The organism is Uniformispora flossi, assembly GCF_049534875.1.
In the GTDB taxonomy this organism is placed as follows: Bacteria; Actinomycetota; Actinomycetes; order Streptomycetales; family Streptomycetaceae; genus Yinghuangia; species Yinghuangia aomiensis.
This window is the reverse complement of the sequence record NZ_JBMULZ010000005.1, coordinates 307655-364289: the sequence shown is the minus strand read 5'-3', so window position 1 is coordinate 364289 and position 56635 is coordinate 307655. Positions and strand designations below refer to the sequence as shown.

The window sequence follows — 56635 nt, the reverse complement described above, 5'->3', positions numbered from 1 at the left end:
CGCAGGCCGGCAAGAACGACAAGGCCGTCTACAAGACGCTCCCGGAGGACGTCGGCGTGGTCGCCCCGGTGCCCGCCAAGGGCTTCGACAAGCCCGGCAAGTACATCACCCTGACCACCTGCGACCCCAAGTACGGCAGCAGCCACCGCCTGATCGCCTGGGGCCACCTCGAATCGGTCCAGCCGCTGTCCGCCGGCGAGCCCGCGGCGCTGAAGGGAGCTTCCTGATGTACGCGTTCATCTGGCGCCATCTGCCGGGCAACGTGTGGGTGCGCATCGCGATCTGCCTCATCCTGGTCATGGCGATCGTCTACGCCCTGTTCCAGTGGATCTTCCCGTGGGCCGAGCCGCTGCTGCCGTTCAGCGACGTGACCGTCGACCAGGGCAACGTCACGGACGTCAACCCCAGCACTTCCCCGGCCGGAGGCCTCCCCGGATGACCGCGCGCATTCTCGTCGTCGACAACTACGACAGCTTCGTCTTCAACCTGGTCCAGTACCTCTACCAGCTGGGCGCGACCTGCGAGGTCCGCCGCAACGACGAGGTGGCCGTCGAGGACGCCGCCGGGTTCGACGGCGTGCTGCTGTCGCCCGGCCCGGGTACCCCCGAAGAAGCCGGGGTGTGCGTGGACATGGTCAAGTACGGGGCAGGACGCGTCCCGGTTTTCGGCGTGTGCCTGGGGATGCAGTCCATCGCGGTCGCCTACGGCGCTACCGTGGGCCGAGCGCCCGAATTGCTGCACGGCAAGACGAGTTCGGTCGCGCACCAGGGCGCGGGAGTCTTCGCCGGGCTGCCGTCGCCGTTCACCGCGACGCGGTACCACTCGCTCGCGGTCGATCCGGACACCGTGCCGGCCGAATTGGAGGTGACCGGGTGGACCGAGAGTGGGGTGATCATGGGCCTGCGCCATCGCGCCCTTCCGGTCGAAGGCGTGCAGTTCCACCCGGAGTCGGTGCTCACCCAGGACGGCCACCTCATGCTGGCGAACTGGCTGGCGACGTGCGGGTATCCGGAGGCCGTCGGGCGCGCCGGGGGCCTGGCGCCGGTGGTGGGCCGATCGGGGATGGCGACGACATAACCACCCGCCTGCCCGCGTACGTGGATCCGGCGCCGGACGCCGCACCGGCGTCCCATCCCAGCCTCCCGGCCGGTCCGGAACCCGGCGACGAACCGGACTTCCGGGACCGCACCGCCGAACTCGCCGTCGTGCGGCCCCCCGGGCGCGCGGCCAGGCGTGCGGCCGCGGCGGCACCCGGTGACGAGACGCCGGGCGGCGGAACTCCCGGGGGCGGCACCCACGGAGGCCGCGCCGCGCGGCGGAAGGCCCTCCAGGAGGAGCAGAAGGGTGCCAGGCGGCGCGGGAAGCCGCGCACGGGCGCGGCTGCGGAGCTGCCGCCCGGGGCGGGCCGTGCGGCCCGTCGGAAGGCCGCCAAGCCGTCCACGAAGGCACGTGTCATCACCGGAGTCGCCACCGGCATCGGCGAACTCGCCATGACGGCAGGCCTGGTGATGGTGCTGTTCGTGGTCTACACGACGTGGTGGACGAACGTCGTCGGGCACCGCAACGCCAACCGCGAGGCGAACAGCCTCCAGGACCAATGGGACCAGAGCCAGAAGGACGGCGCCCCGCCGCCCGCCCCCGACCCGCGGCAGCCGGACGGCTTCGCCCCCGGCGCCGGGTTCGCCCTCCTCTACATCCCCAAACTGGGCGTGCGCGTGCCGGTGGCGCAGGGCACCGACAAGCAGAAGGTCCTCGACAAGGGCCTGGCCGGGCACTACACGGACCCGAAGACCGCGATGCCGTGGGACAACCAGGGCAACTTCGCGGTGGCCGCGCACCGCAACACCCACGGCGAGCCGTTCCGCTACATCAACAAGCTCGTCGCCGGCGACAAGCTCGTGGTGGAGACCTCCACCACCTACTACACCTACGTGGTCACCAACACCCTTCCGGAGACGTCCCCGAAGGACATCGCGGTGATCGACCCGGTGCCGAAGAAGAGCGGGTTCAAGGGCCCCGGCCGGTACATCACCCTCACCACATGCACCCCCGACGGGCACTCCACCTACCGGCTCATCGTGTGGGGGCAGCTCCAAGAGGAACGCCCGCGCAAAGACGGCAAACCGGATGCTTTGGTGAAGGACACGTAGCCTCCGCGGGGAGTATGGCCGAGGCCCGCGGGAATCTCCCGGGAAACCACTGGGGGATGGCGCTTTCGTGGCTGTCAGGGTCTGAACATCGGCGTTTGATTGTGCCAAGCTGTCGCCTCATGGGCGTCGTGCGCAAGCTGATACGCGGCACCGCCGAGATCGTGTTCACTCTGGGTCTCGTCGGTCTCCTCCTGTGCGTCCACCAGTTGTGGTGGACCAACATCGAATCCCGCGCGAAGGCGTCGTCCAACCTGAGCGAGTTGGACGACGAATGGCAGCGCGGGCCGGTGGCGAGCAGCAACGACACGCCGCCGTACCTCGGCTCGGACGGCAGCGACGGGCCCACCAACGTGGGCACCGACGGACACAACGACGGGACGGGCGTGGACGGCGCGGGCACCGTCCGTGGCAAGCCGTTCGCGAAGGTCTACATTCCGCGGCTCGGCAAGGGCTTCGTGAAGCCGATCGTCGAAGGCACCAGCCTCAATTCGCTCGCCCAGGGCGTCGGCCACTACACCTACGCCCCCTACACCGGGCCGGGGCAGGTCGGGAACTTCGGCCTCGCCGGGCACCGCAACGGGCACGGCGAGCCGTTCCGCTACCTCAACAAGCTGCGGCCGGGCGACTTCGTCGTCGTCGAAACGGCGACCTCCTGGTACACCTACCAGATCGTCAAGGGCCCGTTCATCACCCAGCCGGGCAACGGCGCGGTCCTCGCTTCGGATCCTCCGCAACTCGGCCTGGGATCCGGGCAGAAGCTCATCACCCTGACGACCTGCGACCCGGAGTTCACGTCCAAGAACCGCATGGTGTTCTGGGGCACGCTGAAGGTCGCCGACGAGAAGCGCCCCGGCTTCAAGCCGGCCGCCCTCGGCTAGACACGACCTGGCAGCCGAATCCCCCGGCATCCGGCCGGACTTCCCGCGACGGACCGGGTTTCAGTACGGGTTCCAGGACCAGGCTCCAGGACCTGCCTCCACGGAAAGGACGAGGCCCGCGCCCCCCCCTCGGGGACGCGGGCCTCGGTCGTGTTCCGGTGCTGTGTGCCGCGAGGCTTACTGGCCCCAGCCGCGCGGGTCCAACGGGTTGGTGATCGGCTTGGTGTTGCCGCCCGGGTTGCCCGGCTGCGTCGTCGGACCACCCGGCGGCGTCGTCTGACCGCCCGGCGGGGTGGTCGGCGCCGTCGTGGTCGGCGAGGGAGTCGGGCCCTGCGAGATGATCAGGGTGATCGTCGTGCCCTCGTCGACCGGACCCTTGTCCGGGCTGTAGCTGATGACCGTGCCCTGCGGACGGTCCGCGCTGTACTGCATGCGGATCCGCGGGTTGAGCTTCAGATCCTTCAGCTTGTTCGTCGCGTCGTCCTGGGTCAGCCCGGTCAGCGTCGGGATGTCCACCTGGGCCTTGCCGCTGCTGACGGTCAGCGTGACGTCGCTCTTCAGCGCCAGGTCGGTGTTGGCGACCGGGTCGGTCGCGCACACGTTGCCGCGCTGGCACTGGCTGGTCACCACGCGGTTGACCTTCGGGGTGAACCCGGCGTCGGTGAGCGCCTTGACCGCGGCGTCCTCGGACTGGCCGACGACCTGCGGGACCTTGGCGGTCGGCGGGCCGGACGACATGACCACCGTGACCACGCTGTCCTTGGGCAGCTTGGAGTCAGGCTGCTTGTCCTGCTCGCAGACCTTGTCCTTGGGCTGGTCGGCACAGGCCTTCTTGGTGTCCGAGACCTTGATCTTCAGGCCGGCGTTCTCCAGCGACGACGTCGCCTCCTGCTCGGTCTTGCCGATCAGGGTGGGCACGGTCTTGTCGTCCTTGGCGCCGCCGGAATCGCCGAGCAGGGTCTTGCCGACGAAGAACGCCGCGACGAGCACCGCGACGCAGGCGACCGCGAGCAGCGCCCACGCCCAGCCGCGCTGCCGCGGCGGTTCGTCGTCGTCGTAGTCGTCCGGGCCCTGGTCGTACTGCTGCGGCGGCCGGCCCTGCGACCCGTAAGCCCCGGTCTGGCTGGTCGCCCCACCGGGGGTCGGCGGCAGGTACTGGGTGGCGGCCTCCATCGGGGCCATCACCGCCGGCGCCGCGATGGGCATGCCGTGCAGCGCGCGCTCGAGGTCGGCGCGCATCTCGTCGGCGCTCTGGTACCGGTGGTCCGGGTGCTTGGCGAGCGACTTGAGCACGATCGCGTCGATGGTCGGGGAGACCTCGGGGTCGTACGCGCTCGGCGGCAGCGGGTCCTCGCGGACGTGCTGGTACGCCACCGCCACCGGCGAGTCGCCGACGAACGGCGGCCGTTCGGTGAGCAGTTCGTACAGCAGGCAGCCCGCGGAGTAGAGGTCCGAGCGGGCGTCCACGGTCTCGCCGCGGGCCTGCTCGGGAGACAGGTACTGGGCCGTGCCGATGACCGCGGCGGTCTGCGTCATCGTCATGCCGTTGTCCGCCATGGCGCGCGCGATGCCGAAGTCCATCACCTTGACGGTGCCCTGGCGCGTCAGCATGACGTTCGCGGGCTTGATGTCGCGGTGGATGATGCCGTTGCGGTGGCTGTACTCCAGGGCCTGGAGCACGCCCGCGGTCATCTCGAGCGCGCGTTCGGGCAGCAGCCGGCGGCCGGAGTGCAGCAGCTCGCGCAGCGTGGACCCGTCGACGTACTCCATCACGATGTACGGGATGGAGATCCCGTTGATGTAGTCCTCGCCCGTGTCGTAGACCGCGACGATCGCCGGATGGTTCAGCGACGCGGCGGACTGCGCCTCACGGCGGAAACGTGCCTGGAACGAGGGGTCGCGGGCCAGGTCGGCGCGGAGCGTTTTCACCGCGACGCTACGGCCGAGGCGGATGTCGCGGCCCAGATAGACCTCGGCCATACCGCCGCGGCCCAGGACCGCGCCCAGCTCGTACCGGTCGCCGAGGCGACGCGGCTCTTCCATAGCTTCCAGCCCTTCCCTTACCGATCCACGGCCCTGGGGACCGGTCCGACGGAACAAGCAGTGCGATGGACCGGGACTACTGCCTCCACTGCTCTGTCTGCCTATCCGAGTGTCGCAGGCGGCTTCGGCGCCGCTTGCCCCCGCCCGTCCCGGAACGTTCCCGGACACGGTACCGGGGCGTGCGATCCCCCGTGTGTCACGGACTGATCAAGTCCGGCGGCCGCGTTGTGCGGACTGTCCTGCGGACTTCCGTGCGGACTCCCGTACGGGCCGGGGTGCGGAGCGGCACGCGGACTATGGTGCGTGTCACTTCCCGAGCACCGCCTTCATCACCGCGACGGCCGTCGGGGCAGCGCTGCCGCAGCCGCTGATGTCGTCGCGGTCCGCGTTGCTGTCCTCGATGACCACGGCGACGGCGACCTTCTTGCCGTCGACCTCGCCGTAGGAGACGAACCACGCGTACGGGTTGTCCTTGTTGTTGACGCCGCGCTGCGCGGTGCCGGTCTTGCCGCCGACCTTGACGCCCGGGATCTGCGCCGTCTTGCAGGTGCCTTCGGTCACGACGCCCTGCATCATGTCCTGGAGCTGGCCGGCCACCGTCGGGCTGACCGCCTCGCTGATCTGCTTGGGCGAGGTCTGCTCGATGGTGTCCATGTTCTGCGACTTCAGCGAGTCGACCAGGTACGGCTGCATCATCTTGCCGTTGTTGGCGATCGTCGCGACGACGGACGCCATCTGCAGCGGCGTCGCCTGCACGTCCTGCTGGCCGATCGACGCGCGCATGGTGGCCGCGCCGTCCTTGTTGGACGGGAACAGGCTGGCCGACACGCGGGTCGGGATCTCCATGTTGTTCTTGGTGTCGACACCGGTCGGCGACTGGTAGTTGTACTTGCCGAAGTCGTTGAAGCCGAACGCCTCGGCCTGCTTCTTGACCGCGTCGTCGCCGAGCTGCGTGCCGATGCCCGCGAACACCGTGTTGCAGGAGTACTCCAGGGCGACCTTCAGCGTCGCGCCCGCGCACTTGCCCGGGCCCGCCTGGTCGATCAGCTCCTTGTTGGAGTTCGGGTAGCGGGACGGCGACTGGAAGTTCGTCGGTGCGTCCGGGTTGGCGTACTGGCCGCTGGAGAGCGCCGCCGCGGCGGTGATCAGCTTGAACGTCGAACCCGGCGCGTAGGTCGTGCGGATCGCCCGGTTCTCGGACGGCTTGGCCGGGTCCTGTTCGAGCGCCTTCCAGGTCTGGTCCTGGACCTTCTTGTCGTTCGTCGACAGCTTGCCGGGGTCGAACGACGGGGTCGAGACCAGGGTGAGGATCTTGCCGGTGGCCGGGTCGATCGCGGCGACGGCGCCGGTCTTGTTCTGGCTCACCAGCGAGTTGTAGGCGGCTTCCTGCGCCTTGCCGTTGATGGTCAGCGCGACGTTGCCGCCGCGCCGGTCCTTGCCGGTGATGGTGTCGATCACCCGGCGCACGAACAGCCGGTCGTCGTCGCCCGTGAGGATCGAGTCGTCGACGCTCTCCAGGAAGCTGCTGCCGTAGAACTGCGACTTGAAGCCGGTGACGGGGGCGTACATCGGGCCGTTGAGGTACGTCCGCACGTACTCGTACTTCTTGCTGTCCGAGTCTTCCGAGCCGGTGATCGGCTTGCCGTCCACCAGGAAGTCGCCGCGCGGGTGCGAATACGACTCGTACACACGGCGGTTGTTGTTCGGGTTGTCGGCGTAGTCCGCGGCCTTGACCACCTGGACCCAGTTGGCGCGCAGCATGAGTGCGGCCACCAGGACAAGGCAGAAGATGGACACCTTCCGGAGCGGCTTGTTCACTTGCGATCCCAATCCCTCACTGGCTGTGTCCTCTCGGTCCCGACGGACCTGTCGTGTCCCCGATCGGCGGGTGTCCCGGCTGGGAGCCCGATGACTGCTCCGGCGGCGCGGCGGGCCGCGGCGGCGTGGCAGGCGGCGCGGGGACGCCGGGGACTCCGCCGGGAACCGTCATCGCGTCGGGCGCTGCCGGTTCCGCGAAGCCCGCGGGAGGTCTGGCGGTGATCTGCGTCGCGTCGTCGGCACCCGCCGGGGGCGGTGCGGGCGCCCCGTTCGGCCCGTCCGGAGATCCGGATGCGGCGTTGGCGGGGGCGTCGGGCAGATCGCCGAGCGGCGAGCCGTGCACCGGAGTCGGCAGCGCCAGCTCGTCGGCATCGGCCGGGTCGAGCTGCTGGTTGGGCAGGTCGGAGTTGTTGCGGCGGCGGCGGCCGCCGCGGCTGTTCTGTATGGCGGCGACCTGGCCGGCCTCGACGGGTGCGGCGGGGCGGCGGGCGGTGTGGCTGATCACGATGAGGATCGCCACGAGTGCCCAGTTGGTGAGCACCGACGAACCGCCCTGCGCGAGGAACGGCATCGTCATACCGGTCAGCGGGATGAGGCCGGTGACACCGCCGGCGACCACGAAGACCTGGAGCGCCATGACCACCGACAGGCCCGCGGCGAGGAGCTTGCCGAACGGGTCGCGGGCGGCGAGGGCGGTACGCAGTCCGCGCTCGATGAGCAGCCCGTAGACCATGAAGATCGCCATCATGCCGGCGAGTCCGAGTTCTTCGCCGACCGACGTGAGGATGAAGTCGCTGTTGGCGGCGAAGCCGATCTCGCCCGGGTAGCCCTGGTTGAGGCCCTTGCCGAGGAGGCCGCCGCTGCCGTAGCCGAACAGCGCCTGGGCGAGCTGGTCGGAGTCGGTGACGGTGAGCTTGTCGACCGGCACGTCGTAGTAGTAGAGCGGGTCGAGCCAGGCGTGGACGCGGCTCTTCACGTGCGGCTCGATCGAGCCGACGATCCCCGCGCCGGCGGCCGACAGGGCGAGGCCGAACAGCAGCCAGCTGGTGCGCTCGGTCGCGATGTACAGCATGACCACGAACACGCCGAAGAACAGCAGCGACGTGCCGAGGTCGCGTTCCGCGACCAGGATGAGCAGGCTGAGCAGCCAGGCCACGAGTATCGGGCCCATGTCGCGGCCGCGCGGCAGGTACAGCCCCACGACCTTGCGGCTGGCCAGTGCGAGCGCATCGCGCTTGACCATGAGGTAGCCCGCGAAGAACACCGTGACGATGATCTTGGTGAACTCGCCGGGCTGGAACGACAGCGGGCCGAGCGAGATCCAGATCTTCGCGCCGTTGACCGCCGGGAAGGGGATCGGCGAGACCAGCAGCACCAGGGCGACCGCCATCGCGGTGTACGTGTAGCGCTGCAGGATCCGGTGGTCGCGCAGGAACGCGACGATGGCCAGGAACAGGATGATGCCGAGCGCCGACCACAGCAGCTGGGTCGGCGCGGTCTGCAGGGCCTTGCTGCGGCCGCGGGTCGGCTCCAGGCCGATGCGGTAGATCAGCACCAGGCCCATGCCGTTGAGGAACGTGGCCAGGGGCAGCAGCAGCGGGTCCGCGTAGGGCGCGAACTTGCGGACCACCAGGTGGGCGACGAAGGCGAGGGCGCCCAGGCCCAGGCCGTACGTCGCGAGGCCGGCGGGCAGCCTGCCGTCGCCCGCGAGCCCGATGTTGACGTACGCCAGCACCGGAACGAGCACCGCGAAGCCGAGCATCATCAGCTCGGTGTTGCGGCGGTTCGGTGCGGACTGCGGGGTGATCGTGGTGTTCCTGCCCACCGCGGCGCCGGTCCTCAACTCGAACCGTTCGGCTGAACGGCGCAGTTGGACACCTTGTCGGCTTGCTCGCCGGCGTCGAACTTCTGCGGTGCGACGGGCGGCGCCGTGGTCGGCGGAGCGCTGGAGGGCGGCGCGGTCGGGGCACCGGACTCGCCGGGTGCGGCGGTTCCGGCGGCGTTCTGCTTGACGGTGCCGCCGGGGCGCGACGTCGAGCGGGACGTCGAGGTCGCGGTCGGTGCTCCGGTGCGGATCGGCGCGGCCTGCCCGGTCGCGGACGCGGTCGTGGTCGGGCTCACCGTCTCACCTCCCGGCGTGGCGCCGTTCACCGGCGGCGTGGTCTGCCCCGGACTCTGGGTCTGGGGTACCTGGGAAGGGACGGTGACCGGGTGCGTCTGGTTCCACTCTTTGATACTCGTGCAGAGCCCCGCCTGGTCGCGGACCTTGTCCATGTACTTGCGCGCGTCCGACAGGCCGGTCGCCTCGTAGTGGTCCTTGAGGCTCTGCTGGTAGGGCGCGGAGAACTGTGTGATGTCGATGTCGTGGTACGTCTGGTACGGGCTGGACAGCGAGATCCCGAAGACCTTCGTGTCGATGCCCTTGTAGACCGTCACGTTGTTGCCGTCGGCCGCGACGTAGTACTGCGTCTGCGTCCACCAGTACGCGCCGCCGAGCGCGGCCAGCACCAGGACGGCGGGCCCCCACACCGGCAGCGTCCGCCGCCACGCGGACTTCGGCTTGCGGCGGCTCTGCGGCGTCTCCGGGAGGAGCGCCTCCGCCTCGTATTCGCCCTGGGTGAGTTCGCGGGCCCGCGACGCGGGCGTGGTGGGCAGCGTCGTCGTGTCGCCCAGGTCCTCGGCGACCGCGCCGACCACCATGGGGATGTCGGACGGCGTCTGGTCGGAGTCGACCAGGTCGGCGACGATGCAGGTGATGTTGTCGGGGCCGCCGCCGCGCAGTGCGAGCTGGATGAGTTCCTGGACGGCTTCGCGCGGGTCGGCGTAGGCGAGCAGGGTGTCCTGCATCGTCTCCCGGCTGACCACACCGGAAAGCCCGTCGCTGCAGATGAGGTAGCGGTCGCCGAGCCGGGCTTCGCGCAGTGTCAGATCGGGCTCGACCTGGCCGCGGCCGTCGAGCGCGCGCATCAGCAGGGACCGCTGCGGGTGGTGGCCGGCTTCCTCTTCGGTGATGCGGCCTTCGTCGACGAGCCGCTGCACCCAGGTGTGGTCCTGGGTGATCTGCTCGAGGGCCCCGTCGCGCAGCAAGTAGGCGCGCGAGTCGCCGACATGCACCATGCCGAGGCCGGAGCCGGTCCACAGCAGGGCGGTGAGCGTGGTGCCCATGCCCTCGAGACCGGGGTCGTCCTCGATCATCACGCGGAGCCGGTCGTTGGCCCGGTCGACGGCCAGCCGGAGGACCTCGCGGAGGTCGGTGCCCGGCAGGTCCTCGTCGAGTTCGACCATCGTCGAAAGGACTTCGGAACTTGCCACCTCGCCCGCGGCGGCGCCGCCCATGCCGTCGGCGACCGCGAGCAGCCGCGGACCGGCATAGCCGGAGTCCTCGTTGCCCTCACGGATCATGCCTTTGTGTGATCCGGCGGCGAAGCGGAGAGAGAGGCTCATTCAGGCTACCTGCGCAGCTCGATAACGGTCTTGCCGATGCGGATCGGCGCTCCGAGGGGAACGGGGGTGGGGCCGGTCAAGCGCGTGCGGTCCAGGTAGGTGCCGTTCGTCGACCCGAGGTCCTCGACGATCCAACTGCCGTCCGGGGCCGGGTAGATACGGGCGTGGCGGCTCGACGCGTAGTCGTCGTCGAGCACGATGGTGGAGTCGTGGGCCCGCCCGATGGTGATCTGCTGGTCGGTCAGATTCATCGTGGTGCCGGTCAGCGAACCGCCGGTGATGACGAGCTTGGACGGGGTGTTGCGGGCACCGTTCGGACGGCGGCCGCCGCGCGCCTGCGCGGGCGGGCCTTGCGCGGCCTGCGGAGCGGCCGCGGCCGCAGCCGCGGGCGCCCCTGCGGGCACCGGGGCGGCACCGCGGCGGCGCATCGGCCGCTGGGTCACCCGGGTACCGAACAGGTCGCTGCGGATCACCTGCACGGCCACGATGACGAAAAGCCACAGCACCGCGAGGAAACCCAGCCGCATGACGGTGAGGGTCAGCTCAGACATGCGCCCGATGTCACCCCTCGGATTGACGGAACACGACGGTGGTACTGCCCAGCACGATCCTCGATCCGTCTCTCAGGCCGGCACGCGTGCAGTGCTGGCCGTCGACGACGATGCCGTTCGTCGAGCCGAGGTCGGCGATCGAGGCGGGCGGACCGACTCTGATCTCGGCGTGGTGCCGCGAGACGCTCGGGTCGTCGACCCGGATGTCCGCGTCGGTGCTGCGCCCCAGTTTGGCGGCCGCAGCGGTCAGTTCGTGACGCATCCCGTTGATCTCGACCCAGGTGCGGAGCACCGGGGCCGGCGGCCGGTACGGGGCCGGCGCGGGTCCGGGCGGCGGGGCCGGCGGCCGCGGCGGAAGTCCGCCGGCCGCGGGACCCGGACCGATCGGGGCGCCGGGCATGCCGCTCGCCTGCGGATGCGGCGAGTGGCCTTGGTACTGGGGTGTGTGGCCCTGCGGCGGTTGCCCGGGGCCGCTGCCGTACTGCTGGTCGTAGTGCGGCGGCTGGGCAGACGCTACCGCTCCCGGGCCGCCGAAGTCCGGTCCGCCCTGCGACTGGCTGCCGGCGAGGGCCTGGCTGCGTACCCGGTAGAGGCCGGTGTCCAGGTCGTCGGCCTGCTCGAAGTGGACCTCGACGGGGCCGATGAAGGAGTAGCGCTGCTGCTGCGCGTAGTCGCGGACCATGGTCGACAACTCGGCGCCGAGCTGCTGCGCGTAGGGGCTGAGGCGCTCGTAGTCGTGCGAGCCCAGCTCCACCACGAAGTCGTTCGGCACCATCGTGCGCTCGCGGTTCCAGATGGTGGCGTTGCTGTCGCACTCGCGCTTGAGCGCGCTGGCGATCTCCACGGGCTGGACATCCGACTTGAACGCCTTGGCGAAGGCGCCGTTGACCAGGCCCTCAAGTCGTTGTTCGAACTTCTTCAGGACACCCATGGGCACCTCCTTCCTTCAAGCGTCGCCGTCGTCTTCCGGGGCACGGTCCGGCCCGGCCGGGCATGCTCCGGTCGGGCCGGTCCTACAGTCTGCTTGCCGATCCGCTCACTGATCGTATCCACGCTCGGGAAACGGGCATGGTTCCCCGCCATGGTCACTGTAGGGAGTGTTGGCTCTCACAAGGATTCCTACACCCCCGGCCCTTCGTCCTGGCTCGCTTGTCGTAGTTGCAGTGTGACCACGTGCGTCTACCCCGCCCCACGCCGTCCTATCGCGGGCGGCGCAGGTCAAGCATGCCGGAGTCGCGGGCGCGGCGGGGATGGGCCCGGAGAAAGAAGGTGCACAAAGAGGGGCCCGGTAAGGGAGAGGAAGGAGCGGGGCGCGGATGGGGCGGAGAAGAGGAGAGACGAGTGGGGGAAGAAGGAGCAGCGGGGGATGCGGCGGGGGTCGGCCCGGGGGGCGGCGAGTGTGCGGCGGACGGGTGCTGTGGAGCCGCCGAGGGTGTGGTGATCATGTGCCGCGGGTATCGATGTGAATCGGCCCCCGCATCCGTGCTAATCTTCAATTGCTCGCGCGGGTGGCGGAATAGGCAGACGCGCTGGATTCAGGTTCCAGTGCCCGAAAGGGCGTGGGGGTTCAACTCCCCCCTCGCGCACCGAGCAAGAGGCCCGCAGGTCATAGACCTGCGGGCCTCTGGCATGTCCGGGATCGGGCGGGTTGCGGGCCCGATCGGGCCTGGCTGAGGGCCGGGCGCGGTGTGCGCGGAGTGGTCGAGAGCCGGCGCGATTCGGACGACCGCGTCGGCGGAGGCGCATTTCTCAGGCGGCGCAGGCGGCTTCGGCGTAGGTGATCCGGGCGACGGCGGGCGCCGAGACGATCTGGACGGTGTCCGCGCCGGGGATCCGGACGTGGACGAAGCCGCCGTCGAGGGCGAAGTCCGCGTCGGCGGAGGCCGTGCGCACGCCGCCCTTTCCGACGAGCGTGTAGCCGTCCCGCAGATGCACGGTTCCGGTGCGCCAGTTCGCGGTCATGCCTGCACCTCCGGGAAGTCGAGCAGGGGCTCTGCCAGGTGGTTGAAGTAGTTCGCGAGTGTGTTGAGCGCCACATGCGCGGTGATCTCCGCGAGTTCGGCGTCGGTCACGTCGGCCGCGCGAGCCGCGGCGAGGCTGTCGTCGGCGACCCGGCCGCGGGTGCGGACGATCTCGCGGGCGATCCGAAGGACGGCGTCGGTGTGCGGATCGTCGTCGGCGGCGTCCCGGGTCTTGGCGAGCTGTTCGCCGGTGAGCCCCATCTTGCTGCCGCGCAGCGTGTGCGCGCTCACGCAGTAGGTGCACGCGTTTTCCTGGGCGATGAGCAGCGCGAGCTGCTCGCGGATGCGGGCGCGCAGGGCGCCGCGGGTGAGGGCGTCGCGCATGGCGAGGTAGCCCTGGAGGGCGGCGGGGCTGTTGGCGAGGGTGCCGTAAAGGTTGGGGACGCGGCCGAGTTGGGCCTGGGTCTGGGCGAGGACTCCGTGCGGGTCGCCTTCGGCGAGGGGGATGCGCGGCATGGTGCTGGCTCCAAACGGTACTGATCGGTTCCGTTCCTTCGTCGAGCAGGACGGTACTGATCGGTTCCGTTTGCGGTCAAGAGGGATTAGCCTCGTGGCCATGCCGGTTCAAGCACGCGAACGACTGCTCGCCGCCGCCGAGGACCTCTTCTATGCGGAGGGCATCCGGGCGGTCGGGGTGGAGCGCATCCTGAGCGTGTCCGGGGTGGGGCGCGCGTCCTTCTACCGCCACTTCCCGGGCAAGGACGATCTGGTGGTGGCGGTGCTGCGGGCCCGCGACGTGCGGTGGCGGGCGTGGCTCGCCGAGCGCGTCGAGGCACACGGCGGTGGCCCCCTCGCGGTGTTCGACGCGTTGGCGGAACGGTTCGCGCGCGAGGATTTCCGCGGCTGCGCGTTCATCAACACGATGGTCGAGTCCGCCGACCCGGACAGTGCGGCGCACCGGGTGGCGGCGGAGCACAAGGCCGCGGTGGCGGACTACGTGCGCGGGCTGCTGGTCGGCGAGGGCGTCGCCGACCCGGACGCCCTGGCCCGGCGCTTCGTGCTGCTGATGGACGGGGCGATCGTCACGGCGCTGCGCGAGCGCACGCCGGAGGCGGCCGGGCGGGCACGCGAGGTGGCGGAAGCGTTGCTTGCCGCTGCGCGGCGTTAGCGGAACTTAGGATCGTTTTGTCCGGGTATACCGGAGGTCTTGCTCTTCCGGCACGTCCCGTCCTGCTGGTCGTCGATCCCGGTTCGGAGGCCGCTTGTGGTCGCGCTTGCCGCGCTGGCGTTGAGCGTCCTCTGGTACGTGCTGCGCGGCGTGGGATACCTGTGGAAGCCCGCGGCGCGGGTGGTCGGGCAGTTGGCGCCGTGGACGGTGAAGCTGCGGGCGTGGGTGCTGTCGGCGCCGGCGACGTTCGTCTACATCGCGTTGTTCACCATGGGCACCTTCGTGCAGAAGACCGCGCCGCCCCGGCTGATCGATCTGCTGGTGAAGGTGGACAGCACCAACCTGCACCGGCTGTCCGACGACCCGGCGACCGTGCTGGTGACCAGCGCGGTGTGGGTGGCGGACCGCGGGTCGGGCCTGTCGATGTACATCGCGGTGTTCGCCACGGTCGTGGCGTGGGCGGAACGGCGGTACGGGACGCCGCGGTTGATTCTGATCGCGATCAGCGCGCACGTGCTGGGCTCGCTGTGCACGGCGCGGGTGGAGCGGTGGGCGATCGACACCGGGCGGGCGCCGGAGAAGCTGATCCGGGCGACGGACGTCGGGGTGAGCTACATCATGGTCGGCTGCTGTGCGGCCGCCGTGCTGATCATGTGGAGCTGGGTGCGGCTGGTCGGGGTCGCGGTCATGGTGATGGTCGTGGTGGTGCCGGTGCTGACGAGCCGCACGGTGTGGGACTTGGGGCACCTGTTCGCGACGCTGTTCGGGCTGGGTGCGGCGCTGCTCGTGCGGTCGGCGGGCCCGCTGCGGGAGCCGCCGCCGTTGACGGAGCCGTGGGGGCGGGGCGTGCGGGGGGCGTCGCGGCCTCGGGAGGACGAGTCGGTGTGAGTCCGCCGCGGCCGGTCAGCAGGCGCAGGCGATGCCGGAGGCCGGGGCGGTGAGCGGGTCGGGGGCGGTGCGGGTGAGGCCGGCGGCGGTCTCGTAGGCGAAGCCTTCGCGGGCCCAGTACTCGAACCCGCCGATCATTTCCTTGACCTGGTAGCCGAGGCGGGCGAAGGCGAGCGCGGCCTTGGTGGCCCCGTTGCAGCCGGGCCCCCAGCAGTAGGTGACGACGGTCGCGTCGCGGGCCACGAGGTCCGGCGCGAGTTCGGCGATGCGTGCCGTGGGGATGTGCAAGGCGCCGGGGATGTGGCCCTGGTCCCAGCCGACTTGGTGCCGCGAGTCGACGACCACGATGCCGGGGGCGCCGGAGGTGAGGTCGGCGTGGACGTCGGAGACGTCCGCTTCGAAGGCGAGCCGGGCGGCGAAGTGCGCGGCGGCGGCTTCGGGGGATGCGGCCGGGGTGTGGGTGACGGCGGACGGGGTCATGTCCTTCTCCTTGGCAGGGTGCTTGCCGGCGCTTGTGCGTGGCGCTCGCTGACGTGGTCGATCCTCGCCGTCTGGAGTGGGCCGTCGACAGTGGCGGGAACGACCCCTACCGCTAAGATCCCGCCATGGTTGCGGTGGAGGGACCGGTCGGGCCGGCGTCGGCGTTCTGCGGGTCGGTGGCGGTGCTGGCGTTCGACGGGATGGCCCCGTTCGAACTGGGGTCCGTGGTGGAGATCTTCGGTCTGCCGCGGCCCGAGCTGGGCGTGCCCTGGTACCGGTTCTTCGTGTGCGGGGAGAGCCGCGAGCCGCTGCGGGTGGTGGGCGGGTTCTCGATCACCGTGGAGCACGGGCTGGATGTGCTGGCGGCCGCGGACACGGTGATCGTGCCGGGTGTCGCGGACGTCCGGGGGCAGGTGTCTCCGGCGCTGGTCGAGGCGCTGCGGGCGGCCCGGGCGCGCGGGGCGCGGATCGTGTCGATCTGCTCGGGCGCGTTCGCATTGGCGGCGGCCGGGTTGCTGGACGGGCGGACGGCGACGACGCATTGGAAGTACGCGGAACTGCTGGCGGAGCGGTATCCGCAGGTGCGGGTCGACGCGGATGTCCTGTACGTGGACGGCGACGACGTGCTGACGAGCGCGGGCAGCGCGGCGGGCTTGGACCTGTGCCTGCACCTGGTCCGCAAGGACCATGGCGCCAAGGTGGCCAATGCGGTGGCGCGGCGGCTGGTGATCCCCCCGCACCGGGAGGGCGGCCAAGCGCAGTTCATCCGCGCGGCGGTAGGCGAGGTGGACGGCGACGACGGGATCGCCCTGTCGATGGCGTGGGCGCTGGAGCACCTGGCCGAACCGATCACGGTGGCGGACCTGGCGGCGCAGGCGCACGTGTCGCAGCGGACGTACCTGCGCCGGTTCGCCGCGCAGACGGGCACCAGTCCGGTGCGGTGGGTGCTGACGCAGCGCATCCGGGCCAGCTTGGCCCTCCTGGAGGAGACGGCGGCGTCGGTGGAGGAGGTCGGGGCGGCGGTGGGCTTCGAGAGCCCGGTCACCTTCCGGCACCACTTCGGCCGTGCGATGGGGACGTCGCCGAGCGCGTACCGGAAGGCGTTCCGGGCGTCGGCCGCTTAGGCACGCCCTGGTTCCGCCCGTCGGGCGCCGATGTCGGTGCGGCCCGCTAGCTTCCCTCCGCTGTCGGAGCGGGCTGGTAGGCGTTGGAGGTCACATATGGGTGCGTCGAGCTGGTGGTATGTGACGCGGTACCAGGAGGACTTCGGGCAGGCGCTGCGCGTGCTTCAGGACGAGGTGTTGGCGTCCGGGGACTTCGTCGACCCCGCCGAGTGGGGCATGCCGGTGCTCCGGTCGCCCGTCGACCTGTTCGAGAACGAGATCTACTGGGAGTTCCTGGGTACCTGCGGGACGCACTCGGTCCTGGACGTCAATCGGGTGATCGACGCCGAAGCCGCCCCGGAGCTCGGCGCGGTGCTGCCGGTGAGCGCCGCGGAAGTCGTCGAACGGTACGGGACGGACCAGCCGACGCGCGACGATCTCGCCGACCCGGACGAGCAGTTGCCGATGATGGACAGCATGCCCAAGTGGAGCGGCTCCTGCATGGTGCTCTACGCGGACGGGGTCCCGGACGAGATCGTCTTCTGGGGTGTGTCAGGCGACTGACCGCCGTCCGGGCCTTTCGCGGCCCGCGTGACCACCAACGGCCCCAGCACCCGGGTGCCCGGGCCGACGGCGCCGCCCGGGCCCGGGAGTTGGGTGGTGTTGTCGGCGGTGAGTTCGCCCCGGCAGTGGGCGCAGGTGGTGACCGGGGTTGTCGTGGTGCCGCAGTCGTGGTGGTGGATGCGCATCGGCGGGCCGGCGGGGGTGGGGTACCAGCGGTCGCCCCAGGCCATCAGGGCGAGGAGGACGGGGTACAGCTCCTTGCCCTTGGGCGTGGCCAGGTAGTGCTCGCGGGGCGGGTGGGACTGGTACTGCTCGCGGGTCAGGACGCCTTCGTCGACGAGGCGGGTCAGGCGGGCGGCCAGGACCTTGCGGGAGATGCCCAGGTCGGTGGCCAGGTCGTCGAAGCGGGTGACGCCGCAGATGACGTCGCGCATGATCAGCGCCGTCCACGCGTCGGCGAACAGGTCGGTCGCGCGGGCGATCGAGCAGGCGACGTCGGCGAGGGGGGTCCTGGTCATACGTCCAGCGTAGTCGGGTTCCTTGAGGGAACTCGAGTGTGTTACGTTCGCGGGAAGGTGGGTTCCCTGAGGGAACTCGTGTCGGTCCCGAAGGGGATGCCATGGCCGCCTCCGCACCGCGTATCGAACTGGACGGCCGCGATCCCGCGGCGGTGGACGGTCGTCAGCTCCGCGCTGTCGCGTTCCAGGACGTGCGCCTGGCGTACGTGCGCGAGGTGGTGCGCGATGCCGGGTCGGCGGGCGCGGGCAACGCCGCGCTGGTGGTGGGGAACGGGCGCGGGCCGTTGGCGGGATCGCTGGCCGGGCTCGGGTTCGCGGTGACGGCGGCGGATCCCTCGGCCGTTGCGACCGAGATGGCGCGGACGGAGAGCGCCGCGCGGGGGCTCCCGGTCGAGCACGTGGTGGCCGACGCGCAGAAACTCCCGGTGGGCGATGGGGCGTTCGGACTGGTGTACGTGGCGGACACCCTGGAGACGTCGGCGGATCTCGACGGCGTGGTCCGGGAGGCGGCGCGTGTGCTGGCCCCGGACGGGGTGCTCGTCTACGACACCGTGAACCGGACGTGGTTGGCGAAGGCGATCTACCTGGGCGCCTTCCAGCGGTTCCCGGGGACGCGGATCATGCCGCCGGGGCGGTACGCGGCCGAGCGCCTGCGCACGCCGGGCGAAATGGCGGGCGTCCTCGCCCGGCACGGTCTGGCGAACGAGGACACACGCGGATTCAAGCCGCGCAACCCGCTGCATCTGGTGAGGGCCACGCGCAAGCGCCGGCAGGGGAAGATCACCGACGAACAGATCCCGCCGCTGGTCGACTTCGTGCTGGGCGGGGAACCCCTGGTCACCTACCTGGGGTATGCCCGGCGAACGGCTCGGTGAGCAGCGCGATCGGAGTCGCCGCGGCGCGGGAGAGGGCGTCGAGGATGCGGCGGCCTTTGTCGGCGGTGGCCAGGGACGGGTGGCCGATCACGCCGTTCGGGGCGTAGGCCTGGATGCCCAGGGTGAGGAGATGCGGGCGGTCGGGGGCGTCGTGGTCGCCGGCCGGGTGTCCGGGGCGGACGAGGTCGGGCGCGGCATACAGGAGGAGTGAGGCCTCCAATTCGCCGGCGTGCATGTCCGCGCTGAGGCTGGTGTGCAACTCGGCGGCGTCGCGGGCTTGTTGCCAGTCCTGACGGGTGGGGAAGAGGGCCACGAGCGGTCGAGTGGTGTTGGCCTCTTGGACGAGGTTGGACAGCGCGTAATTGCCGCCGTGTGCGTTGACGATCAGCAAGGTGTCGATGCCGGAGGCGCGGAGCGAGCCGCGGATGTCCGCGACCACGGCCAGCAGGGTGGTCGCGCTGATGCTGACCGTGCCCGGGAATGCGGCGTGTTCGTGGCTGCACGACACGGTGACGGCGGGCAGCAGGAAGCCGCCGTGGTCGGAGGCGATGCGGTCGGCGACCAGCGTCGCGATGACGGTGTCGGTGGCCAGGGGCAAGTGGTCGCCGTGCTGTTCGAAGCTGCCGACGGGGAGTACCGCGAACCGCGGCCGGGCGGTGCGAAGGTCGGCCGTGGTGGTGCGGGGGAGCGCGAAATCCATGGGGCCAGGATTGCCGAGCGGAGGCGGCGGCCGCGGCAACCGCGGCCCCTGTGGCCGCGTCGGACCTAGCGATAGCTTCGGGTGGGGCCCGCCACAGGCGCGGGGGACGGAGGGTGTGCGATGGCGGTGGCCGAGGCCGTGGGCACGGCGCGGGACGAGGAAAACGCGGTGCTGGAAGGGCGCGCGTTCCGGGTGCCGGGGTTCCGGACGTGGGGGAACCGGAGCGCCAAGGCGGAGGGGAAGGCGCTGCGCAAGGCGTTCTCCCGCGGGGAGCACGCGCGTTTCGAGACGGCCGCGGACCGGCCGGACGTCGTCGACGTCGTCGAGCAGGCCAACGCGGGGCGTCTGGACCACCTGGTCCCGATCCGGATCGGCCGGATGGTGGCCACGCCCTTCGCGTTCCTGCGCGGGTCGGCCGGGCTGATGGCCGCGGACCTGGCGAACACGCCGGTCACCGGGGTCGACGCGCAGATCTGCGGTGACGCGCACGCCGGGAACTTCGGGCTGTACGGCAGCGCGGACGGGCGTCTGGTGATGGACGTCAACGACTTCGACGAGACCACCCCGGGGCCCTGGGAGTGGGACCTGAAGCGGCTCGCGGCAAGCCTCGTGGTCGCGGCGCGCGTCGGCGGCGCGGCGGAGGACGTGGCGCGGGACGCGGCCCGGGACGCCGCGGAGGCGTACCGGAAGACGATGGCGCTGCTGGCCGGTATGCCGGTGCTGCAGGCCTGGCAGGCGATCGCCGACGAGTCGCTGGTGTGGCACGCGGAAGCGCACGATCTGACCGGGCTGCTGGAGCAGGTCTCGGCGAAGGCGCGGAAGAACACCAGCGCCAAGTTCGCGTCCCGGTCGACGGTGGAACTCGGCGACGGGCGGCGCCGTTTCGTGCCGGATCCGCCGGTGCTGACGACGGTGGACGACGCGACGGCGGAGGCGGTCGCGCAGTCGCTGGCGTCGTATGCGGGGACGCTTTCGCCGGAGCGCCGGCCGATGTTCGCGCGGTTCGCGGTGGAGGACGTGGCTTTCCGGGTGGTGGGGACCGGCAGCGTCGGGCTGCGGTCGTATGTGGTGATGCTGGAAGGCAGCGGCGACGAGCCGCTGGTGCTGCAGGTGAAGGAGTCCCGGCGGTCGGCACTAGCCCCGTATCTGGGGATCGGCCACGACGCGCACGAGGGCCGCCGGGTGGTCTTCGGGCAGAAGATCATGCAGGCGGTGACGGACTCGCTGCTGGGTTGGACGACGGTCGAGGGACTGCCTTTCCAGGTGCGGCAGTTCCGGAACATGAAGGGCAGCATCGACGCGAGCCTGCTGCCCGGCGACCAGATCGACGACTACGCGCGGATGACGGGCGCGCTGCTGGCCCGCGCGCACAGCCACTCGGTCGATCCGAAGCTGCTGGCCGGATACTGCGGCAAGAACGGCAGGTTGGACGAGGCGATCGCGGACTTCGCGGTGGCGTACGCGGACCAGACCGAGCGGGACCACGAGCGGCTGGTCGCGGCGGTGGCGGCGGGACGGCTGCCGGCGGAGACCGGGGTCTGAGAGCGCCGCGGCGTCCCGGCGTCGGGCGGCCGGACCGATGGGCCGGGCCGTGGCGCCGGGGTGGATGTGCCGTTCCGGAAACAGCTTGGTGGAAAGCGGTTTCCGGAACGGCGACCCGTCTCACACCGCGCCGTAGCCTCCCCCGCCCGGCGTCTCGATCTCCAGGACGTCGCCGACCGCGACGTCCACCACGTCGAAGCCGGCCAGCGTGACCGTCCCGCCGTCCGCGCGCACGACCCGGTTGCGGCCCAGCGCGCCCGGCGCGCCGCCCGCCATGCCGTACGGCGGCACCCGCCGGTGGCCGGACAGCGTGCACACCGTCATCGGCGCCAGGAACCGGATCCGGCGGACCGCGCCGTCGCCGCCGCGCCACCGGCCCGGACCCCCGCTGCCCGGACGGATCGCGAACTCCTCCAGGCGGACCGCGAACCGCGACTCCAGCACCTCGGGGTCGGTCAACCGCGAATTCGTCATGTGCGTCTGCACCACCGACGCGCCGTCGAAGCCGTCCCCCGCTCCGGAACCCGAGCCCAGCGTCTCGTAGTACTGGTCCGACGCGTCGCCGAAGGTCACGTTGTTCATCGTCCCGGAGCCCTCCGCCTGCACGCCCATCGCGGCGTACAGCGCGCCGGTGACCGCCTGCGACGTCTCCACGTTCCCGGCGACGACCGCCGCCGGGAACTCCGGGGCGAGCATCGACCCCGGCGGGATCACGATCGTCAACGGCCGCAGGCAGCCCTCGTTGAGCGGGATCTCGTCCGCGACCAACGTGCGGAACACGTACAGGACGGCCGCGGTGACCACCGACGACGGCGCATTGAGGTTCGTCGCGAGCTGAGCCGACGTACCGCCGAAGTCGATCGTCGCGGACCGCGAGGAGCGGTCCACGGTGACCCGGACCTCGATGACCGCGCCGTTGTCCGTCTCGTAACGGTAGTGGCCGTCCTCCAACGCGTCGATGACCCGGCGGACCGCCTCCTCCGCGTTGTCCTGCACATGGCGCATGTAGGCCTGCACCACGTCGAGGCCGAAGTGCCGGATCATCCGGCGGACTTCCTCGACACCCTTGGTGTTCGCCGCCACCTGCGCCCGGAGATCGGCGAGGTTCGCCTCCGGGTTGCGCGACGGGTACTCCGCCTCGGACAGCAGCCGCCGGGTCTCCGCCTCGCGGAAACGCCCGCCGTCGACCAGCAGCCAGGCGTCGAACAGCACGCCCTCCTCGGCGATCGACGTGCTGCCCGCGGGCATCGAACCGGGCGTGATGCCGCCGATCTCGGCGTGGTGGCCGCGGGCGGCGACGAAGAACAGGATCTCCGGACCGGCCGCATCGCCGCCGTCCTCGGCGAAGACCGGCGTGATCACCGTGACGTCCGGCAGGTGCGTGCCGCCGTGGTACGGGTCGTTCACCGCGTACACGTCGCCGGGCTTCAGCCCCGCCCCGCGCCGCCGGATGACCTCCTTGACCGCGCTGCTCATCGACCCCAAGTGCACCGGGATGTGCGGTGCGTTCGCGATCAGGTTGCCGTCCGGGTCGAAGAGCGCGCACGAGAAGTCCAGGCGCTCGCGGATGTTGACCGACTGCGCGGTGGACTCCAGGGAACTGCCCATCTGCTCCGCGATGGACATGAAGAGGTTGTTGAAGATCTCCAGGAGCACCGGGTCGACCGCGGTGCCCTCCCGTGCCGACGCGAGCGCCGCGACCCGCTCGACGCGCAGGTGGCCGCCGCGGGTGGCGGTGGCCCGCCAGCCTTCGTCCACGACGGTGGTGGAGTTCGGGTCGGTGATGATCGCCGGGCCGGCGATGTGCTCGTCCACGGCCATGGACGCCCGGCTGCGCAGCGGAATGTCGCGCCAGGTGCCGGACACGTAGGTGCGCACCGGCACCGCCTCGGCGGGGCCGCGCGCGTCGTCGTCCGCGGCTTCGAGGCGCTCCGGCTGATCGGTCAGGCCGGTGGCCTCGGCGGACAGCGATTCGACGACCAGCGGTCGGTCCATGAGGAACGAATAGGTGCGGCGGTGCACGCCCTCGAATGCGGCCGTCATGGCGTCCGGCTCCGCGAAGTCGACCGCGAGCGCGGTGTCGGTGCCCTGGTAGCGCAGGTGGGCGCGCCGCGTGACGCGGATGCGGTCGGCGGGCACCCCTTCGTCGAGGAGTTCGGCGCGTGCGGCGGCCTCCAGGTCGGCGGCGGCCGAGGTCAGGCGTGGCATGACCGCCACGGACAACTCGGCCTCCACCGCGTGCTGCCGCATCGTCGTGGTGTCCGCGAGGCCGATGCCCAGCGCGGACAGCACACCCGCCATCGGCGGCACGAGAACGGTGCGGATGCCGAGCGAGTCGGCGAGTGCACACGCGTGCTGGCCGCCCGCGCCGCCGAACGTCGTCAGCGCGTACTCGCCGACGTCGTGGCCCTTCTCGACCGAGATGCGCTTGACCGCGTTGGCGGTGTTCGCGACCGCGATCCGCAGGAAGCCCTCGGCGACCTCCTCCGGGGTGCGGTCGTCGCCGGTCGCCGTGCGGATCTCCACGGCCAGGTCGGCGAACCGGCGGCGGACTGCCGCGGCGTCCAGCGGCTGGTCCCCGTCCGGGCCGAAGACGTGCGGGAAGAACGCCGGCTGGATGCGGCCGAGCATGACGTTGGCGTCGGTCACCGTCAGCGGACCGCCGTTGCGGTAGCAGGCGGGGCCGGGATCGGCGCCCGCCGACTCCGGGCCCACCCGGTAGCGGCCGCCGTCGAACCGCAGAATCGATCCCCCGCCCGCCGCGACGGTGTCGATGGCGAGCATCGGGGCGCGCAGCCGGACACCCGCGACCTGGGTGTCGAAGACCCGCTCGTACTCGCCCGTGTAATGCGAGACGTCGGTGGACGTGCCGCCCATGTCGAAGCCGATGATCTTGTCGTATCCGGCGAGTTCGGACATGCGGGCCATGCCCACGATGCCGCCCGCGGGACCCGACAGGATCGCGTCCTTGCCGCGGAAGTGGTGCGCTTCCGCGAGCCCGCCGTTGGACTGCATGAACATCAGCCGGACGCCCGGGAGCTGGTCGGCGACCTGCGCGACGTAGCGGCCCAGCACCGGTGACAGATAAGCGTCCACGACGGTGGTGTCGCCGCGCGGCACGATCTTCATCAGCGGACTGACCTCGCTGGACAGCGAGATCTGCGGGAAGCCGATCTCCGCGGCGAGCGCGCCGACGGCCTCCTCGTGCGCCGGGTTCTCGTAGCTGTGCAGGCAGACGACGGAGACGGCCCGGATGCCCGCGTCGTACGCGTCCCGGAGTCCGCCGGCGAGCGCGGCCAGGTCGGGGGCGCGGAGTTCGGTGCCGTCCGCGGCGATCCGCTCGTCGACCTCGACGACCCGCTCGTACAGCGACTCCGGCAGGTCGATGCGGCGCGCGAAGATGCTCGGCCGGTTCTGGTAGCCGATCCGCAGCGCGTCCCGGAAGCCGCGGGTGATGACCAGGAGCGTGCGGTCGCCTTTGCGTTCCAGCAGGGCGTTGGTGGCCACCGTGGTGCCCATCCGCACCTGGTCGACGAGTTCCGGCGTGACGGGGGTGTCGGCGGGCAGGTCGAGCAGCGCGCGGATCCCGGCGACCGCGGCGTCGCGGTAGCGGGCCGGGTTCTCGGACAGCAGCTTGTGCGTGACCAGGCGGCCGTCCGGACGGCGGGCGACGATGTCGGTGAACGTGCCGCCGCGGTCGACCCAGAACTGCCAGCGCCGACTCGTCACTTTGCCTCCCGGTGGCTGGGAACGACCTGATACCACCGGTTTTACCGGTAGCCGGGCCGAAACGGACCCGGGCGGGGCCGGAAAACACGTCGGGAGTGCGTCACGTCGGCGCGGGGCGTCCCGCGGAATGCGGGCGGCCCGGCGCGGCGCGTAGTCCACGTGCGCCGGCCGGGCCGTCGGGTGGCGGCTGCCGGGTGCCTGGGGGACACCCGGCCGAGGCCCGCCTGGCGAGCGGGCCGGATGGTGCTGTGCTGGTCCGACGACCGTCGAGGAATCCCCCGTATGGAATCCGGCGCTGCCGCACTGCCGTCGAACCGCAGTGCGACGCTGCGCCGGGCTCCACTGCCCGAAGTCCTCGCCGGGGTCGGCGTTCAGGTCGATCCTCTGGTGCTGCGTCCCTGGCTTGCGAGGGCCCGCTCCGGGCTACGGAGTCGCCGGGAAGGCCCTCGGCGTTGGTGCGTGGCTCCCGGCGTCAGGCCTGCGGCTGTTTGACCGAGGCTATGGAACGGCGGGTGAAATCGACCAGGTGCTCGCGGCGGCGGGCCCGAGCCTGGTCCGTGTCGGTTTCGGTGCCCAGGATGATGCGCGCCATCTGCGGCATCGTGGACTGCCACGCGGCGATCCCGATCAGCGAGAACAGGAGCTGAGCCACGTCGGGGGTGGGCTGCACGCCGAGGTGTTCGGCGAACTCCTGCAACTTGACGGCGTAGCTCGTGGCCCGCCGGTCCTCGTCCGGGATCGGTTCGTTCCCGTAGTACAGCGCCTCCCACAGCAGCAGCCGGAGCAGCTCCGGACGTGCGATGTAGAAGTCGTAGATCTGCGCGACGTACTCGGCCGGATCGTCACTCGGCATCGTGACGACCGCAGTCAGCTCTTGGAGCGACTCGCTGAGAACGTGCTGGAACAACTGCTCCTTATTGCCGAAATAGGCGTAGATGCGTTCCTTGTTCACTCCGGCGCGCAAGGCGATGCGGTCGACGCGGGCGCCGGCAATGCCGTGCTCGGCGAATTCCGCGCGGGCGGCGTCGAGAAGTTTGGCTCGGGTACGTGCGGTGTCGGGCGGCATGGCTGGATCTTATCCCCTCTAGCCAACTGCTTGGTTGGATCGACTGGCCAGGGACGGCCCGACCATGCTGCCCTAAGACTTAGGCTGGCGTGGGCTGTTGTGAGTGATTTGATCTTCTCGACACCTAACAGGTTTGTAAGGAAGGGATCGACGGAGCGTGTTCGGCCCTTGCCGTGCAGCGCCGTTCACCCCGGGTAGACGGCCGCCAAGGAGGGCGAAGCACTGCGATGGAAGCTGACTACGCACCGGTGACGTGGACGGACCCGCACGTGACGGAACTGGAGCAGGAGGTCGCCGGGGTCGAGGCGGGCCTGCTGGACGCCGAGGTGGACGTCGCAACGTTGCGTGTCGAACTGGACAATCTTGCGTTCGCGCACCACCGCCGGCTCGGCCCGCTGTACGAGCGGCTCGACGAACTCGACGCCCTGTACGCCGAGGCGGTCGCGGCGCAGAGCGGCAAAGCCGACGACATCCGCCGCGCGCTGGAGGCGCGGGCGGCCGTCGACCCGATGCCCGACCTCGACGAACTGATGGACGCCTTCGGCGCCGAGCAGGAGCAGACGGTCGCCCCGCCGGAAGAGCGCCGGGTCAAGCCGAGCGAGGAAGCGCGCCGCCTGTACCGGGAGCTGGCCCGCCGGGCGCACCCGGACCTGGCGCAGGACGACGCGGAGAAAGAGCGCCGCGGGGACTTCATCGCGCGCGTGAACGCGGCTTACGCGGCCGGGGACATCGCCGGGCTGATGGCCCTCGACGAGGAGTGGGCGTCGGGCGCCCCGGGGGCGGCGCAGCCGACCGGCCCGGACCGCGCGGCGTTCCTGCGGACCCGGCTGGCGCTGCTGACGGCCCGTCAAGAGCAGCTGGCGGCCGAACGGGAGACGCTGCTGGCGAGCCCGATGGGGCAACTGCTGGCGCTGGCGCCGGACGACCCGGACGGGCTGCTGGAGTACCTGGCGGAGCAGCTGCTGGCGCGGATCGAGGAGCGCGAGGGGGAGCTGGCGCGGCTGGTGGGCTGAGCGGCCCGCGGGCGCGCCGTGGGCCGTCCCGGTCCGGCCGGATGGGCGTCGGCCGGACCGGGCCGGGTCGGCGGGGCCGGCGGAGCGCCGGCTCGGTCGCGATGAGTCACAAGATTCCCCCGTTGCACTGGCATAGCAATCATTTCGTCCGGTGTGTTGGTGGATTGCCCCTTTTGGCCTTCGGTCGTCGTCCGGGCCGGATCATGGCCGACAATGGGGGGCCACCCGGCGCGCCCAGGCGCGCCGACCGACCGAAGCCGGAGAACCGATGTTCCAGTCGCTGCCCGCCGTCGGCGCCGCCGAGGTCCCTTCCGACGCCTTCCTGCTCGACGTGCGCGAGGCCGAGGAGTGGACCGCAGGCCATGTGGACGGCGCCCTGCACATTCCGATGGGCACGTTGACGGCGCGCCTCGACGAGGTCCCGAAGGACACCCGCGTCTATGTGATGTGCCGGGTGGGTGGCCGCTCCGGCCAGGTCACCGCGTATCTCGCCCAGCAGGGCTGGGACGCCGTCAACATCGACGGCGGCATGCTCGCGTGGGAGGCAGCAGGCCGGCCGATGGTGGCCGAGCACGCTGGGACGCCGTTCGTGGCCTGAGGCCCGCCGGGCGGGCGGCGCCGGCCCCGGGGCCGGCGCCCTGGTCCGTCAGCTGTGCGCGGCCGGTTCCGCGTTCAGGGTGCGGTCCGACACGAAGACCGCGGTCGCCTGCGCGGTGACCTCGCCGTGCGCGCGGATCTCCCCCGTCACGAACGTCTTGCGGCCCTCGCGCTTCTCGAAGCGCGCGCTCAGCTCCAGCGGTACGTCGTACGGCGTCGCCTTGCGGAACCGCAGGTCGAGGCCCGCGGTGAACCCGGCCGGGCCGCTGAGCGACGCCGCGACGCCGAGCAGCTGGTCGAGCACGGTCGCGACGATGCCGCCGTGCACGCGTCCCGGCGGGCCGCCGTGCGCCGCGGTGAGCGTCACCGCACCGCGGATCTCCACCGGCCGCGGGTCGCTGCCCGGCGGGGGCGGCGTGGGCAGGTCGAAGAACTCCATGCGGGCCGCCTGCGGGTTGAGCCGCCCGGACCCGGCCTGGGTGAGGTGCTCGAAGCGCCCGTTGCCGTGCCGGACCAGCATCACCACGCGGTCCTTGGGTCGCTGCGCCGCGCGCAGCGCCTCGGTGATCTCCGCGACGCGCCGGGCGGCGTCCGCGCGGACCGCGCCGTCGACGTCGGTGAGCACCGCGGCCTCGACCAGGTCGCGGATCCGTTCGGCCAGCTCGAACGCCTCCGGGGCGATGTCCTCGGCGGCCGGCATGTCGGCGCCGAGCAGCGCGGCCAGGGTGGCCGCGGACGGGCCCGCGACGGTCGGGGCGCTGCGGTCGCCGGTCATGCCCGCACCCCGCCGCGCCCGGTCCGGCCGTACGCATCCGTACTGGTGATCTGCCCGCTTCGCTCGCTCATGCGTGCCCCTTGCCGTGCCGGGTCCGGCCGGTGCGCCGCAGACCCTCGGCGGCCCGCTGCCGAGCCGCCGATCCGGTCCGATGCGCACCGATTCCGGCCGCACTATCGGTTGACAGTGTCAATGATGCAAACAGAATGCATCTGACGGTGTATCAGGAATCGGCCGAGGGAGCACAACATGGTCACCATCACCGAGCTGGTCCACAAACAGGTCGGAGACCATCGCGTCGGGCTCATGTTCGAGGACCGGACCTGGACGCACCACGAGGTGGCCCGCGCCGCGGCGGCCCGAGCCGCCCTGATCGCCGACCGGCTGCCCGCCGCCGCCGCCCCGCACGTCGGGGTCCTGCTCGACAACGTGCCCGAGTTCCCGATGTGGCTGGAAGGCATCGCCCTGGCCGGCGGCACCCTCGTCGGAGTGAACTCGACCCGCCGCGGCGCCGAGCTGGCCCGCGACATCGCGCACGCCGACTGCTCGTTCGTGGTCACCGAGCGCGCCCACCTGCCGCTCCTCGACGGGCTCGACCTGGGCATCCCGAAAGAGCGGCTGCTGGTCGTCGACGACCCGGAGTACGACGGCATCCTCGCCCCGTATGCGGACGCCGACCTGCCCGCCGACGACGTCACCCCGGACACCCGGCTCCTCATCGTCTTCACCTCCGGCTCGACCGGCGCCCCCAAGGGCGTCATCTGCTCCCAGGGCCGCCTGGCCGGGGCGGGGAGCGTGCTCACCGAGCAGTTCGGCTTCGACCGGGACAGCGTCAACTACATCTGCATGCCGATGTTCCACGGCAACGCGCTGATGGCGAACTGGTCGCCGGCGCTGCGCGCGGGCGGCGCGGTGGCGCTGCGCCGGAAGTTCTCCGCGTCCGGGTTCCTCGAGGACGTGCGCAAGTTCCAGGCGACCTACTTCACCTACGTGGGACGCGCGGTCTCCTACATCCTGGCCACCCCCGAGCAGCCCGACGACGCCGACAACCCGCTGCGCGCCGGCTTCGGCACCGAGGCGGGCACCGTCGACATGCTCCGCTTCGAGAAGCGCTTCGGGGTGAAGCTGACCGAGGGCTACGGCAGTTCCGAGGGCGGCATGAACGTCAACTGGCGGCCCGGCACCCCGGACCGCGCGGTCGGCCCGTGCCCGGAGAACGCCGCGCTGCTGGACCCGGAGACCGGGAAGGAGTGCCCGCGCGCGGTCTTCGACGCGTCCGGGCGGCTGCTGAACGGCGACGAGGCGATCGGCGAACTCGTCAACCTCGGGCGCAACGGCTTCGAGGGCTACTGGCGCAACGACGACGCCAACGCCGCCCGCACCCGGAACGGGCAGTACTGGACGGGCGACCACTTCTACCGCGACGACGCAGGCTACCTGTACTTCGCGGCGCGTGCCGACGACAAGCTGCGGGTCGACAGCGAGAACCTGTCCGTCGTCACCATCGAGTCGATCCTGTCCCGGTTCGACCCGATCGAGGCGGTCGTGGTGTACGGGGTGCCGGATCCGGTGTCGGGCGACCAAGTCATGGCGGCGGTGCAGATCCGTCCCGGAAGCACGTTCGACCCGGCGGAGTTCGAGGCGTTCCTCGGCGCGCAGAGCGACCTGGGGACGAAGATGGCGCCGCGGTTCGTGCGCGTCACCGAGCGGATCCCGGTGACGGCGACGAGCAAGGTCAACAAGGTCGGGCTGCGGCGCGAGGGCTTCCGTACCGAGGATCCGGTGTGGTGGACGCCGGAGCGCGGCGCGGCCTACCGGCCGTTCGACGCCGCGGCGCGCGACGGGCTGCTGGGGGTGTACGCGGCGCACGGACGGGCCGGCGAGTTGGACTTGTGACCTCCGTCGGGTGATGCGGGGGTGACGCGGGGTGCCGCGCCGCGGAATGCTGTCCGTCCGCGGCGCGCAGCCGGTAGCGTGCGGCTGCCGACGACCACGTACGGGGAGGGCCATGCCGGACCAGGACACCGTGACCGGCCACCCCGCCGTCCCCAAACCCCGTGCCCCGCGCACCCCGGCGGTGGACTACGGCGTCGACTTGGAGGACCCCGCCGCGCGGTCGCCGCGCGTGCAGTTGGCGGCCGCGGTCGTCGCGATGCTGCTGATCGTCGGAGTGGGCCTCCACCTGCTGTTCGTCACCCTGCATGTGGCGCCCGAGAGCCGCGCATCCCGCAAGTACGCGGGGGCGACGGACTCGTGGATCTACCCGCTGTTCGAACAGAACTGGCGGCTGTTCGCGCCGAACCCGCTCAACGTCAACATCCGCGTCAACGCCCGCGCCCAGGTGCGCGCGGCGGACGGCAGCGTGACCGAGACCCCGTGGATCGACCTGACCGGCGACGACATCGACCACATCCGCGGCAATCCGTTCCCCAGCAAGGCGGACCAGAACATGCTGCGCCGCGCCTGGGACTTCTACACGGGATCGCACAACAACGACGAGACCCCGTCGTCCGGGCAGGCCGGACTCGCCGAGGACTACCTGCGGAGCATCGTGGTGCACCGCCTCCGGCAGGAAGGCCGCGCCGACGGCGTGGTCGCCGTGCAGGTCCGCAGCGTGTCGACGGCGATTCCGGAGCCGGGGGCGGGCGCCTCCGGGCCGAGCATCCGCGAACTGGGCTGGTGGGAGACGAGGCCCGATGACTTCCGTTGATTCCGCAGCCGAGTCCGCCGGACCCGCCGGGTCGGCCGCCGATGCCGGCACGGCCACGGTGACGGCACCCGGCACACCGGCACCGCCGCCCGCTCCGGAGCACGCGCCGGTCGCCAAGCCGCCCGCCGCGAAGTCCCTCGACCTGCGCGCCGCCGACGCCCTCGTCGGCTTCCTCGACCGCCTCACCGGGCGGACCCGCGGCCTGCACCAGGCGGCGCTGCTGCGGATCGGCTTCGGCACGGTGTTCCTGGTCGGTCTGCTGCGCGAGTTCCTCAACCGGCGCGAGATCTGGGGCGACCAGTCGCCGTGGACCCCGGACATGGCGCGGCGCCTGCTCGACGGCATCGACGGCGTCAGCATCCTGCTGGTGCGCGACGACCGCTGGTGGTTCGAGCTGATGTACGCGCTCGCCGTCGTCGTCACCGCACTGTTCGTGGCCGGCTGGCACACGCGGGCCACGTCGGTGCTGTTCTGCGTGATGGTGGTGTCGTTCAACAGCCGGTCGCTGCTGATGACCGACGGCGGCGACACCGTCCTGCTGCTGATGTCCTTCTACCTGGCGTTCACCGCGTGCGGACGGGTGTGGTCGCTGGACGCGCGCCGGGCGCGCCGCACCGGCCGGACCCGGTCGCCCGGGCCCGGCCAGGAAACCGGCGTGTTCGTGGGCCTGTGCGCGGTCGTCGCGGCGGGCCTGCTGCTCCCGTGGTGGGTGTCGCTGCTCGGCGCGGCCGTGGTGCTCGGCGGGATGTGGCGGCTGCCGCTCGGCCTCGAGCAGCTGCGCACGGGTGTGGTCACCGCGATGCACCACTGCGCGATGGCCGTCGTCGCCGCGCAGGTGTGCATCGTCTACGGCGCCGCCGGGCTCTACAAGGTGCAGGGCAGCCGCTGGCAGGACGGCACCGCGATGCACTACGCGCTCAACATCGAGTACTTCCGTCCGTGGCCGTGGCTGTCCGGGCTCGCCGACGGCGGCCCGGAACTGGGGACGCTGATCGCGTACATCACGGTGTTCACCCAGGTCGGCTTCGCGTTCCTGGTGTTCGCCAAGCGCGCCAAGTACGCGGCGATCGCGCTGCTCATGGGCATGCACCTGGCGATCGCGGTGCTGCTGGGGCTGCCCGCGTTCTCCGCGTCGATGGCGCTCGGCGACGCCGTGTTCCTGCCCACCGCGTTCCTGCTGGCGGTCCGGGCCCGGATGCCTCGGCGGCGTCCGCGTACTCTCGACGGGTGAGCCACGTCCCCGCCGCCGAACCCGCCGCCGACCTCGATGCCCGCCTCGAGGACGACCCGGACCGGGCCGGCGACCGGGAGGACGACCGGGAGGACCGGGACGACCGGGTCGTCGGTGTGGGCCCGCACCCGCTGCCGTGGCCGGACGACCCGCGCTACGACCCGGAGCTGCTCGCCGAGGGGGACCGGCGGAACGTCGTCGACGGCTACCGGTACTGGACGCGCGAGGCGATCGTCGCGGACCTGGACACACGACGCCACGAGTTCCACGTCGCGGTCGAGAACTGGCAGCACGACATGAACATCGGGTCGGTGGTGCGGACCGCCAACGCGTTCCTGGCCCGCGAGGTGCACATCGTCGGACGGCGGCGGTGGAACCGGCGCGGCGCGATGGTGACCGACCGGTACCAGCACGTGCGGCACCACGCGACGGCCGAGGAGTTCGCCGCGTGGGCGGCCGCCGAGGGCCTGCCGGTCGTCGGCATCGACAACCTGCCGGGCGCGGTGCCGCTGGAGACGACGGAGCTGCCGCGCCGCTGCGTCCTGCTGTTCGGCCAGGAAGGCCCGGGCCTGAGCGAGGCCGCCTGGGCGGCGTCGCAGACGGTCTGCTCGATCGCCCAGTTCGGCTCGACCCGGTCGATCAACGCGGGCGCGGCAGCGGCGATCGCCATGCACACCTGGATCGTGCAGCACGTCCCGGCCTCGGAGCTGCCGCCGAGCGGGGTGTGAGGGATGGCGGACGGCGAAACCGCGGGAGCGGGAAACGGGCCCGGGGCCGCGTTCGACGCGGTGATCCTCGCGGGCGGTGCCGCGCGGCGGCTCGGCGGTCGGGACAAGCCGGGGCTGCTCGTCGGAGGGGCGACGCTGCTGGACCACGCCGTCGCGGCGTGCGCCGGGGCCCACCGGACCGTCGTGGTCGGCCCGGAGCGCCCGACCGCCGCCCCGGTGACGTGGGTCCGCGAGGACCCGCCCGGAGGGGGGCCGGTGGCCGCGCTCGCCGCGGGCCTGGCCGCGGTGTCCGCGCCGGTGACGCTGCTGCTGGCCGCCGATCTGCCGTTCGTCACCCGCGAGGTGACGGAGCGTCTGGTCGCCGCGCTGAGCGACCCGCCGGACATTTCGGGACACCCTGCCGCCGACGCGGTCCTCCTCACCGACTCCACCGGACGCGACCAGCCTCTGCTCGCGGTCTACCGCACCGGTGCCCTGCGAAACGCCGTCGCGGCCGTGGGCGATCCCGACGGTGCGCCGCTGCGGCGGGTGTGGGCGGGGCTCCGCGCGGCCCGGATGGCCGATCCCGGACGTGCTGCGTTCGACTGCGACACCTGGCCTCAAGTACGCGCGGCCAGGGCAACCTCGGGGAGGATGGAAAACGTGCTGGAGGACTGGATCGAGGCCGTCAAGGCCGAACTCGGGATCGAGCTGGACGTCGACATCGCGGCGCTGCTCGACATGACCAAGGTGGCCGCGCACAACGTCGTGCGGCCCGCCGCGCCGCTCACGGCGTTCCTCGTCGGGTACGCCGCCGCGCAAGCGGGCGGCGGATCCGCGGCGGTCGCCGACGCGCTGCGCAAGGCCGAGGCGCTCGCTGCCGCGTACGAACGCCCCGACGCCGCGTCCGGCGGGGCGGACACGGGGGGAACCGCCGCCCCATGACCGCACACCACGATCTGCCGTGGCCCGACGCCCGCGCCCGCGCCCGGGCCGCCGGTCGGCCGCTCCCCGCGGTCTCCCGGACCCTGCACCACGCGCGCGACCACGTCCTCGCCCGCCCGGTGACCGCGCTCACCGACCTGCCGCCGTTCGACACCTCCGCGATGGACGGCTGGGCGGTTGCCGGCCCCGGCCCGTGGCGGATCCGCGGCCGCCTGCTGGCCGGCGACGACGCCGACGCGGTCGGCACGCTGCGGGACGGCGACGCCGTGGAGATCGCCACCGGCGCCCGGCTGCCGCGCGGCGCCACCGGCGTCCTGCGCAGCGAACGCGCCAAGGTCGACGAATCGTTGCTCTTCGGCGACGTCCAGCAGGGCGGCGACATCCGCCCGCAGGGCCAGGAGTGCCGCAGCGGCGACGATCTGCTGCCGGCCGGCACCGTGGTCAACCCGGCCGTCACCGGCCTGGCCGCCGCGGCCGGCTACGACGAGCTCGTCGTCGTCGACCGGCCCCGCGTCGAAGTCCTCGTGCTCGGCGACGAACTCCTCGACTCCGGTCCGCCGCGCGACGGCCGGATCCGGGACGCGCTCGGGCCGCTGCTCACCCCGTGGCTGCGCACCCTCGGCGCGGACCTGCGGCGCGTCCGCCGGCTCGGCGACGACCTGGCCGCGCTCCGCCGCGCGGTCGAAAGCTCGCAGGCCGACGTGGTCATCACGACCGGCGGCACGGCCGGCGGCCCCGTCGACCACATCCATCCGCTGCTGCGCGACCTGGGCGCCGAACTCCTCGTCGACGGCGTCGCGGTGCGCCCCGGCCATCCGATGGTGCTCGCCCACCTGCCCGGGCCGCGGCCCGGCAGCGGCCGGTTCCTCGTCGCGCTGCCCGGCAACCCGCTCGCCGCGGTGTCCGGGATGCTGACGCTGACCGTGCCGCTGCTGCGCCGGCTGTCCGGCCGCCCCGAGCCGCGTCCGCGCCGGATCCGGATCGCGCAGGCGGTCACCGGGCATCCGCGGGACACCCGGCTGGTGCCGGTGTCCGGCGACACGCCGCTGCACTTCTCCGGGCCCGCGATGCTGCGCGGCCTGGCCGTCGCGGACGGCATGGCCGTCGTGCCGCCGGGCGGGCTGCGGGCGGGCGAGCGGGCGGAAGTGCTGCGGGTGCCGCGGTGAAAACCGTCCGCACGCCCGACGAGCAGCCGTCGGACCGGCGGGGGCCGATGGGGGCGCTCGCCCGGCCCCTGCCGCGCCCGGCCGAGCCGGACCCCGACAACGGGTTCCCGGGCGCCGCCGAGATCGGGATCCCGCGCCGCAAGCCGGGGCCGCTCAAGCAGGTCGTGCGGCGGTTCGCCCTCGCGCTGCTGGTGCTCGCCGTCACGGTGCTCCTGGTGTGGATCGAACGGGACGGCTACCGCGACAGCGTCGACGGCCACCTGTCGTTCCTGGACGCCGTCTACTACGCCACCGTGACGCTGTCCACGACCGGCTACGGCGACGTCATCCCGGCCAGCGACTCCGCGCGGCTGATGAACATCGTGCTCATCACCCCGCTGCGCGTGGTCTTCCTGATCATCCTGGTCGGCACCACCCTGGAAGTCCTCACCGAACGGACGCGGGAGCAGTGGCGGCTCTCCCGCTGGAGGTCCACGTTGCGAGACCACACCGTCGTCGTCGGCTACGGCACCACCGGCTACAGCGCGATCAGCACGCTCGTCGCGCAGGGCGTGCCGCGCGACCGCATCGTGGTCGTCGACCCGGACGCCGAAGCCGTCGCGGCCGCCATGCAGGACGGGCTGGTCGCGGTGGCCGGCGACGCGACGCGCGCCGACGTGCTGCGCCGGGCCGAGTTCGAGCGGGCCCGCAACCTGATCGTGTCGGCGAACCGCGACGACACCGCCGCGCTGGTCACCCTGACCGCGCGGCAGATCAACCGGCGGGCGTGGATCGTGGTCGCGGTCCGCGAGGACGAGAACTCCCCGCTGATCCGGCAGAGCGGCGCCGACTCGGTGGTCACCACCGCGAGCGCCGCGGGCCGCCTGCTGGGTGTCTCGATGCTGAGCCCGAACGTCGGCGAGGTCGTCGAGGACCTGCTGCACTACGGCTCGGGCATGGACCTGATCGAGCGGCCGGTGGACAAGCGGGAGACCGGGAAGTCACCCGCCGACTGCCGCGACCTGGTGGTCGCGGTGATCCGGGGGCACCGCATGCTGCGCCACGACGACCCGGAGGCGTCGAAGCTGGCGACGGGGGACCGCTTGGTCGTCATCCGCAGCGGCCCGCGCCGCCCGGACCCGATGGGTCCGCGGGCGCATCCGTCGCCGGTGTCCTGAACCGGGCGGACGGGCCCACCGCGGCGCGCACGAATCGAACGTCGAACGAGGAGCGGAACCGTTGTACGCGATCACCATCAACGCCCCCGGCGGCCCCGAGGTGCTGACCTGGACCGAGGTGCCCGACGAGGAGCCCGCGGCCGGCGAGGTGCTCGTCGAGGTGGCGGCCGGGGCAGTGAACCGGGCCGACCTGATGCAGCGTCAGGGCTTCTATCCGCCGCCGCCCGGCGCGTCGCCGTACCCGGGTCTGGAGGTGTCCGGGCGGATCGCGCGGCTCGGCCCGGGGGTGTCCGGCTGGGCGGTCGGCGACGAGGTGTGCGCGCTGCTCGCGGGCGGCGGCTACGCCGAGTACGTGCGCGTCCCGGTCGGCCAACTGCTGCCGGTGCCGCGCGGGATCGGCCTGGTGGAGAGCGCCGCGCTGCCCGAGGTGGCGACGACGGTGTGGTCGAACGTGTTCATGGTCGCGCACCTGCGGCCGGGCGAGTCGTTCCTCGTGCACGGCGGCGCGGGCGGCATCGGCACGATGGCCATCCAACTCGCCAAGGCGGTCGGCGCGCGGGTGTTCACGACGGTGGGCAGCCCGGAGAAGGCGGCGGTGTGCCGCGAGCTGGGCGCCGACGTGGCGATCGACTACCGCACCGAGGACTTCGTCGCGCGCATCGCGGAGGAGACCGGCGGGGCGGGCGTGGACGTGATCCTGGACAACATGGGTGCGAAGTACCTGGCCCGCAATATCGACGCGCTGGCCGTCAACGGACGTCTGGTGATCATCGGCATGCAGGGCGGCCGCAAGGCGGAGATCGACCTGAGCGCGCTGCTGAACAAGCGGGCCGCGGTGGCCGCGACGGCGCTGCGGTCCCGGCCGCTCGCCGAGAAGGCGGCGATCGTCGCGGCGGTCCGCGAGCACGTGTGGCCGCTGATCGCCGCGGGTCGGGTACGGCCGGTCGTGGACCGGATCATGCCGATGCGGGAGGCCGCGGACGCGCACCGGCTGCTGGAGAGCAGCGGGCACGTCGGCAAGGTGGTGCTGTCCGTGGGCGAGGAGCCGGGCACGACGCCCCCGGGGACCGCGGCCCCCTAGGCGACCGCGCTCCCGGGTGGCCGAGGGCCGCGTGGGCTCCTCGGCCACTCGGTTGCTCGGCCACTCGGGAGCGCGGCCACGCGGCCACCCGGTCTCCGGCCCCGTGACCACTGCTGAACAACACTGATCATTTGGTCTGATCGGAATGTCGGTAATTGAACAGATAGTCCGCTTTTCCTAGGCTGCGAACTACACCGGTCCGACTGGTGGTGTCGGCTCCTGCCGACTCGCGAGCACTGGGGAAGGTCGCCGTGACGAAGCGGATCCGCAGGGCCGCGGCTTGCCTGGTCCTGGTGGCGTTGGTCGTCCCGGCGGCTGCGGGTGCCTCCCCGGAGCCTTCGCCGGGACCCGCCGAGGCTGCGCCCCGGACCGGGCTCGCAGGAATCCCCGTGCTGCGGCCCGATCCCAACCCGCACCCGTCGATCGTGCCGGGCGACCCCGGCGATCCCGCGCACCGGCTTCCGGCGCGCTCCGGGCCGGGCGGCGAACCGAGCGCGGCGGAACGCGACGCGCTGCTGGCCCGGGTCGCCCCACTCGGCATCCGCGCGGTGGTGGACGAGTCGGGCGTCCCCGCGCTCACCGTCGACCACGAACTCGTACTGGCCGGCGGCCCCGACGGCATCGCCGCGCTGCGCGGCGCGGGCCTGGAAATCGCTCCCGGGCCGCGCGCCGACGTCGTGGCGGTCCGGCAGGGCGGCCGGGTGGTGGCCTGGTACATCGTCGACCCGCCGGCCGCGGCCGGCCCGGCCGCTCCGCCGCCGACCGGCGCCCCTCCGGCCCACTCCCCGCCGCCGAACTCCCCGTCGGCCAACGGCCCGCCGCCCGCCGCTGGGCCGCCCGCCGCCGGGCCGCCCGCCGCGCTCGGTCCGGCGGCCTCGGCGCCCCTCGCCGCGGATCCCCCCTCGGCCGGGCTGCCGCAGACCGGGCCGAACGGCGTGCTGGCGCTGACCGTCGTGGGCCTGGCCTGCCTGCTGGTCGGGCTCGGTGCCGTCCGGCACGCCCGGCGCAGCCGACGCTGACGTCTGTCCCCAGCCTGTGGACAACCGGTCCGCCGCCGCCTCGGCGCGCGGTGTGCGGGGCCCGGCTCGTGGAGATCTTGCGGGATTCCCCGCGGGTGACTGGTGTCACGGGGCCGGACGGTGCACTCTCGTCAGGTCGGTCATGCGCCGGCGATCCCTGTGTCACAGTCCGCTGCACAACCCGTCACACAACATTGGACATCGCTGACGGCACGACCGGATTCGCGATAGTTTCCGGCAGTGCCGCCTCCCCCAGCCCACGGCTGGGACGCGCCCCCCGGCCGGCACGGGGGCGGACTCCGAACCGGGCGGGAAGGGAGGCCGGATGCGCACTATCCGCGCCTTCATCCGGCGCGTCCCGGCCGGCCCGGTCGTCATCGCCCTGCTCATGGTCGGGGTGCTGGTCTTGGTCAACCTGTACGGCACGAACGGGACCGCCGAGCATGCCGCGCCCTCCGAACCCGTCGGCATCCCCCCGCAGCTCCCCGCCGACGAACACGGCGTGCCGACACCGTCCGCGGCAACCGGCGTGCCGCCGTCCGCCCCGGCGCCCGGTCCCACGGCCACGCCGGCCGACCCGCAGACGTCGCCGCACGCGGCCGATCCGCCCGCCGGCACGCGTGCCGCCACACCCGGAGACCCCGGCACCGGGCAGAACACGCCGCAGAGCGTGCGCACCGACCCACCCGCTGCCCCGCAGGGCGGCAACAGCCAGGGCCAGGACAACGGGACCGATTCGGGCACGCCGGTCGCGCCGCGGCTGCGGGTGGTCAGCGTGCTGCTCACCAGCGACCACGCGGCCGGCTCGTACGTGCGGTGCGCCGGCCGCGACGAGGTCGTGATCGCCGCCACGATCCTGGCCGACGGCGGCCAAGGCGCCGTCGTCTACCAGTGGGTGTTCGACGGCTCGCGCGCCTGGCCGCCGGACCTGCTGCAGTTCACCGGTTCGGGGCCGCGCCAGCAGAGCCTGCAAATACCGTGGCCGGTCGGCGTCAAGTACAGCGGCGCCCGGATCCAGGGCACCGTGCAACTGCGCATCCTCCAGCCGGTCATGTACGCGCAGACCCAGCGAATCTCGCTCGACGTCGTCTGCGTCTGACCCGGACACCCGCGCCGCACCCCCGGTAGTCGAAACCACCGCGCGGCCCCCTTCCCGTCCTTGACGCGCCGATGCCGGCGCCCGCACCGCCTTGCCAACGGGGAATACTCGGTATACACATACCGAGTATGTCTATCAAGCACGGTCTGCTGGCGCTCCTCGACCAGGGCCCTCGCTACGGCTACCAATTGCGCGCCGAGTTCGAGGCACGCACCGGATCGACCTGGCCGCTCAACGTCGGCCAGGTCTACACGACACTGGGCCGCCTCGACCGGGACGGCCTCGTCGCCCCCGACGGCGAAGACGGCGAAGGCCACGTCTTCTACCGGATCACCGACGAAGGCCGCCGGGAACTCCAGGAGTGGTTCGACGCCCCGGTCGCGCGCGGCGACCGCCCCCGCGACGAACTCGCCATCAAGCTCGCCATGGCGGTCACCGTGCCCGGCGTCGACGTCGCCGCCGTCGTGCAGTCCCAGCGCGCGCACACCCTGCGCGCCCTGCAGGACTACACGCGGCTCAAGGCCCGCGCCGCGGACGACGACCTGGCCTGGCAACTCGTCCTGGAATCGCTGGTGTTCCAGGCCGAAGCCGAGGTGCGGTGGCTCGACCACTGCGAATCCCGGCTGGCCCGCCGCGACATGCGTGCGCCCGTCGCCGCGCCGCCGGCCGCCGCCCCCGCTCCCACGCGCACTCCCGAGGCCACGGACACCCCCGCCGCGCGCCGTCCGCGGCTGCGCCGGAGCCCGCGATGAGCCCCGCCGGTGCCATAGCCGCGCACCCGGACAAGGCCGCCGCGCCGGTGCTGGAGCTGCGCGGCCTCGGGCGGACGTACGGCAAGGGCGAGACCCGGGTGGAGAGTCTCCGCGGCGTCGACTTGGCCGTCGCGCCCGGTGAACTCCTGGCCGTCATGGGCCCCTCCGGGTCCGGCAAGTCGACCATGCTGCTGCTTGCGGGCGGCTTGGACGCCCCGACCACCGGCGAAGTCCTCGTCGAGGGCACGGACATCAGCCGGCTGCCGCGCCGCAAGCAGGCCGCGCTGCGGCGGCGCAGCGTCGGCTATGTGTTCCAGGACCTCAACCTGATCCCGGCGCTGACCGCGCTGGAGAACGTCGCGCTGCCGCTCGAACTCGACGGTAGGCCCGTGCGCAAGGCCCGGTCCGCCGCGCGCGACGCGCTGGCCGAGATCGGCGTCGACGACCTCGCCGAGCGGTTCCCCGACGACATGTCGGGCGGCCAGCAGCAGCGCGTCGCGATCGCCCGGGCGCTGGTCGGCGAACGCCGCCTGGTGCTCGCCGACGAACCGACCGGCGCGCTGGACTCGGCGACCGGCGAAGCCGTGCTCCGCGTGCTCCGCGCCCGGTGCGACGCGGGGGCGGCGGCGGTGCTCGTGACACACGAGGCCCGGCATGCCGCGTGGGCCGACCGCATCGTGTTCCTGCGCGACGGCCGCCTGGTCGACGACACCGGCCGGACCGACGCCGCCGAGTCGCTGCTCACCCGGGACGGCCCGCGGTGACCGGACGCGGGTGGCGGGCCGCCCTGCGGATCGCCCGGCGCGAGGCCTGGCGGGCGAAGGGCCGCAGCCTGCTGATCGTGCTGATGGTCGCGCTGCCGGTGTTCGGCGCGAGCGCGGCGGACGTCACGTACCGCAGCCAGCAGTTGGACACCGGCGAGCGGTTGGCGCGGCAGATCGGCCGGGCCGACGCGCGGCTGACCGAGCCGGTGTCGGACCTGCCGATCGCGCAGGACCCGGTCGACGACGGCCGGTTCGTGCTCCGCGGCGACCTCGGCCCGGCGGCGCAGCCGCAGCCGAGGACGGACGTCCGGTCGGTGCTGCCGCCGGGTGCCGCGGTCCTGACGGACACCGTCGCCCGGACCACCATCCGCACCGGCTTCGGCCTGGCGGGTGCGGATTGGCGCGAGTTCGACTACGACGCGCCGATCGCGCACGGCATCGCCGTGCCGACCGGCGGCCGGGCGCCGCGAGCCGCCGACGAAGTCGCCGTCACCGACCGGCTGCTGCGCGCGGGCGGGTTGAAGATCGGCGGGACGCTCACCGAGTACAACACCGGCAGGGTGTTCCGCATCGTCGGGACGGTGAAGCTGCCCGACCACCTCGACGCCCGGCAGGTGTTCGCCCTGCCCGCGGCCGGCGTCCTGGACGCGATGGCCGGACAAGGGCGTCCGACGGAGCGGAAGTTCCTCGTCGACGCGCCGGACGGGGCGTACACCTGGGACCGGGTGCGGGCGTTGAACGACCGGGGCATCGTCGTGCTGTCGCGCGCCGTTGCCGAGCATCCCCCACCGGACGACGAGGTGCCGTACCTGCGGGAGGGCGGCGCGGACTTCCGGGCGTTGTCCGACATGCAGATCGCGGTCGGCGTCGTGGTGGTCGGCATGGCGCTGCTGGAGGTCGTGCTGCTCGCGGGCCCCGCGTTCGCGGTGGGCGCGCGGCGGCGGCGCCGGGACTTCGGGCTGGTTGCGGTGGTCGGCGGCGACCGGCGGCACATCCGGACGATCGTCCTGGCGGACGGCGCGGTGCTCGGCGGGGTCGCGGGTGTCCTGGGCACCGGGCTGGGATCGGCGGCGGCGTGGTTCGCGCGCGGGTGGTTCTCGTCGTTCTCCGGCAAGGAACTCGGCCACTTCGACGTGCGCCCGCTCGAACTCGCCGGGATCGCCGCGCTCGGCATGGCGATCGGGCTGGTGTCCGCGGCGATTCCCGCGGTGCTGGCGTCGCGGGAGAGCGTCGCGGCGTCGCTGACCGGCCGCCGCGGTGTGCGGCGCGGTTCGCGGGTGCTGCCGGTCGCGGGCGTGCTGCTGGGCGCGGCCGGGGTGGCGGTGGCGTACTACGGGGCGAAGGTCGCCGCCGACGACACCGTTTTGCTGACCGGCTGTGTGGTGGCCGAACTCGGGGTGATCGCCTGCTGCCCGGCGCTGCTCGGCCTGGCCGCGCGGTGCGGCCGCGTTCTGCCGCTGACGCCGCGCCTGGCGCTGCGCGACGCGGCCCGGAACCGGCCGCGGACCGCGCCTGCCGTGGCGGCGGTGATGGCGGCGCTGGCCGGGGCGACGTCGGTGACGGCGTACTGGGCGAGCACCGACCACGATGCGCGCGCGGACTACCGTGCCCAGGCCCGGCAGGGCCAAGTGCTGGCCACGAACGGGTACGAGAACGGCCGGGGCCTGCGCCAGGCGGCGGACATCCTGGCCGCGTCGCTGCCGGTCTCCGGACCGGGCCTGGTACGCGGCTACCGCGACGTGTGCGCGCCGAACTCCGGGTGCCTGACCGTCTCCCTGCAGTTGCCGGCCGAACTCCGCTGCCCGCTCGACGATCTGTCGGGCCCGGGGGCGATCGAAGCCGCCCGTACCGCCCGCACCGATCCGCGCTGCCAGGCGGAGAATCGGCCCTCGATCTTCGGGCTCCCGGTCGGTGACCCCGAGACCGTGCGCCGGATCACGGGCAGCACCGGTCCGGAGATCGCGGACGCGCTGCGCACCGGCGCGGTGGTCTTCGACCGGCGCTACGTCAAGGACGGCATGGTGACCGTCGCGGTGCGGACCCTGACGCCGCAGGACACCGCGTCCCCCACCACCGTGTCCACCGTGTCCGCCGCGGCACCGCCCCCCGCCGAGCCGGCGCCGCGCCTGGTCGCCATTCCGGCGCGCTACGTGGCACCGGCGGAGGACATCCCCGCGCTCGCGGTGCTCGGCGAGGAAGCCGCCCGTGCCATCGGCGTGCCGCCCGGCGACATCGGCATCCTCTTCGACACCGTGAGCATGCCGTCGGAAGCCGACGAGCAGCGGGCCCGGGCCCAACTCGACGGCGTCGTCACGGGCGTCTACTTCGACGTCGAACGCGGCTACCAGGGGCGTCCGAGCACCCAGCTCCTGCTCCTCGCCGCGGCCACCGTCGTCGTCGCCCTCGGCGCGGCGGGCGTCGCCACCGGACTGGCCTTGGCCGACGGGCGGCGCGACTTGGCCACGCTGGGCGCGGTCGGCGCGCCGCCGCGGGTGCGCCGGGCGCTGTCGGCCGCGCAGAGCTGGGTGATCGCCCTCGTGGGCACCGTGCTCGGCCTGGCGGTGGGGCTGCTGCCGGCGGCGGCGCTGCGCTGGCGCACCGCGAAAGCCGCCGCGGACGCCTTCGACATGTCCGGCGACGGCGCGTTCGGGATCAGCCGCCCCGATGTTCCGCTGGTCGTCCCGTGGGCCGAAATGGGGCTCGCCTTGCTGGTGGTGCCGCTGTTGGCGGCGGTGGTCGCCGCGGTGTGCACGCGGACCCGGGTGACCGTGGGGACACGGGCCGGGTAACGGACGTGCGGGTGCCGTACCGTCTCCCCTCGGCGCCGGTCCCGTGGCGGGGCCCGGCGCCGAGGGGAGAGGATGGGCACATGAACATGCCGAACAGCGAAGCTCAGGACGAGAACCCCCACGTCGTGATCGTGGGTCCCGACGGCATGGCGGTCGGCGGCGAACCCGGCGCCGAAGGCGTGTTGAACGGCGAAGCCGGCATCACCGACATGGTCGAGCAGCCCGCGAAGGTCATGCGCATCGGCAGCATGATCAAGCAGCTCCTCGAGGAAGTGCGCGCGGCGCCTCTCGACGAGGCCAGCCGGGTCCGCCTCGCGGAGATCCACAAGGGCTCGATCAAGGAGCTGGAGAAGGGCCTCGCGCCCGAACTGGTCGAGGAACTCGAGCGCCTCACCCTGCCGTTCAACGACGAGAACGTGCCCACCGAGGCCGAACTCCGCATTGCGCAGGCCCAGCTGGTCGGCTGGCTCGAAGGACTGTTCCACGGCATCCAGACCGCGCTCTTCGCGCAGCAGATGGCGGCACGCGCCCAGTTGGAGACCATGCGCCGCGCCCTGCCGCCCGGTGCGATGCCCGGCCGCCCCGGCGAGGCCGGCGGGACCGCGGGACCGTACCTGTAGGCGGCCCACCGGCCAGGCCGACCGCACTCGGGTACGGCCACGACCACGGCAGGTGCGGCGCCCCCAAGCGCCGCACCTGCCACCACGACGCTGCACCACGGGGGCGCGGATGGTGCACGACACACATGACGAGTTCGCCGGCTCGGTCTTCGGCCGCGGCCGCTACCGCACCCTCCGGCGCATAGGCGGCGGCGGCATGGCCGTCGTGCACGAGGCGCACGACCTCGCGCTGGACCGCATCGTGGCCGTAAAGCGGCTGCGGCCGGAACTCGCCGAAGACGGCGTCGCCCGCTCCCGGTTCGCCCGCGAAGCGCACCACGCGGCGTCGCTCAACCACCCGGCGATCGTGCAGGTCTACGACACCGGCGAGGACCCGGGCCCGGCCGGGCCGGTGCCGTGGATCGTCATGGAACTCGTCGACGGCGTCACGCTGCGCGCCCTGCTGCGGCACGACGGGCCGCTGGAATGGCGCCGCGCCCTGCGGATCGCCGCGCACGTTCTGGACGCGCTGGAGTACAGCCACGGCTGCGGCATCGTGCACCGCGACATCAAGCCGGTGAACGTCATGGTCACCGCGGATGGCACGGTCAAGGTCATGGACTTCGGGATCGCGCGCACCGTGCATGCCGGCGGCGGGGCTCTCACCGCCGCCGGGCACATCATGGGCACCCCGCAGTACTTCTCGCCCGAGCAGGCCCTCGGGCACCCCGCGACGCCGCGCAGCGACGTGTATTCGGTCGGCTGTCTGCTGTACGAACTCCTGGTCGGCAATGTGCCGTTCGACGGAGAGAACGCGATCGCCGTGGCGTACAAGCATGTGCGGGACGAGCCGCTGCCGCCGACGGCCGTGCGGCAGGACGTGCCCGGCGCGGTCGACGACCTGGTGCTGCATGCGCTGCGGAAGGACCCGCAGTTGCGCTTCGGTTCCGCGGCGGAGATGCGGTCCGCCGTGGCACGGATCATCCCTGACGAGACGTCAGGTCCGGGGGCGGCGGGTCCCGCGGGGCGGGGCGGGCGGCGGCGCCGTGCCGGCGCCGCCGGGGGCGGCGGGGATAGGCCTCGGCGCGGCCCGGAGCGCCCGGCGCGCCGGACCCGTTCCCGGCGTGCGGAAGCCGCGGGTGCGGGCGGATCCGGGGCCGCCGCGGCCCGCGGCGGGCCGGGGACGAGCGCGGTGGTCGCGGCCGCCGTGGTGCTGTGCGTGGCGCTCGCCGTCATCGCGTGGATGGTCGGGTGAATCGGGAAACGGGTTATCCTTGCCGCCCGGGTTCGGCGTGGAGACCGCCGCAACCGACCGGCGACCAAGATCGGTGAGGTAGATCTCCTGCGTATGGCGGCCATTCCCCGATGCCGCGCACACGCGGCCGGTACGGTGACTCGGATACCGGATTGCGGGACAATGCCATGTGCGCACGGGGCCGGGATCCGGCGTGCCTTTGCGGCCCGGCGATCGTTGGGACGAGCGAGTCCGTGCCCGGCGGACCGTGACGAGACGGACTGCGAGGAGTGATGGGTCAGCCGCAGCGCCCGGACGACGACAATTCCGGGACCATGGGCAAGACCGTCGGCTCGGGCCGCTACGAACTCGGGCGTTTGCTGGGCCGGGGCGGCATGGCCGAGGTCAGCATGGCGCACGACGTGCGGCTCGGCCGCACCGTCGCGGTCAAGACGCTGCGTGCCGATCTGGCGCAGGACGCGGTCGCCCGGTCGCGGTTCGGCCGCGAGGCGCAGAACGCCGCGTCGCTCAACCACCCCGCGATCGTCTCGGTGTACGACACGGGCGAGGACCGGATCGGCGGCGAACTCGTGCCGTTCATCGTCATGGAGTGCGTCGAGGGCCGCACGGTCCGCGAGCTGCTGACCGAGGGCAACCCGATCCCGCAGGAGCAGGCGCTGCGGATCACCGAAGGCGTGCTGGAAGCGCTGGAGTACAGCCACCGGAACGGCATCATCCACCGCGACATCAAGCCCGCGAACGTGATCATCACGGACTCCGGCGCGGTGAAGGTGATGGACTTCGGCATCGCGCGGGCGATGCACAGTGCGGCGACCACCATGACGCAGACCGGCATGGTGATGGGCACGCCGCAGTATCTGTCGCCCGAGCAGGCGCTCGGCCGGACCGTCGACGCGCGCAGCGACCTGTATTCGAGCGGCTGCCTGCTGTACGAACTGCTGGCACTGCGGCCCCCGTTCAACGGCGACACGCCGCTGTCGGTGGTCTACCAGCACGTGCAGGACGATCCGCGGCCGCCGTCCGCGCACGATGCGCGGGTCCCGGCGCACCTGGACGCGATCGCCTTGAAGGCGCTCGCGAAGAGCCCGGACGACCGCTACCAGACCGCCGAGGAGATGCGGCTGGACATCCGGCGCGCGCTGGCCGGACAGACCGTCCGGGTCACGCCGCCGCCCGTCCGCGGATCCAACGCGCCGACCGAGCAGCTCGGCCAGTGGTCGGCGGGCGCGCCGACCGCACGGCTGGGGGCGCCGGTCGGCGACGACATGCGCGCCACCACCGCGGTGCCGCAGCCGCCGCGGGGCGTCGCGTCGGACGGCCGGACCGGCGCGTTCCCGGCGGTGGAGGAGCACGAGCGGCGGCAGCGCGGCCCGGGCTTCTTCGTGGTCGTCGGCGTGGTCGTCGTCGCGCTGATCGCCGGGGTGACCGCCCTGGTGCTGACGCTCGGCAAGGGCGACAAGCCGGACGGCACCGAGAACACCGACCGGGGCACGCCCACGGCCACGGCGCCGCAGACGCCCACCCCGACGGGCGGCGCGCAGCAGCTGCCGCAAGGCGAGGACACCGAGCCGACCCAGCCGACGCGCAACCCGACCGGACGGACGACGCCGCCCTCGCAGCAGGCGACGACGCAGGCGCCGACGGCCACGGCGACCACGAAGCCGACGCAGACGACGACCGCGCCGACCAACACGGCGACGTCGAAGTCGTCGCCGCCGCCCCAGCCCACGACGAAGGAACCGACGCCGACGAGTACCGCCTCCAGCGGCAACTGACGGCACCCGTTCGTGGAATGGCCGCCGACCGCGGCTATTCCACGAACGCCTCCAGCACCTCGTCCCAGTGCCGCGTCCACCACACGATCAGTGCGGCCGACGCCGGGAACAACGGGTCGGAGCGGTGGTCGCGTTCCACGTAGTGGCGGGTCAGCATCCAGAAGTCGTTGAGCCGCTCCCACCACAACCGGCGCACCGCGAGGGTCAGTTGCGTGCGCCCCGGGTCGGCGACCGCGCGGTAGGCGTGCATGAAGGTGCGCACGCGCGGCAGATCGAGCGTTCCGGTGGCCGAGCCGGTGAAGAACAGCAGGGCGGCGCGCACGGTTTCCTCGGTGTCCGGCAGTGCGGCCAGCCGGTCCCAGTCGACGATCGCGGCCGGAGCGCCGTCCACGTACAGCAGGTTGAGCGGGTGGAAGTCGCCGTGCACGTAGCCGGTGCGTGGGGCGTCGCCGTCGGCCGGGCGGTGGTGCGCGTGGCGGCGGAGCATGCGCAGGCGTTCGATCAGGCGGTGTTCGGCGAGGTCGTCGAACGGTTCGCGGACCTGCCGGTCGGCTATGCCGGCCAGCAGGCGGCGGGCGACCGCCATCGACTCGGCGGCGTCCGCGGAGCGCGTGAAGGCCGGCTGCTGCACGGGCGGCAGGGTGCGCAGGAGCGTCGCGTGCACGGTGCCGAGGAGTCCGCCGAGGGTGGCGCATTCCGCGGGCGCGAGGTCGTGGCCGCCGCGGTGCCGGCCGTCGACCCACGGGAACAGCGCGAACCACCGTCCGCCGATCCGGTGCACCGTGTGGCCGTCCCGGTCCCGGAGCGGGGCGACCGCGGGGATCCCGGCGCCGCGCAGGAGCGCGGTGGCCCGGTGCTGGAAGGCGATCGTGCCGGGCGCCTGGTCGAGGTAGTGCTTGAGGAACCAGCGGCCGTCGCTCGTGGTCACCTGGTAGCCGCGGTTCAGCAGGCCCTCGGCGACCGGCCGGAACGCGACCGGGCTGCCGACCGGGTAAGCGCGCAGCAAGGCGGCCAGGGGCGATCGGCCTGGGTGCATAGAGTAATTCTATGCAACACAGAGTGACCAAACGGGAGGATTACGGGAAGAGCTTCTCCAGGATCTGCGCGACGCCGTCGTCGTCGTTGCTCGCGGTGTGGTTCGGCACCGCGGCGAGGATCTGCGGGTGCGCGTTGGCGACCGCGTACGGCTGCCCGGCCCAGGCCAGCATCGGCAGGTCGTTGGGCATGTCGCCGAACGCCACGACCTCGTCCGCGGTGATGCCGCGCCGGGTCGCGTACCAGGCCAGCGTGGTGGCCTTGCTGACGCCGAGCGCGCTGATCTCCACCAGGGCGATCTTCGACGAGTGGGTGAACTCGGCGTAGTCCCCGGCGGCGGCGCGCGTGCGGGTCAGGAACTCGTCCGGAGCAAGGGAGTCGTGGCGGGCGAGCAGCTTGAGGACCGGCACCGGCCCCTCCAGCAGCTCCTCGACCGGGGCGATGCCGTGCACGACCGACACGTCGCGCTCCTGCGGCGGATAGGCGGGTTCGTGCGAGAAGCCCGTCGGGGTTTCCACGGCGAAGCACACGTCGGGGACGGCCGCCTTGATCAGCGCGGCGACCTTGCGGGCCGCGGTGACGTCCATCGGGTGCGTGTCGACGATGCGTTCGCTGCGCAGGTCGTAGACGACCGCCCCGTTGCCGCAGATGGCCAGGCCGTGGTGGCCGGTCACGGCGGCGACCTTGTCCATCCAGCGCGGCGGGCGGCCGGTCACGAAGACCACGTCGGTCCCGGCGGCTTCGACGGCGTCCAGGGCGGCGAGGGTGCGCGCCGAGATGGTGCCGTCGCTGCGGACGATGGTGCCGTCCAGATCGGTGGCGACGAGACGGGGGCGCGGAGTGGCAGTCACGCGTACATCCTCGCTCAGCCGATCCGGGAAAGTCAGACCGGTTCGGTGCGGAACGCCGCATCGACGTGTTCGGGATTGTCCGGGATCTTTCGGTGTACTGGCCACGTATCGTCCGGCGCGAGGTGCCGCCCGCGTTCGGTTAGGGTCGGGGACCATGCGAGTCGGTGTCGTCATCCTCCCGATCTACCGCTGGACCGAGGCCTCCGCGCGCTGGCGCGACGCCGAGCAGGCCGGCTTCGACGCGGCCTGGACCTACGACCACCTGTCCTGGCGCAGCTTCCGCGACGAGCCGTGGTTCGGATCGGTGCCGACGCTGACGGCGGCCGCGGCGGTCACCTCCCGGATCCGGCTCGGCACCCTGGTGTCGTCGCCGAACTTCCGCGAACCGGTCACCTTCGCCAAGGACGTCATGACCGTCGACGACGTGTCCGGCGGCCGGTTCACCCTCGGCATCGGCGCGGGCGGCACCGGCTTCGACGCCACCACGCTCGGGCAGGAGCCGTGGACGCCCAAGGAGCGGCAGGACCGCTTCGAGGAGTTCCTGGAACTCGCCGACCTGCTGCTGACGCAGCCGGACACCACGTTCCGCGGCCGCTACTACGCCGCCGACGAGGCCCGCATGATCCCCGGCTGCGTGCAGCGGCCGCGGGTGCCGTTCGCGGTCGCCGCCACCGGGCCGCGCGGCCTGCGGCTGGCGGCGCGCCTCGGGCAGGCGTGGGTGACGTTCGGCGACCCGAAGCAGCTCGAGGGGCGCACCGAGGCCGAGTACACCGCGGCGATCCGCGACCAGGCCCGCCGCTTCGACGAGGCGTGCGCCGCCGAGGGCCGCGACCCGAGCGGCTACGGCCGGATCCTGCTGAACGGGTCGACCGGGGAACGCGCGCTCGACTCGGTCGACGCGTTCGTCGACTACGCGGGCCGGTATGCGGCCGTCGGCATGACCGAGATCGCCGTCCACCTGCCGGTGCCGGGCACCGTCTTCGGCACCGACGAAGCCGCGTTCGAGCGCATCGTGACCGAAGGACTGCCGCAGGTCCGGGCGCTGTAGCGGCCGGGCTGCCGGCCCGCGGGCCGGCCGCGGGTCAGCCGGCCTGCGGGAACAGCCGCTCCAGCACCACCGCGACGCCGTCCTCGGCGTTCGACGCGGTGATCTCGTCGGCGACCGCCTTGAGGTCCGGATGGGCGTTGGCCATGGCCACGCCGTGCCCCGCCCAGCGCAGCATGCTGACGTCGTTGGGCATGTCGCCGAAGGCGACCGTGTCCGCGGCCTTGGCGCCGAGACGGCGCGCGACCAGCGACAGGCCGACCGACTTGCTCAGTCCGACGGGCAGCAGTTCGACGATGCCGGGACCGGCGTGCGTGACGTCGACCAGGCCGTCGCAGATCTGCCGGGCCCGCGCCGCGAGTTCGTCGTCGCCGAGATCGCGCTGCTGGACGTAGGCCTTGAGGATCGGCTCCGCCCACAGCTCTTCGCGGTCCTCGGCCGTGTGCACCGGCAGCGGGAGCGAGTAGCGGTAGGAGGGCTCCACGACGACCGCGCCGTCGATGCCCGCCCGGCTCACCGCGGCCGCCACCGGACCCAGGTCGGCCCACAGCTTCTCGATCGCGAGCCGGGCGACCTGTCGGTCGAGGGTGACCGAGGTCAGGATCCGGTCCTCGCCCGCGTGGTAGACCTGCGCGCCTTGCGAGCACACCGCGAGACCGTCGTAGCCGAGCGCCGCGAACACCGGCCGCGACCAGGACACCGCGCGGCCGGTGACGATCACGTGGTGCGCGCCCGCGGCGCCCGCGGCGGCCAGGGCCGCGCGCGTGCGTTCCGTTATCCGCTGGTCTTCGGTGAGGAGTGTGCCGTCGAGGTCCGTCGCGACGAGCCGGAAGCTCACGCGGCGCCCACCGGCTCCAGCACTTCGCGGCCGCCGAGGAACGGGCGCAGCGCGGCCGGAACGCGCACCGAGCCGTCCGGCTGCTGGTGGTTCTCCAGGATCGCCACGATGGTCCGCGGGACCGCGCACAGCGTGCCGTTGAGGGTGGCCAGCGGGCGCGTGCCGTTCTCGTCGCGCATCCGCACGGCGAGGCGGCGGGCCTGGAACTCGGTGCAGTTCGACGTGGACGTGACCTCGCGGTACTTGCCCTGCGTCGGGATCCACGCCTCACAGTCGAACTTGCGCGCGGCCGACGAGCCGAGGTCGCCCGCGGCGGTGTCGATGACCCGGAACGGGAGCTCCAGGGCGGTGAGGAACTCCTTCTCCCACGCGAGGAGCCGCCGGTGCTCGGCGTGCGCGTCCTCGGGCGCGGTGAAGGTGAACATCTCCACCTTGTCGAACTGGTGGACGCGGATGATGCCGCGGGTGTCCTTGCCGTACGTGCCGGCCTCGCGGCGGAAGCACGGCGAGAACCCGGCGTAGCGCAGCGGGAGCTGCTTCGCGTCGAGGATTTCGTCCATGTGGTACGCGCCGAGCGGGACCTCGGCGGTGCCGACCAGGTAGAAGTCGTCCTTCTCCAGGTAGAACACGTTCTCCGCGGCCTGACCGAGGAAGCCGGTGCCCTCCATCGCCTTCGGGCGGACCAGCGCGGGCGTGATCATCGGGGTGAACCCGGCGGCGGTGGCCTGCGCCATCGCCATGTTGACCAGCGCCAGCTCGAGCAGCGCGCCGACACCGGTCAGGTAGTAGAACCGCGATCCGGAGACCTTCGCGGCCCGCTCGACGTCGATCGCGCCGAGGATCTTCCCCAGCTCGACGTGGTCCTTGGGCTCGAAGCCCTCGGCCGCGAAGTCGCGGGGGGTGCCGATCTCCTCCAGCGTCACGAAGTCGTCCTCGCCGCCGGGCGGGACGCCGTCCTCGACGACGTTGGAGAGTTCCTGGAGCAGGCGCTGCGCTTCCGCGGCGGCCTCGTCCTGTTCGGCGTCGGCGGTCTTGACCTCGGCGGCCAGTGCCTGCGCGCGCTCCAGCAGTGCGGCCCGCTCGTCGCCCTTGGCCTTCGAGACCTGCTTGCCGAACGCCTTCTGCTCCGACCGAAGCTGGTCGAAGCGCACCGCCGACGACCGGCGGCGCTCGTCCGCGGCCAGCAGGCGGTCGACGATCGTCTCGTCCTCGCCGCGGGCACGCTGCGAGGCACGGACGCGGTCGGGGTCCTCACGGAGCAGTCGCAGGTCGATCACGCGGACCAGAGTACCGGTGACTCACCACTCTTTTTCCTGACCTTCCGGCGATCGACGAGGTATCAAAGGGGTGTGCACTCCCTCTCTTCGCGCCCACGGGCCGCCGCGTGCGCGCTCGTCGCGGCCGGCGTCTTCGTCGTGCTGCTCGTCATGGTGGCCGCGGGGTGGGAGCCGCTGCACCGGGCCGACGCCCGGGTGGCCGCCGATCTGCACACCTGGGTGGTCGGCCATCCCGGGTGGCGGCGCACGCTGGCGTTCCTCACCGGATGGGTCTGGGACCCGTGGGATTTCCGCGCGCTCGCGGCGGTCTCCGCGGTCCTGCTGTGGTGGCAGGGCCGCCGCCGCACGGCGGTGTGGACCGCGGCGGTCATGATCATCGGCGGGCTCACCGGGACCCTGGTGAAGGTGGCCGTGGCGCGCGACCGGCCGATGTTCACCGATCCGGTGGCGGACGCGCCGGGCTGGTCGTTCCCGTCCGGGCACGCGCTCAACGGGATGCTCGGCTGCGTGGTGCTGCTGGCGGCGCTGCTGCCGGTCGTGCCGCGGCGGGTCCGCCCGGTGCTGTGGATCGTGGCCGTGGTGTCCGTGCTCGGGGTCGGGTTCACGCGAATGGCGCTCGGCGTCCACTTCCTCAGCGACGTGGTCGCGGGGTGGGCGCTCGGCGTCGTCGTCGCGGTCGTGCTGTGGGCCGCGATCGCCGCGCTGTGGGACCCCGCGGGCACCGAGCCGGAGGACCCCTCAAGCGCCCCTTCGGACGACCCCGAGGACGGTCCCGAGGACGGTCCCGCGGACGACGGCGAGGCGCAGATCACTCGGGGCGGGGATGCGGGGTTGGACACGCCGCGTCCGACGGGCCGCTCGTCTGGGTAAGAATTGCGACCATGCTCACGGAAGCAGGACGGTTCCTGCGACGGATCGCCCTGCCAGTGGTGGCGACGGCCTTGGCGGTCATCGGACTCGGTCTCCTGGTGACGCGCGTCCTCGACGGCGTGTGGCCGATTTCCGGCGAGGACGATCTGGAGCGGACGTTCGAAGCGCACCGCTCCGGCGGCTGGGACGCGGTGTCCGACGTGCTGTCCGCGCTGTCGGGCTGGGGCGCCGTGACCGCGGTCACCATCGCCGCGGCGGCGCTGGCGTTCGCCGCCTACCGGTCGTGGCGCGCGCCGCTGTTCCTGGTCGGCGCGGTTGCCGCGCAGACCCTGATCTTCGTGCTCGCCCGGATCTTCGTGGAACGCGACCGGCCGGACGTGGTGCCGCTCGACGACCTGCCGGGGCACGGCAGCTATCCGTCGGGCAACACCGGCGCCGCGCTCGCGCTGTACGGCGGCATCGCGATCCTGCTGTCCGCGCGCATCGGCGGCCGGGTCGGCCGCTGGGTGTGGCGGGTGCTGTGCCTGCTGGTGCCGGTCGCCGTCGGCCTCGCCCGCGTCTACCGCGGCGACAGCCACCCGACCGACGTCATCGCCGCGATCGCGTCCGCCGCCGCCGCGCTGGCGATCATGAATTCGGCGGTGCTCTCGCCGCGTTCCGTCTGGGGCGGCCCGGGCGGCAACCTGCGGCACACCGGCGACGGGCACGTGCCGCGGGCCGCGCTCGTGGTCAACCCGATCAAGCTGGACTCGGCGGACGACCGCGCCCGCATCGACAAGATCATGGCCGAGGCCGGCTGGGCGCCGCCGCTGTGGCTGGAAACCACCGTCGAGGACCCCGGTGCGGGCGTCACCCGCACGGCGGTCGCGGAGGGCGTCGACCTGGTCGTGGTGGCGGGCGGCGACGGCACGGTCCGCGAGTGCGCGGGCGCGTTGGCGGGCACCGGTGTGCCGCTGGCGGTCGTGCCGTCCGGCACCGGCAACCTGCTGGCCCGCAACCTCGGCCTCCCGATCGACCTGGCCGACGCCGTGCACGTGGCGGTGCACGGCCGTGACCGGGCGATCGACCTGGGCGCCATCGACCCCGACGAGCCCGGTGGCGAGATCCGGCACTTCACGGCGATGGCCGGCATCGGCCTGGACGCCGCGATGGTCGCTGACGCCCCCGACGCGCTCAAGAAGAAGGTCGGCTGGCCCGCCTACGCGGTCTCCGCGACCCGGCATCTCCGCGACGCCCGCATGCGGGTCACGCTGCGCATCGACGACGGCCCGCCGATCACCCGCCGGGCCCGCATGGTGCTGGTCGGCAACGTGGGCGCCCTCCAGGCGGGCATGCAGCTGCTGCCCGGCGCGGAGCCCGACGACGGCATGCTCGACGTCGTGGTGTTCGCGCCGTACGGCATGACCGGCTGGGCGCACGCGACCCTCCGCGTCGTCGGCCGGCGACGCCGCGACGAACCCCACGCCCCGGACCGGCAGCTCCGCCGCCGGCCGATCGAGCACTTCACCGGCCGCAAGGTCGAGGTGGAGACCGCCCGCCCGGAACCGCGCGAACTCGACGGCGACCCGATCGGCCCCGGCACCCGGCTGGCGGTGCACGTCCGGCCCGGCGTGCTGACCGTCCGGGTCCCGGACGGCGTGGTGGCGCTGCGGCCGGAGTCGCGGGCCGAGCCGTTCCCGGCGGCGCCGCCGGAGTTCGCCCCGGAGCCGGGGAACCCGGCGGCGAGTTCGTCGGCACCGGCGGCGACCTGAGCGGTCACGTGGCGTCGCGGGACGGCCGCGCGGCGGGACCGCCGGGGTCGCCGGGCGGTTTCCGGTCGCGCGGTCGTCGCCGCCGACGTGCCCGGGCCGGCTTTTCGCGTGGTCGTGGCACCGGGCGGGGGTGATCTCCGCCACGCCGCCGTCCGCGCCGGAGCCGCTCCGGGACCCGGCCTCCGCCGCCGTGTGGGCGGCTGCCTCGTCGGCCGTCGGAGTCCCGGACACGCTGGGCGTTTGCGTTCTCGGCGCCCCGGGGCGGGGGCCAAGTCCCGGGCGTCGGCGGGGTCTCCGGGCGGGCAAACAGCTCGTCAACTCCGCGGAGCATTCGTGTGAATATCGCACCTTTTGCCTTTTTGGTGTGCGACGGTGGACGTCGGTTCGTCCGAGCCGGCCGTTCCCCCGACCCCCGAGGAGGCCTGTGGTGCCGCATGTCCGAGAAGCCCGCGCAGCCCGGGGGAAGCGTGTCCGGATCACGGTGGCCGCCGCCGCGGTGCTCGCGTTGACCGCGGCCGGCTGTGCTTCGGGCGGCGCCGGCCAGACGCACGCGAACCACGGGTCCCGGCCTCCGACCCCCAACGCCCCCGGCCCGCAGGCCGCTCCCGACCCGCACCTCGGCCGCGGCGGCCCGGACACGACGGCGCCCGGCGCCGGACCGTCGGCAGGCGCGCCCGCGGCGCCGACACCCCGGACGACGGCGCCCCAGGCGACGGCGTCCCCGAGTCCGTCGACTCAGGCCCCGTCGACCCAGGCCCCGGCGCCCCGGACGACCTCGCCGTCCCAGGTCCCGGTGTCCCAGAGCGTGGTTCGGCACACCGCCGCCGACGGCCGCAACGTCGCGCTGACGTTCGACGACGGCCCCAGCCCGGTCTGGACGCCCAAGGTCCTCGCGCTGCTCGATCAGTACGACGTCAAGGCGACGTTCTGCATCGTCGGCGAACAAGCGCGCGAATACCCGAACCTGGTGCGCAGGATCGTCGCCAAGGGGCACCGCCTCTGCGACCACACCGAGACCCACGACGAGAAGCTGGCCCGGCTGCCCGCCGCCGACGTCCGCCGCGAGATCGGCAGCGCTCGCGACGCCATCCTGGCGGCCGTCCCCGGCGCCGAGATCCCGTGGTTCCGCGCCCCCGGCGGCGGCTGGTCGACGACGATCAAGCAGACCGCCGCGTCGTACGGCATGAAGCCGCTCGACTGGTCGGTGGACAGCCGCGACTGGGAACGCGGCGGCGTGGACACCATCCTCGCCACCATCAAGAGCGAACTCCGCCCCGGCGGCGTGATCCTCATGCACGACGCCGGCGGCGACCGCTCGCAGAGCGTCGCGGTCCTGGCCCGGCTCCTGCCGTGGCTGGTGAACCAGGGCTACAGCTTCGACTTCCCGGCGTAACCAGCGGAACCGCCGGCGGAACCGGGTGCCGAGACCCGCCGGGTGCGGTCCTGCCGGGCGATCGCTTCGCCGACCTCGTGGATGGCGCCCCGCATCAGGTCACCGTACGAATCCCGGGCAAGGCCGGGGGCGTGTGCTCCGGCCGCGTCGATGTGCTCGGCGGCGGCTTCGAAGGAACCCAGCCGGCGGTAGTTGTCGGCGAGGTTGAGGTGGAGGGACGGGTAGAAGCCTGCGATGCGCAGGCTGCCGTGGTGCTCTTGGACGCGCTGCTCGGTCATGGCGTCGGCAGCGTCCAAGGCCCGGATGTCCCAAGCGAGGGCCTGGGCGGGATCCTCGTGGAGATCCGCCAGGTAGTGGGCCAGGGAGCAGCGATGGAGCGGGTCGCCGGTGACGCCGATCGCCGACCACAGGCTCAGGAGCTTCCGGCGGGCGGAAGCACGGTCACCGGTTCGACCCTCCGCGACGGCTTGGCCGATGGCTTCCATGGTCGGGTCGGGACCGGCAGATGCGGTGGTCACGGATGCTCCTCGTCGTGCTCAGTTCGAGTGGTCGGATTTCACGGGCATGGCCAGGGTGGTGAGGTCGCCGCGGTCGGCGGAGCGGATCGTGACGGGCTGGCCGTCTCCCCTCAGGTCGAGCATCAGGTCGGGGCCGATCGCCGTG

52 protein-coding genes, 1 tRNA gene and 1 pseudogene (2 of these 54 cut by a window edge) are annotated in these 56635 nt (G+C 72.6%); 34 read left to right on the top strand and 20 right to left on the bottom strand.

What is annotated here, in order from left to right; all coding sequences use genetic code 11:
* The 5 genes from ACPA54_RS14295 to ACPA54_RS14275 form a co-directional block, all read left to right on the top strand.
* Positions 1-227, top strand: the end of a protein-coding gene (locus ACPA54_RS14295; RefSeq protein ID WP_423529571.1) for a class E sortase. It extends 520 nt beyond the left edge of the window; the window shows 227 of its 747 coding nt (coding positions 521-747); its start codon lies off the left edge, out of view; its stop codon occupies positions 225-227.
* Positions 227-439, top strand: coding sequence for a hypothetical protein (locus tag ACPA54_RS14290; RefSeq protein WP_345673967.1), 213 nt, complete (start codon positions 227-229; stop codon positions 437-439). Before ACPA54_RS14295 ends, ACPA54_RS14290 begins: the two co-directional genes overlap by 1 nt.
* The gene (locus ACPA54_RS14285; protein WP_423529569.1) at positions 436-1077 is read left to right on the top strand and encodes an aminodeoxychorismate/anthranilate synthase component II; all 642 of its coding nucleotides are present in this window, start codon (positions 436-438) and stop codon (positions 1075-1077) included. The genes ACPA54_RS14290 and ACPA54_RS14285 overlap by 4 nt, the downstream gene beginning before the upstream one ends.
* A 20-nt stretch (positions 1078-1097) precedes the next feature.
* Positions 1098-2150, top strand: a complete 1053-nt coding sequence (locus ACPA54_RS14280; protein ID WP_423529567.1) for a class E sortase — start codon at positions 1098-1100, stop codon at positions 2148-2150.
* A 119-nt stretch (positions 2151-2269) separates the two neighbouring features.
* Positions 2270-3028, top strand: a complete 759-nt coding sequence (locus ACPA54_RS14275) for a class E sortase (RefSeq protein WP_423529565.1) — start codon at positions 2270-2272, stop codon at positions 3026-3028.
* A 177-nt stretch (positions 3029-3205) separates the two neighbouring features.
* Here ACPA54_RS14275 and pknB read toward each other — a convergent pair whose 3' ends face one another.
* From pknB to ACPA54_RS14245, 6 genes and pseudogenes are all read right to left on the bottom strand, one after another.
* Positions 3206-5071: a Stk1 family PASTA domain-containing Ser/Thr kinase gene (gene pknB / locus ACPA54_RS14270; protein WP_423529563.1), complete on the bottom strand. Its 1866-nt coding sequence runs from the start codon at positions 5069-5071 to the stop codon at positions 3206-3208.
* A 306-nt stretch (positions 5072-5377) separates the two neighbouring features.
* A complete protein-coding gene (locus ACPA54_RS14265) occupies positions 5378-6889 on the bottom strand; it encodes a peptidoglycan D,D-transpeptidase FtsI family protein (RefSeq protein ID WP_423529561.1) in 1512 nt (503 codons plus the stop codon).
* A gap of 475 nt (positions 6890-7364) precedes the next feature.
* Positions 7365-8732, bottom strand: a pseudogene (locus tag ACPA54_RS14260) (FtsW/RodA/SpoVE family cell cycle protein); the annotation flags it as partial.
* On the bottom strand, positions 8729-10333 hold the full coding sequence (locus ACPA54_RS14255) for a PP2C family protein-serine/threonine phosphatase (protein ID WP_423529559.1): 1605 nt from the start codon (positions 10331-10333) through the stop codon (positions 8729-8731). The pseudogene ACPA54_RS14260 and the gene ACPA54_RS14255, both read right to left, overlap by 4 nt.
* Positions 10334-10338: 5 nt before the next feature.
* Entirely contained in the window at positions 10339-10884 is a 546-nt protein-coding gene (locus ACPA54_RS14250; protein WP_345673974.1) for an FHA domain-containing protein FhaB/FipA, read from the bottom strand.
* Positions 10885-10894: 10 nt separating this feature from the next.
* On the bottom strand, positions 10895-11815 hold the full coding sequence (locus tag ACPA54_RS14245; RefSeq protein ID WP_423529557.1) for an FhaA domain-containing protein: 921 nt from the start codon (positions 11813-11815) through the stop codon (positions 10895-10897).
* A gap of 571 nt (positions 11816-12386) precedes the next feature.
* Between ACPA54_RS14245 and ACPA54_RS14240 the strand changes: the two genes are divergently transcribed.
* Positions 12387-12470: transfer RNA gene (locus tag ACPA54_RS14240), tRNA-Leu, on the top strand.
* A 163-nt stretch (positions 12471-12633) separates the two neighbouring features.
* Here the strand turns inward: ACPA54_RS14240 and ACPA54_RS14235 are convergent.
* On the bottom strand, positions 12634-12846 hold the full coding sequence (locus tag ACPA54_RS14235; protein ID WP_423529555.1) for a hypothetical protein: 213 nt from the start codon (positions 12844-12846) through the stop codon (positions 12634-12636).
* A complete protein-coding gene (locus ACPA54_RS14230; RefSeq protein WP_423529553.1) occupies positions 12843-13361 on the bottom strand; it encodes a carboxymuconolactone decarboxylase family protein in 519 nt (172 codons plus the stop codon). The genes ACPA54_RS14235 and ACPA54_RS14230 overlap by 4 nt, the downstream gene beginning before the upstream one ends.
* Positions 13362-13461: 100 nt before the next feature.
* Between ACPA54_RS14230 and ACPA54_RS14225 the strand changes: the two genes are divergently transcribed.
* Both ACPA54_RS14225 and ACPA54_RS14220 read left to right on the top strand, forming a co-directional pair.
* Positions 13462-14013 carry a TetR/AcrR family transcriptional regulator gene (locus ACPA54_RS14225; protein WP_423529551.1) on the top strand — a complete coding sequence of 184 codons (552 nt, stop codon included), beginning with the start codon at positions 13462-13464 and terminating at the stop codon, positions 14011-14013.
* Positions 14014-14109: 96 nt separating this feature from the next.
* The gene (locus tag ACPA54_RS14220) at positions 14110-14901 is read left to right on the top strand and encodes a rhomboid-like protein (protein WP_423529549.1); all 792 of its coding nucleotides are present in this window, start codon (positions 14110-14112) and stop codon (positions 14899-14901) included.
* Between the two features lie 15 nt (positions 14902-14916).
* Here ACPA54_RS14220 and ACPA54_RS14215 read toward each other — a convergent pair whose 3' ends face one another.
* A complete protein-coding gene (locus ACPA54_RS14215) occupies positions 14917-15381 on the bottom strand; it encodes a rhodanese-like domain-containing protein (protein ID WP_423529547.1) in 465 nt (154 codons plus the stop codon).
* A gap of 125 nt (positions 15382-15506) precedes the next feature.
* Here ACPA54_RS14215 and ftrA point away from each other — a divergent pair, with 125 nt between their 5' ends.
* A complete protein-coding gene (ftrA, locus tag ACPA54_RS14210) occupies positions 15507-16505 on the top strand; it encodes a transcriptional regulator FtrA (RefSeq protein ID WP_423529545.1) in 999 nt (332 codons plus the stop codon).
* Positions 16506-16601: 96 nt separating this feature from the next.
* Positions 16602-17048: a hypothetical protein gene (locus ACPA54_RS14205; protein WP_423529543.1), complete on the top strand. Its 447-nt coding sequence runs from the start codon at positions 16602-16604 to the stop codon at positions 17046-17048.
* On the opposite strand, the gene ACPA54_RS14200 is transcribed toward ACPA54_RS14205, so the two are convergent.
* On the bottom strand, positions 16994-17566 hold the full coding sequence (locus ACPA54_RS14200) for a winged helix-turn-helix transcriptional regulator (protein ID WP_423529541.1): 573 nt from the start codon (positions 17564-17566) through the stop codon (positions 16994-16996). The genes ACPA54_RS14205 and ACPA54_RS14200 overlap by 55 nt on opposite strands.
* A 101-nt stretch (positions 17567-17667) precedes the next feature.
* Between ACPA54_RS14200 and ACPA54_RS14195 the strand changes: the two genes are divergently transcribed.
* Positions 17668-18441: a class I SAM-dependent methyltransferase gene (locus ACPA54_RS14195; RefSeq protein WP_423529539.1), complete on the top strand. Its 774-nt coding sequence runs from the start codon at positions 17668-17670 to the stop codon at positions 18439-18441.
* On the opposite strand, the gene ACPA54_RS14190 is transcribed toward ACPA54_RS14195, so the two are convergent.
* Complete coding sequence (locus tag ACPA54_RS14190; RefSeq protein WP_423529537.1) at positions 18404-19141, bottom strand: creatininase family protein; 738 nt, start codon at positions 19139-19141, stop codon at positions 18404-18406. The genes ACPA54_RS14195 and ACPA54_RS14190 overlap by 38 nt on opposite strands.
* A 120-nt stretch (positions 19142-19261) precedes the next feature.
* Here ACPA54_RS14190 and ACPA54_RS14185 point away from each other — a divergent pair, with 120 nt between their 5' ends.
* Positions 19262-20683, top strand: coding sequence for a DUF2252 domain-containing protein (locus ACPA54_RS14185; RefSeq protein ID WP_423529535.1), 1422 nt, complete (start codon positions 19262-19264; stop codon positions 20681-20683).
* A 120-nt stretch (positions 20684-20803) separates the two neighbouring features.
* Here the strand turns inward: ACPA54_RS14185 and ACPA54_RS14180 are convergent, their stop codons facing one another.
* Complete coding sequence (locus ACPA54_RS14180) at positions 20804-24412, bottom strand: hydantoinase B/oxoprolinase family protein (RefSeq protein WP_423529533.1); 3609 nt, start codon at positions 24410-24412, stop codon at positions 20804-20806.
* A gap of 472 nt (positions 24413-24884) precedes the next feature.
* Positions 24885-25478, bottom strand: a complete 594-nt coding sequence (locus ACPA54_RS14175) for a TetR/AcrR family transcriptional regulator (RefSeq protein ID WP_345673988.1) — start codon at positions 25476-25478, stop codon at positions 24885-24887.
* A gap of 227 nt (positions 25479-25705) precedes the next feature.
* Between ACPA54_RS14175 and ACPA54_RS14170 the strand changes: the two genes are divergently transcribed.
* On the top strand, positions 25706-26491 hold the full coding sequence (locus tag ACPA54_RS14170; protein WP_423529530.1) for a J domain-containing protein: 786 nt from the start codon (positions 25706-25708) through the stop codon (positions 26489-26491).
* A gap of 268 nt (positions 26492-26759) precedes the next feature.
* Entirely contained in the window at positions 26760-27089 is a 330-nt protein-coding gene (locus tag ACPA54_RS14165) for a rhodanese-like domain-containing protein (protein WP_423529528.1), read from the top strand.
* Between the two features lie 48 nt (positions 27090-27137).
* On the opposite strand, the gene ACPA54_RS14160 is transcribed toward ACPA54_RS14165, so the two are convergent.
* On the bottom strand, positions 27138-27863 hold the full coding sequence (locus ACPA54_RS14160) for a PaaI family thioesterase (protein WP_423529526.1): 726 nt from the start codon (positions 27861-27863) through the stop codon (positions 27138-27140).
* A 249-nt stretch (positions 27864-28112) separates the two neighbouring features.
* On the opposite strand from ACPA54_RS14160, the gene ACPA54_RS14155 reads away from it, so the two are divergent.
* The 16 genes from ACPA54_RS14155 to ACPA54_RS14080 all read left to right on the top strand — a co-directional run bounded on the left by ACPA54_RS14155 (position 28113) and on the right by ACPA54_RS14080 (position 46912).
* Positions 28113-29759, top strand: coding sequence for an AMP-binding protein (locus tag ACPA54_RS14155; RefSeq protein ID WP_423529524.1), 1647 nt, complete (start codon positions 28113-28115; stop codon positions 29757-29759).
* 112 nt (positions 29760-29871) lie between these two features.
* Positions 29872-30573 carry a DUF5819 family protein gene (locus ACPA54_RS14150; protein WP_423529522.1) on the top strand — a complete coding sequence of 234 codons (702 nt, stop codon included), beginning with the start codon at positions 29872-29874 and terminating at the stop codon, positions 30571-30573.
* The gene (locus ACPA54_RS14145; RefSeq protein WP_423529519.1) at positions 30560-31804 is read left to right on the top strand and encodes an HTTM domain-containing protein; all 1245 of its coding nucleotides are present in this window, start codon (positions 30560-30562) and stop codon (positions 31802-31804) included. Before ACPA54_RS14150 ends, ACPA54_RS14145 begins: the two co-directional genes overlap by 14 nt.
* Entirely contained in the window at positions 31801-32532 is a 732-nt protein-coding gene (locus ACPA54_RS14140; protein WP_423529517.1) for a TrmH family RNA methyltransferase, read from the top strand. The genes ACPA54_RS14145 and ACPA54_RS14140 overlap by 4 nt, the downstream gene beginning before the upstream one ends.
* Positions 32533-32535: 3 nt before the next feature.
* Complete coding sequence (locus tag ACPA54_RS14135; RefSeq protein ID WP_423529515.1) at positions 32536-33456, top strand: NTP transferase domain-containing protein; 921 nt, start codon at positions 32536-32538, stop codon at positions 33454-33456.
* Positions 33453-34622 carry a molybdopterin molybdotransferase MoeA gene (locus ACPA54_RS14130; RefSeq protein WP_423529513.1) on the top strand — a complete coding sequence of 390 codons (1170 nt, stop codon included), beginning with the start codon at positions 33453-33455 and terminating at the stop codon, positions 34620-34622. The genes ACPA54_RS14135 and ACPA54_RS14130 overlap by 4 nt, the downstream gene beginning before the upstream one ends.
* Positions 34619-35779: a potassium channel family protein gene (locus tag ACPA54_RS14125; RefSeq protein ID WP_423529511.1), complete on the top strand. Its 1161-nt coding sequence runs from the start codon at positions 34619-34621 to the stop codon at positions 35777-35779. Before ACPA54_RS14130 ends, ACPA54_RS14125 begins: the two co-directional genes overlap by 4 nt.
* 61 nt (positions 35780-35840) lie before the next feature.
* The gene (locus ACPA54_RS14120; RefSeq protein WP_423529509.1) at positions 35841-36860 is read left to right on the top strand and encodes an NAD(P)H-quinone oxidoreductase; all 1020 of its coding nucleotides are present in this window, start codon (positions 35841-35843) and stop codon (positions 36858-36860) included.
* A 251-nt stretch (positions 36861-37111) separates the two neighbouring features.
* Positions 37112-37879 (top strand): LPXTG cell wall anchor domain-containing protein, encoded by a 768-nt coding sequence (locus ACPA54_RS14115; protein WP_423529507.1) that lies wholly within the window; start codon positions 37112-37114, stop codon positions 37877-37879.
* Between the two features lie 325 nt (positions 37880-38204).
* A complete protein-coding gene (locus ACPA54_RS14110; RefSeq protein WP_423529505.1) occupies positions 38205-38978 on the top strand; it encodes a hypothetical protein in 774 nt (257 codons plus the stop codon).
* A 128-nt stretch (positions 38979-39106) separates the two neighbouring features.
* Positions 39107-39730 (top strand): PadR family transcriptional regulator, encoded by a 624-nt coding sequence (locus ACPA54_RS14105; protein WP_423529503.1) that lies wholly within the window; start codon positions 39107-39109, stop codon positions 39728-39730.
* Complete coding sequence (locus ACPA54_RS14100; RefSeq protein WP_423529501.1) at positions 39727-40494, top strand: ABC transporter ATP-binding protein; 768 nt, start codon at positions 39727-39729, stop codon at positions 40492-40494. The genes ACPA54_RS14105 and ACPA54_RS14100 overlap by 4 nt, the downstream gene beginning before the upstream one ends.
* Positions 40491-43283 carry an FtsX-like permease family protein gene (locus tag ACPA54_RS14095; RefSeq protein WP_423529499.1) on the top strand — a complete coding sequence of 931 codons (2793 nt, stop codon included), beginning with the start codon at positions 40491-40493 and terminating at the stop codon, positions 43281-43283. The genes ACPA54_RS14100 and ACPA54_RS14095 overlap by 4 nt, the downstream gene beginning before the upstream one ends.
* 80 nt (positions 43284-43363) lie before the next feature.
* Positions 43364-43903, top strand: a complete 540-nt coding sequence (locus tag ACPA54_RS14090) for a bacterial proteasome activator family protein (RefSeq protein WP_423529498.1) — start codon at positions 43364-43366, stop codon at positions 43901-43903.
* Positions 43904-44012: 109 nt separating this feature from the next.
* A complete protein-coding gene (locus ACPA54_RS14085; protein ID WP_423529496.1) occupies positions 44013-45137 on the top strand; it encodes a protein kinase domain-containing protein in 1125 nt (374 codons plus the stop codon).
* A 272-nt stretch (positions 45138-45409) separates the two neighbouring features.
* A complete protein-coding gene (locus ACPA54_RS14080) occupies positions 45410-46912 on the top strand; it encodes a protein kinase domain-containing protein (RefSeq protein WP_423529494.1) in 1503 nt (500 codons plus the stop codon).
* 34 nt (positions 46913-46946) lie between these two features.
* Here the strand turns inward: ACPA54_RS14080 and ACPA54_RS14075 are convergent, their stop codons facing one another.
* Both ACPA54_RS14075 and ACPA54_RS14070 read right to left on the bottom strand, forming a co-directional pair.
* Complete coding sequence (locus tag ACPA54_RS14075) at positions 46947-47948, bottom strand: phosphotransferase enzyme family protein (protein WP_423529493.1); 1002 nt, start codon at positions 47946-47948, stop codon at positions 46947-46949.
* Positions 47949-47988: 40 nt separating this feature from the next.
* On the bottom strand, positions 47989-48798 hold the full coding sequence (locus ACPA54_RS14070) for a Cof-type HAD-IIB family hydrolase (RefSeq protein WP_423529491.1): 810 nt from the start codon (positions 48796-48798) through the stop codon (positions 47989-47991).
* 154 nt (positions 48799-48952) lie between these two features.
* Between ACPA54_RS14070 and ACPA54_RS14065 the strand changes: the two genes are divergently transcribed.
* Positions 48953-49846 carry an LLM class flavin-dependent oxidoreductase gene (locus ACPA54_RS14065; protein ID WP_423529489.1) on the top strand — a complete coding sequence of 298 codons (894 nt, stop codon included), beginning with the start codon at positions 48953-48955 and terminating at the stop codon, positions 49844-49846.
* Between the two features lie 34 nt (positions 49847-49880).
* Here ACPA54_RS14065 and ACPA54_RS14060 read toward each other — a convergent pair whose 3' ends face one another.
* Both ACPA54_RS14060 and serS read right to left on the bottom strand, forming a co-directional pair.
* Complete coding sequence (locus ACPA54_RS14060) at positions 49881-50681, bottom strand: HAD family hydrolase (protein ID WP_423529487.1); 801 nt, start codon at positions 50679-50681, stop codon at positions 49881-49883.
* Positions 50678-51958, bottom strand: coding sequence for a serine--tRNA ligase (gene serS / locus ACPA54_RS14055; protein WP_423529486.1), 1281 nt, complete (start codon positions 51956-51958; stop codon positions 50678-50680). The genes ACPA54_RS14060 and serS overlap by 4 nt, the downstream gene beginning before the upstream one ends.
* A gap of 72 nt (positions 51959-52030) precedes the next feature.
* Between serS and ACPA54_RS14050 the strand changes: the two genes are divergently transcribed.
* The 3 genes from ACPA54_RS14050 to ACPA54_RS14040 all read left to right on the top strand — a co-directional run bounded on the left by ACPA54_RS14050 (position 52031) and on the right by ACPA54_RS14040 (position 55972).
* A complete protein-coding gene (locus ACPA54_RS14050) occupies positions 52031-52828 on the top strand; it encodes a phosphatase PAP2 family protein (protein WP_423529484.1) in 798 nt (265 codons plus the stop codon).
* An 11-nt stretch (positions 52829-52839) separates the two neighbouring features.
* Positions 52840-54579, top strand: a complete 1740-nt coding sequence (locus tag ACPA54_RS14045) for a bifunctional phosphatase PAP2/diacylglycerol kinase family protein (RefSeq protein WP_423529482.1) — start codon at positions 52840-52842, stop codon at positions 54577-54579.
* An 805-nt stretch (positions 54580-55384) separates the two neighbouring features.
* Positions 55385-55972, top strand: a complete 588-nt coding sequence (locus ACPA54_RS14040; RefSeq protein ID WP_423529480.1) for a polysaccharide deacetylase family protein — start codon at positions 55385-55387, stop codon at positions 55970-55972.
* On the opposite strand, the gene ACPA54_RS14035 is transcribed toward ACPA54_RS14040, so the two are convergent.
* Both ACPA54_RS14035 and ACPA54_RS14030 read right to left on the bottom strand, forming a co-directional pair.
* The gene (locus ACPA54_RS14035) at positions 55948-56457 is read right to left on the bottom strand and encodes a hypothetical protein (RefSeq protein ID WP_423529865.1); all 510 of its coding nucleotides are present in this window, start codon (positions 56455-56457) and stop codon (positions 55948-55950) included. The two genes, ACPA54_RS14040 and ACPA54_RS14035, sit on opposite strands and share 25 nt — an antisense overlap.
* Before the next feature lie 51 nt (positions 56458-56508).
* On the bottom strand, positions 56509-56635 hold the final stretch of the coding sequence (locus ACPA54_RS14030) for a DNA polymerase III subunit beta family protein (protein WP_423529479.1). 956 nt of this gene lie beyond the right edge of the window; the window shows 127 of its 1083 coding nt (coding positions 957-1083); its start codon lies beyond the right edge, outside the window; it ends in the stop codon at positions 56509-56511.

Coding starts and splice junctions, on each gene's coding strand:
- ACPA54_RS14160 (WP_423529526.1), bottom strand. CDS start 27,863: ATGACCGGCGACCGCAGCGCCCCGACCGTCGCGGGCCCGTCCGCGGCC.
- ACPA54_RS14185 (WP_423529535.1), top strand. CDS start 19,262: ATGGCGGTGGCCGAGGCCGTGGGCACGGCGCGGGACGAGGAAAACGCG.
- ACPA54_RS14130 (WP_423529513.1), top strand. CDS start 33,453: ATGACCGCACACCACGATCTGCCGTGGCCCGACGCCCGCGCCCGCGCC.
- ACPA54_RS14205 (WP_423529543.1), top strand. CDS start 16,602: ATGGGTGCGTCGAGCTGGTGGTATGTGACGCGGTACCAGGAGGACTTC.
- ACPA54_RS14075 (WP_423529493.1), bottom strand. CDS start 47,948: ATGCACCCAGGCCGATCGCCCCTGGCCGCCTTGCTGCGCGCTTACCCG.
- ACPA54_RS14145 (WP_423529519.1), top strand. CDS start 30,560: ATGACTTCCGTTGATTCCGCAGCCGAGTCCGCCGGACCCGCCGGGTCG.
- ACPA54_RS14245 (WP_423529557.1), bottom strand. CDS start 11,815: ATGGGTGTCCTGAAGAAGTTCGAACAACGACTTGAGGGCCTGGTCAAC.
- ACPA54_RS14170 (WP_423529530.1), top strand. CDS start 25,706: ATGGAAGCTGACTACGCACCGGTGACGTGGACGGACCCGCACGTGACG.
- ACPA54_RS14175 (WP_345673988.1), bottom strand. CDS start 25,478: ATGCCGCCCGACACCGCACGTACCCGAGCCAAACTTCTCGACGCCGCC.
- ACPA54_RS14045 (WP_423529482.1), top strand. CDS start 52,840: ATGCTCACGGAAGCAGGACGGTTCCTGCGACGGATCGCCCTGCCAGTG.
- ACPA54_RS14275 (WP_423529565.1), top strand. CDS start 2,270: ATGGGCGTCGTGCGCAAGCTGATACGCGGCACCGCCGAGATCGTGTTC.
- ACPA54_RS14255 (WP_423529559.1), bottom strand. CDS start 10,333: ATGAGCCTCTCTCTCCGCTTCGCCGCCGGATCACACAAAGGCATGATC.
- ACPA54_RS14250 (WP_345673974.1), bottom strand. CDS start 10,884: ATGTCTGAGCTGACCCTCACCGTCATGCGGCTGGGTTTCCTCGCGGTG.
- ACPA54_RS14135 (WP_423529515.1), top strand. CDS start 32,536: ATGGCGGACGGCGAAACCGCGGGAGCGGGAAACGGGCCCGGGGCCGCG.
- ACPA54_RS14225 (WP_423529551.1), top strand. CDS start 13,462: ATGCCGGTTCAAGCACGCGAACGACTGCTCGCCGCCGCCGAGGACCTC.
- ACPA54_RS14150 (WP_423529522.1), top strand. CDS start 29,872: ATGCCGGACCAGGACACCGTGACCGGCCACCCCGCCGTCCCCAAACCC.
- ACPA54_RS14105 (WP_423529503.1), top strand. CDS start 39,107: ATGTCTATCAAGCACGGTCTGCTGGCGCTCCTCGACCAGGGCCCTCGC.
- ACPA54_RS14090 (WP_423529498.1), top strand. CDS start 43,364: ATGAACATGCCGAACAGCGAAGCTCAGGACGAGAACCCCCACGTCGTG.
- ftrA (WP_423529545.1), top strand. CDS start 15,507: ATGGTTGCGGTGGAGGGACCGGTCGGGCCGGCGTCGGCGTTCTGCGGG.
- ACPA54_RS14195 (WP_423529539.1), top strand. CDS start 17,668: ATGGCCGCCTCCGCACCGCGTATCGAACTGGACGGCCGCGATCCCGCG.
- ACPA54_RS14110 (WP_423529505.1), top strand. CDS start 38,205: ATGCGCACTATCCGCGCCTTCATCCGGCGCGTCCCGGCCGGCCCGGTC.
- ACPA54_RS14290 (WP_345673967.1), top strand. CDS start 227: ATGTACGCGTTCATCTGGCGCCATCTGCCGGGCAACGTGTGGGTGCGC.
- ACPA54_RS14085 (WP_423529496.1), top strand. CDS start 44,013: ATGGTGCACGACACACATGACGAGTTCGCCGGCTCGGTCTTCGGCCGC.
- ACPA54_RS14215 (WP_423529547.1), bottom strand. CDS start 15,381: ATGACCCCGTCCGCCGTCACCCACACCCCGGCCGCATCCCCCGAAGCC.
- ACPA54_RS14230 (WP_423529553.1), bottom strand. CDS start 13,361: ATGCCGCGCATCCCCCTCGCCGAAGGCGACCCGCACGGAGTCCTCGCC.
- ACPA54_RS14200 (WP_423529541.1), bottom strand. CDS start 17,566: ATGACCAGGACCCCCCTCGCCGACGTCGCCTGCTCGATCGCCCGCGCG.
- ACPA54_RS14235 (WP_423529555.1), bottom strand. CDS start 12,846: ATGACCGCGAACTGGCGCACCGGAACCGTGCATCTGCGGGACGGCTAC.
- ACPA54_RS14080 (WP_423529494.1), top strand. CDS start 45,410: ATGGGTCAGCCGCAGCGCCCGGACGACGACAATTCCGGGACCATGGGC.
- pknB (WP_423529563.1), bottom strand. CDS start 5,071: ATGGAAGAGCCGCGTCGCCTCGGCGACCGGTACGAGCTGGGCGCGGTC.
- ACPA54_RS14155 (WP_423529524.1), top strand. CDS start 28,113: ATGGTCACCATCACCGAGCTGGTCCACAAACAGGTCGGAGACCATCGC.
- ACPA54_RS14035 (WP_423529865.1), bottom strand. CDS start 56,457: ATGGAAGCCATCGGCCAAGCCGTCGCGGAGGGTCGAACCGGTGACCGT.
- ACPA54_RS14285 (WP_423529569.1), top strand. CDS start 436: ATGACCGCGCGCATTCTCGTCGTCGACAACTACGACAGCTTCGTCTTC.
- ACPA54_RS14100 (WP_423529501.1), top strand. CDS start 39,727: ATGAGCCCCGCCGGTGCCATAGCCGCGCACCCGGACAAGGCCGCCGCG.
- ACPA54_RS14190 (WP_423529537.1), bottom strand. CDS start 19,141: ATGGATTTCGCGCTCCCCCGCACCACCACGGCCGACCTTCGCACCGCC.
- ACPA54_RS14065 (WP_423529489.1), top strand. CDS start 48,953: ATGCGAGTCGGTGTCGTCATCCTCCCGATCTACCGCTGGACCGAGGCC.
- ACPA54_RS14165 (WP_423529528.1), top strand. CDS start 26,760: ATGTTCCAGTCGCTGCCCGCCGTCGGCGCCGCCGAGGTCCCTTCCGAC.